General features: G+C 55.9%; 54 protein-coding genes and 6 pseudogenes (2 of these 60 running past the window's edge). 27 read left to right on the top strand and 33 right to left on the bottom strand.

From position 1 onward, the window contains the following. On the top strand, positions 1-321 hold the 3' portion of the coding sequence (gene xerC, locus CQ041_RS06375) for a tyrosine recombinase XerC (protein WP_105521618.1). Its footprint begins 594 nt before the window's first position; 321 of the gene's 915 nt are visible here — the last part of the coding sequence; its start codon lies beyond the left edge, outside the window; the stop codon is at positions 319-321. Positions 322-343: 22 nt separating this feature from the next. Here the strand turns inward: xerC and CQ041_RS06370 are convergent. The 5 genes and pseudogenes from CQ041_RS06370 to CQ041_RS06350 form a co-directional block, all read right to left on the bottom strand. Then, positions 344-448: pseudogene (locus tag CQ041_RS06370) on the bottom strand (NAD(P)-dependent oxidoreductase); the annotation flags it as partial. Positions 449-523: 75 nt separating this feature from the next. After that, positions 524-1,732 (bottom strand): multidrug effflux MFS transporter, encoded by a 1,209-nt coding sequence (locus tag CQ041_RS06365; protein WP_105521617.1) that lies wholly within the window; start codon positions 1,730-1,732, stop codon positions 524-526. A gap of 176 nt (positions 1,733-1,908) precedes the next feature. Then, a complete protein-coding gene (locus tag CQ041_RS06360) occupies positions 1,909-2,391 on the bottom strand; it encodes a DUF4019 domain-containing protein (RefSeq protein WP_105521616.1) in 483 nt (160 codons plus the stop codon). 337 nt (positions 2,392-2,728) lie between these two features. After that, positions 2,729-2,977: a CsbD family protein gene (locus CQ041_RS06355; protein ID WP_105521615.1), complete on the bottom strand. Its 249-nt coding sequence runs from the start codon at positions 2,975-2,977 to the stop codon at positions 2,729-2,731. 195 nt (positions 2,978-3,172) lie between these two features. Continuing rightward, the gene (locus tag CQ041_RS06350; RefSeq protein WP_105521614.1) at positions 3,173-4,141 is read right to left on the bottom strand and encodes a hypothetical protein; all 969 of its coding nucleotides are present in this window, start codon (positions 4,139-4,141) and stop codon (positions 3,173-3,175) included. 298 nt (positions 4,142-4,439) lie between these two features. On the opposite strand from CQ041_RS06350, the pseudogene CQ041_RS26520 reads away from it, so the two are divergent. Beyond that, positions 4,440-4,645: pseudogene (locus tag CQ041_RS26520) on the top strand (hypothetical protein). On the opposite strand, the gene CQ041_RS26145 reads toward CQ041_RS26520, so the two are convergent. Next, positions 4,622-5,257 carry a hypothetical protein gene (locus CQ041_RS26145; protein ID WP_146116047.1) on the bottom strand — a complete coding sequence of 212 codons (636 nt, stop codon included), beginning with the start codon at positions 5,255-5,257 and terminating at the stop codon, positions 4,622-4,624. The pseudogene CQ041_RS26520 and the gene CQ041_RS26145 sit on opposite strands and share 24 nt — an antisense overlap. A 304-nt stretch (positions 5,258-5,561) precedes the next feature. Between CQ041_RS26145 and CQ041_RS06340 the strand changes: the two genes are divergently transcribed. The 4 genes from CQ041_RS06340 to CQ041_RS06320 all read left to right on the top strand — a co-directional run bounded on the left by CQ041_RS06340 (position 5,562) and on the right by CQ041_RS06320 (position 10,177). After that, positions 5,562-5,849, top strand: coding sequence for a cytochrome c5 family protein (locus CQ041_RS06340; RefSeq protein ID WP_105521613.1), 288 nt, complete (start codon positions 5,562-5,564; stop codon positions 5,847-5,849). 160 nt (positions 5,850-6,009) lie between these two features. Next, a complete protein-coding gene (locus CQ041_RS06335; protein ID WP_105521612.1) occupies positions 6,010-6,399 on the top strand; it encodes a DUF2946 domain-containing protein in 390 nt (129 codons plus the stop codon). Between the two features lie 153 nt (positions 6,400-6,552). Further along, the gene (locus CQ041_RS06330; protein ID WP_177429367.1) at positions 6,553-8,580 is read left to right on the top strand and encodes a TonB-dependent receptor; all 2,028 of its coding nucleotides are present in this window, start codon (positions 6,553-6,555) and stop codon (positions 8,578-8,580) included. Positions 8,581-9,217: 637 nt separating this feature from the next. Continuing rightward, complete coding sequence (locus CQ041_RS06320) at positions 9,218-10,177, top strand: GlxA family transcriptional regulator (protein ID WP_105521869.1); 960 nt, start codon at positions 9,218-9,220, stop codon at positions 10,175-10,177. A gap of 45 nt (positions 10,178-10,222) precedes the next feature. Here CQ041_RS06320 and CQ041_RS06315 read toward each other — a convergent pair whose 3' ends face one another. Both CQ041_RS06315 and CQ041_RS26740 read right to left on the bottom strand, forming a co-directional pair. Further along, positions 10,223-11,503, bottom strand: coding sequence for an IclR family transcriptional regulator (locus CQ041_RS06315; RefSeq protein ID WP_256586745.1), 1,281 nt, complete (start codon positions 11,501-11,503; stop codon positions 10,223-10,225). 84 nt (positions 11,504-11,587) lie between these two features. After that, a pseudogene (locus tag CQ041_RS26740) lies at positions 11,588-11,782 on the bottom strand (helix-turn-helix domain-containing protein); the annotation flags it as partial. Positions 11,783-11,952: 170 nt separating this feature from the next. Between CQ041_RS26740 and CQ041_RS06310 the strand changes: the two are divergent. From CQ041_RS06310 to CQ041_RS06285, 6 genes are all read left to right on the top strand, one after another. Further along, positions 11,953-13,302, top strand: coding sequence for an MFS transporter (locus CQ041_RS06310; protein ID WP_105521608.1), 1,350 nt, complete (start codon positions 11,953-11,955; stop codon positions 13,300-13,302). Positions 13,303-13,312: 10 nt separating this feature from the next. After that, positions 13,313-14,287, top strand: a complete 975-nt coding sequence (locus CQ041_RS06305) for a hydroxyacid dehydrogenase (RefSeq protein ID WP_105521607.1) — start codon at positions 13,313-13,315, stop codon at positions 14,285-14,287. A gap of 33 nt (positions 14,288-14,320) precedes the next feature. After that, the gene (locus tag CQ041_RS06300) at positions 14,321-14,959 is read left to right on the top strand and encodes an RraA family protein (RefSeq protein WP_105521606.1); all 639 of its coding nucleotides are present in this window, start codon (positions 14,321-14,323) and stop codon (positions 14,957-14,959) included. Between the two features lie 141 nt (positions 14,960-15,100). Beyond that, positions 15,101-16,399, top strand: a complete 1,299-nt coding sequence (locus CQ041_RS06295; protein ID WP_105521605.1) for an MFS transporter — start codon at positions 15,101-15,103, stop codon at positions 16,397-16,399. Next, complete coding sequence (locus tag CQ041_RS06290; protein WP_105521604.1) at positions 16,368-17,279, top strand: SMP-30/gluconolactonase/LRE family protein; 912 nt, start codon at positions 16,368-16,370, stop codon at positions 17,277-17,279. The genes CQ041_RS06295 and CQ041_RS06290 overlap by 32 nt, the downstream gene beginning before the upstream one ends. A 70-nt stretch (positions 17,280-17,349) precedes the next feature. Further along, complete coding sequence (locus CQ041_RS06285; RefSeq protein WP_105521603.1) at positions 17,350-20,403, top strand: FAD-binding and (Fe-S)-binding domain-containing protein; 3,054 nt, start codon at positions 17,350-17,352, stop codon at positions 20,401-20,403. A 54-nt stretch (positions 20,404-20,457) separates the two neighbouring features. Here the strand turns inward: CQ041_RS06285 and CQ041_RS06280 are convergent, their stop codons facing one another. Next, positions 20,458-21,444: a GlxA family transcriptional regulator gene (locus tag CQ041_RS06280; protein WP_105521602.1), complete on the bottom strand. Its 987-nt coding sequence runs from the start codon at positions 21,442-21,444 to the stop codon at positions 20,458-20,460. A 133-nt stretch (positions 21,445-21,577) separates the two neighbouring features. Between CQ041_RS06280 and CQ041_RS06275 the strand changes: the two genes are divergently transcribed. After that, the gene (locus CQ041_RS06275; RefSeq protein ID WP_105521601.1) at positions 21,578-22,468 is read left to right on the top strand and encodes an MBL fold metallo-hydrolase; all 891 of its coding nucleotides are present in this window, start codon (positions 21,578-21,580) and stop codon (positions 22,466-22,468) included. A gap of 103 nt (positions 22,469-22,571) precedes the next feature. Then, complete coding sequence (locus tag CQ041_RS06270) at positions 22,572-23,117, top strand: cysteine hydrolase family protein (RefSeq protein ID WP_105521600.1); 546 nt, start codon at positions 22,572-22,574, stop codon at positions 23,115-23,117. 110 nt (positions 23,118-23,227) lie between these two features. Here the strand turns inward: CQ041_RS06270 and CQ041_RS26515 are convergent, their stop codons facing one another. The 12 genes and pseudogenes from CQ041_RS26515 to CQ041_RS06210 all read right to left on the bottom strand — a co-directional run bounded on the left by CQ041_RS26515 (position 23,228) and on the right by CQ041_RS06210 (position 33,693). Then, complete coding sequence (locus CQ041_RS26515) at positions 23,228-23,737, bottom strand: hypothetical protein (RefSeq protein WP_231501195.1); 510 nt, start codon at positions 23,735-23,737, stop codon at positions 23,228-23,230. Between the two features lie 120 nt (positions 23,738-23,857). Continuing rightward, the gene (locus CQ041_RS06255) at positions 23,858-24,202 is read right to left on the bottom strand and encodes a DUF2946 domain-containing protein (protein WP_371923002.1); all 345 of its coding nucleotides are present in this window, start codon (positions 24,200-24,202) and stop codon (positions 23,858-23,860) included. A gap of 56 nt (positions 24,203-24,258) precedes the next feature. Further along, entirely contained in the window at positions 24,259-24,885 is a 627-nt protein-coding gene (locus CQ041_RS06250; RefSeq protein ID WP_105521598.1) for a putative natural product biosynthesis protein, read from the bottom strand. 240 nt (positions 24,886-25,125) lie between these two features. Further along, positions 25,126-25,503, bottom strand: a complete 378-nt coding sequence (locus CQ041_RS06245) for a DUF2946 domain-containing protein (protein ID WP_105521868.1) — start codon at positions 25,501-25,503, stop codon at positions 25,126-25,128. Positions 25,504-25,687: 184 nt separating this feature from the next. Then, complete coding sequence (locus CQ041_RS26140) at positions 25,688-25,906, bottom strand: hypothetical protein (protein ID WP_146116046.1); 219 nt, start codon at positions 25,904-25,906, stop codon at positions 25,688-25,690. Positions 25,907-25,963: 57 nt separating this feature from the next. After that, positions 25,964-27,595 (bottom strand): methyl-accepting chemotaxis protein, encoded by a 1,632-nt coding sequence (locus CQ041_RS06240; RefSeq protein WP_105521597.1) that lies wholly within the window; start codon positions 27,593-27,595, stop codon positions 25,964-25,966. A gap of 148 nt (positions 27,596-27,743) precedes the next feature. Further along, complete coding sequence (locus tag CQ041_RS06235; protein WP_105521596.1) at positions 27,744-28,769, bottom strand: AraC family transcriptional regulator; 1,026 nt, start codon at positions 28,767-28,769, stop codon at positions 27,744-27,746. 437 nt (positions 28,770-29,206) lie between these two features. Beyond that, positions 29,207-30,133 (bottom strand): AEC family transporter, encoded by a 927-nt coding sequence (locus CQ041_RS06230; protein ID WP_105521595.1) that lies wholly within the window; start codon positions 30,131-30,133, stop codon positions 29,207-29,209. After that, positions 30,130-31,296, bottom strand: a complete 1,167-nt coding sequence (locus tag CQ041_RS06225; protein ID WP_105521594.1) for a pyridoxal phosphate-dependent aminotransferase — start codon at positions 31,294-31,296, stop codon at positions 30,130-30,132. Before CQ041_RS06225 ends, CQ041_RS06230 begins: the two co-directional genes overlap by 4 nt. A gap of 104 nt (positions 31,297-31,400) precedes the next feature. After that, positions 31,401-32,276, bottom strand: coding sequence for a LysR family transcriptional regulator (locus CQ041_RS06220; RefSeq protein ID WP_105521867.1), 876 nt, complete (start codon positions 32,274-32,276; stop codon positions 31,401-31,403). 496 nt (positions 32,277-32,772) lie between these two features. Continuing rightward, a pseudogene (locus tag CQ041_RS06215) lies at positions 32,773-32,847 on the bottom strand (transcriptional regulator); the annotation flags it as partial. A gap of 18 nt (positions 32,848-32,865) precedes the next feature. Then, positions 32,866-33,693: a DMT family transporter gene (locus CQ041_RS06210; protein WP_105521593.1), complete on the bottom strand. Its 828-nt coding sequence runs from the start codon at positions 33,691-33,693 to the stop codon at positions 32,866-32,868. A 390-nt stretch (positions 33,694-34,083) separates the two neighbouring features. On the opposite strand from CQ041_RS06210, the gene CQ041_RS06200 reads away from it, so the two are divergent. Beyond that, on the top strand, positions 34,084-35,604 hold the full coding sequence (locus CQ041_RS06200) for a Fic family protein (RefSeq protein ID WP_105521592.1): 1,521 nt from the start codon (positions 34,084-34,086) through the stop codon (positions 35,602-35,604). A 37-nt stretch (positions 35,605-35,641) separates the two neighbouring features. Here CQ041_RS06200 and CQ041_RS06195 read toward each other — a convergent pair whose 3' ends face one another. The 5 genes and pseudogenes from CQ041_RS06195 to CQ041_RS06180 form a co-directional block, all read right to left on the bottom strand. Next, on the bottom strand, positions 35,642-36,253 hold the full coding sequence (locus CQ041_RS06195; RefSeq protein WP_105521591.1) for a dTMP kinase: 612 nt from the start codon (positions 36,251-36,253) through the stop codon (positions 35,642-35,644). Between the two features lie 117 nt (positions 36,254-36,370). Next, positions 36,371-36,535 (bottom strand): hypothetical protein, encoded by a 165-nt coding sequence (locus CQ041_RS26295; protein ID WP_156088628.1) that lies wholly within the window; start codon positions 36,533-36,535, stop codon positions 36,371-36,373. Positions 36,536-36,669: 134 nt separating this feature from the next. Then, a pseudogene (locus CQ041_RS26735) lies at positions 36,670-37,143 on the bottom strand (methyl-accepting chemotaxis protein); the annotation flags it as partial. A 114-nt stretch (positions 37,144-37,257) separates the two neighbouring features. Next, a pseudogene (locus CQ041_RS26730) lies at positions 37,258-38,025 on the bottom strand (PAS domain-containing protein); the annotation flags it as partial. A 151-nt stretch (positions 38,026-38,176) separates the two neighbouring features. Beyond that, on the bottom strand, positions 38,177-38,425 hold the full coding sequence (locus tag CQ041_RS06180) for a CsbD family protein (protein ID WP_105521589.1): 249 nt from the start codon (positions 38,423-38,425) through the stop codon (positions 38,177-38,179). Between the two features lie 144 nt (positions 38,426-38,569). Between CQ041_RS06180 and CQ041_RS06175 the strand changes: the two genes are divergently transcribed. After that, on the top strand, positions 38,570-38,728 hold the full coding sequence (locus CQ041_RS06175; RefSeq protein ID WP_105521866.1) for a DUF2256 domain-containing protein: 159 nt from the start codon (positions 38,570-38,572) through the stop codon (positions 38,726-38,728). Between the two features lie 382 nt (positions 38,729-39,110). Here CQ041_RS06175 and CQ041_RS06165 read toward each other — a convergent pair whose 3' ends face one another. Then, positions 39,111-39,350 carry a hypothetical protein gene (locus tag CQ041_RS06165; RefSeq protein ID WP_177429358.1) on the bottom strand — a complete coding sequence of 80 codons (240 nt, stop codon included), beginning with the start codon at positions 39,348-39,350 and terminating at the stop codon, positions 39,111-39,113. Between the two features lie 266 nt (positions 39,351-39,616). Between CQ041_RS06165 and CQ041_RS06160 the strand changes: the two genes are divergently transcribed. Continuing rightward, positions 39,617-40,291 (top strand): HAD family hydrolase, encoded by a 675-nt coding sequence (locus tag CQ041_RS06160; RefSeq protein WP_105521586.1) that lies wholly within the window; start codon positions 39,617-39,619, stop codon positions 40,289-40,291. Positions 40,292-40,311: 20 nt separating this feature from the next. Here the strand turns inward: CQ041_RS06160 and CQ041_RS06155 are convergent, their stop codons facing one another. Continuing rightward, positions 40,312-41,205 carry a LysR family transcriptional regulator gene (locus CQ041_RS06155; RefSeq protein ID WP_163001893.1) on the bottom strand — a complete coding sequence of 298 codons (894 nt, stop codon included), beginning with the start codon at positions 41,203-41,205 and terminating at the stop codon, positions 40,312-40,314. 108 nt (positions 41,206-41,313) lie between these two features. On the opposite strand from CQ041_RS06155, the gene CQ041_RS06150 reads away from it, so the two are divergent. The 3 genes from CQ041_RS06150 to CQ041_RS06140 all read left to right on the top strand — a co-directional run bounded on the left by CQ041_RS06150 (position 41,314) and on the right by CQ041_RS06140 (position 43,611). Next, positions 41,314-42,102: a class II aldolase/adducin family protein gene (locus tag CQ041_RS06150; RefSeq protein ID WP_231501191.1), complete on the top strand. Its 789-nt coding sequence runs from the start codon at positions 41,314-41,316 to the stop codon at positions 42,100-42,102. Positions 42,103-42,114: 12 nt separating this feature from the next. Beyond that, positions 42,115-42,702 (top strand): HD domain-containing protein, encoded by a 588-nt coding sequence (locus tag CQ041_RS06145; protein WP_105521584.1) that lies wholly within the window; start codon positions 42,115-42,117, stop codon positions 42,700-42,702. 87 nt (positions 42,703-42,789) lie between these two features. Beyond that, complete coding sequence (locus CQ041_RS06140; protein WP_105521583.1) at positions 42,790-43,611, top strand: bile acid:sodium symporter family protein; 822 nt, start codon at positions 42,790-42,792, stop codon at positions 43,609-43,611. 57 nt (positions 43,612-43,668) lie between these two features. On the opposite strand, the gene CQ041_RS06135 is transcribed toward CQ041_RS06140, so the two are convergent. Next, positions 43,669-44,337, bottom strand: coding sequence for a glutathione S-transferase family protein (locus CQ041_RS06135; protein ID WP_105521582.1), 669 nt, complete (start codon positions 44,335-44,337; stop codon positions 43,669-43,671). A 201-nt stretch (positions 44,338-44,538) separates the two neighbouring features. Between CQ041_RS06135 and CQ041_RS06130 the strand changes: the two genes are divergently transcribed. Continuing rightward, complete coding sequence (locus CQ041_RS06130; RefSeq protein WP_105521581.1) at positions 44,539-45,549, top strand: AraC family transcriptional regulator; 1,011 nt, start codon at positions 44,539-44,541, stop codon at positions 45,547-45,549. A 75-nt stretch (positions 45,550-45,624) separates the two neighbouring features. On the opposite strand, the gene CQ041_RS06125 is transcribed toward CQ041_RS06130, so the two are convergent. Continuing rightward, positions 45,625-46,545, bottom strand: coding sequence for an AraC family transcriptional regulator (locus tag CQ041_RS06125; protein WP_105521580.1), 921 nt, complete (start codon positions 46,543-46,545; stop codon positions 45,625-45,627). Positions 46,546-46,786: 241 nt separating this feature from the next. Between CQ041_RS06125 and CQ041_RS06120 the strand changes: the two genes are divergently transcribed. The 3 genes from CQ041_RS06120 to CQ041_RS06110 all read left to right on the top strand — a co-directional run bounded on the left by CQ041_RS06120 (position 46,787) and on the right by CQ041_RS06110 (position 50,149). Continuing rightward, entirely contained in the window at positions 46,787-47,875 is a 1,089-nt protein-coding gene (locus CQ041_RS06120; protein ID WP_105521579.1) for an alpha/beta hydrolase, read from the top strand. 106 nt (positions 47,876-47,981) lie between these two features. Beyond that, complete coding sequence (locus CQ041_RS06115) at positions 47,982-49,181, top strand: MFS transporter (RefSeq protein WP_105521578.1); 1,200 nt, start codon at positions 47,982-47,984, stop codon at positions 49,179-49,181. A gap of 143 nt (positions 49,182-49,324) precedes the next feature. Next, a complete protein-coding gene (locus CQ041_RS06110; protein WP_105521577.1) occupies positions 49,325-50,149 on the top strand; it encodes an SDR family oxidoreductase in 825 nt (274 codons plus the stop codon). Positions 50,150-50,173: 24 nt separating this feature from the next. Here CQ041_RS06110 and CQ041_RS06105 read toward each other — a convergent pair whose 3' ends face one another. Then, on the bottom strand, positions 50,174-51,079 hold the full coding sequence (locus CQ041_RS06105) for a LysR family transcriptional regulator (RefSeq protein WP_105521576.1): 906 nt from the start codon (positions 51,077-51,079) through the stop codon (positions 50,174-50,176). 106 nt (positions 51,080-51,185) lie between these two features. Between CQ041_RS06105 and CQ041_RS06100 the strand changes: the two genes are divergently transcribed. Next, positions 51,186-52,169 (top strand): aldo/keto reductase, encoded by a 984-nt coding sequence (locus CQ041_RS06100; protein WP_105521575.1) that lies wholly within the window; start codon positions 51,186-51,188, stop codon positions 52,167-52,169. An 88-nt stretch (positions 52,170-52,257) separates the two neighbouring features. Further along, positions 52,258-53,487 carry a Bcr/CflA family multidrug efflux MFS transporter gene (locus tag CQ041_RS06095; protein ID WP_105521574.1) on the top strand — a complete coding sequence of 410 codons (1,230 nt, stop codon included), beginning with the start codon at positions 52,258-52,260 and terminating at the stop codon, positions 53,485-53,487. 56 nt (positions 53,488-53,543) lie between these two features. On the opposite strand, the gene CQ041_RS06090 is transcribed toward CQ041_RS06095, so the two are convergent. Next, entirely contained in the window at positions 53,544-54,554 is a 1,011-nt protein-coding gene (locus CQ041_RS06090) for an aldo/keto reductase (RefSeq protein WP_105521573.1), read from the bottom strand. A gap of 107 nt (positions 54,555-54,661) precedes the next feature. Next, positions 54,662-55,555 carry a LysR family transcriptional regulator gene (locus CQ041_RS06085; protein ID WP_105521572.1) on the bottom strand — a complete coding sequence of 298 codons (894 nt, stop codon included), beginning with the start codon at positions 55,553-55,555 and terminating at the stop codon, positions 54,662-54,664. Positions 55,556-55,725: 170 nt separating this feature from the next. Between CQ041_RS06085 and CQ041_RS06080 the strand changes: the two genes are divergently transcribed. Then, positions 55,726-55,956, top strand: partial view of a carboxymuconolactone decarboxylase family protein gene (locus CQ041_RS06080; RefSeq protein WP_105521571.1) — the start only. Its footprint extends 543 nt past the window's final position; only the first 231 of its 774 coding nucleotides appear in the window; it begins with the start codon at positions 55,726-55,728; its stop codon lies beyond the right edge, outside the window.

Raw genomic sequence — 55,956 nt, 5'->3', positions numbered from 1 at the left:
GCATTTCGCCGCGAACACCTCAAGGAAGGCGAGCCGGACGACAGTTTCCTGTTCAATCGCATCCGCCGGGGCAGCCATATCACCCGCGAGCGCATCACCAAGCACGCGATCTACTACATCGCCCGCCAGCGCGGTGAACAGGTTGGGGTGAAAATCATGCCGCATGATTTCCGACGTTCGTTCATTACGCGGGTGATCGAGGAACATGATCTGTCGATTGCGCAGAAGCTGGCACACCACACCAATATCCAGACCACCGCCAGTTATGACGTGCGCGACGACAATGAACGCCGCCGCGCCGTGGACCGCTTCGACTTGTAAGTGATCGGCGATTTGTCGCGTGTTGCCCGATGCCGCTGTCAGCGCCGGTGATCAACGCGGTCTTGTTGGCCAGGCGGCCAGAACCTTTGTAGCTCTGTTCACCACAGTCCGGGTACGGCTCGATTTTTTCGCACGGCCGGGATAGTTGTAACGGATCCCGGCCAGGCCCGACGAGTGGTTACGTCAGGCCTGAGCCAGCGCCTCAGGAGGAGGGCGGGGCGCTGGCCAGGTGCGCCGGCAAACGACGCAGGGTCCACATCCCCGTCAGCATCGCCGCAATTGCACACAGCGCGATGCCGATCAGCATGGGGGCAGGGGTGTGATCAGCATAAATCCCGACCAGGGCCATGGACCCCGCAGCGGTGATCATTTGGATCGCCCCCAGTAGCGCCGATGCAGAACCCGCCACCGCGCCATGATCCTCCAGCGACAGCACACCGGCCGCCGGCAGCAACAGGCCGAGAAAACCGAAGCCGATAAACAGCAAGGTCATCATCACCACCAGGCTGTCGACCCACAGGGTGGTGAGCGCGAGCAAGGCCATGACCGCCGCCACAGCGATCACCGACCAGCGAATCAGCGGCGGTAGACCAAAGCGCGCACTCAGGCGTGCAGTGAGCTGGCTCATGGTAAAGAACGACGCGGCATTCAGCGCAAATCCCAGGCTGAATTGCGTGGGGGTCAGGCCGTAATGCTCGATATACACAAAAGGTGCGCTGCCGATGAACACAAAAAACGTCGCCAGCCCAAACCCGCTGACTACCGCTAACCCTTTGAATACCGGGTCGCGCAGTAAAGCACCGTAACTGCCGAATGCACTGCCCAGGGTCTTGCCCAAACGTCGCTCCGCAGGATGGGTTTCGGGAAGTTGCACGGCGGTCATCACCAGGCATGCCAGCGACACCACGGCAAGGACGGCGAACACTTCGCGCCAACTCCACAGCGAGATCACCAGGCTACCGGCCAGCGGTGCGAGAATCGGCGAAACACTCATCACCAGCATCAGCAAGGCCATGAGGCGAGCGGCTTCATGGCCGGTGTACAGGTCACGCACAATCGCCCGGGGGATCACCATGCCGGCACAGGCACCGAAGGCTTGCAGAGCACGAAAGCCGATCAACACTTCGATGGTCGGGGCCAGCGCACAGCCGATGCTGCCGAGGGCAAAAATCACCAACCCGACATAGATAGGAGGCTTGCGGCCAAACACGTCACTGATCGGTCCGTAGAACAGCTGGCACACGCCGATGATGATAAAAAACACGATCAAACTCATCTGCACCGCAGCCGGCGACGCGTTCAGGCTGGTGCCGAGCGTGGGCAGTGCAGGCAGATAGATGTCGATGGCAAACGGGCCAACGGCCGTGATCAAGCCCAGCAGCAGGGCGAGGTGGGCAATACTTCGAGACATGAGCAATTCCGGGTGAAGCAAAGGTCGGTCAGCTTAAGGGATCCGCGCAAATCCGCAAACTGACGTGGCGAGAATTGAACGCCTGCTTAATATAACTAAACTAAATAGTCATTTAGTTTAGTTATATTATATTTGCAGGTTGGCGCAAGCGACTGAAAGGGGTCAGCGTTGGCAGGTCAGGGCGTTTCAGTGGAATCACCGCTCAAGATGATGCGTTTATTCACGAAATAGCCCACCACCCGCCATTGATTGCCTTCCTCTCGAAATACTACTTTTTCCGTGGCAGGTCCGGTGGCGAATGTCGTCACGCATTCCACGACCGCATAGTTGCCGGCAGGCCCGCCAGGCATCTGGGAGGTAAAGCCGATATTCGCCGATTTTCGTTCCACATAGGCACCCAAGCCCAGACGCAACGCCTTGATACCGTTGGCCCAGACAAACTCGGACGTCGAGGCCTTGAGCAATGGACTGGCCACCGACCAAGTCTGATCGGCCTTGCCGTCATCCAGCAAATGCAAGAACGCTACCGTAGCATCGAACACTTGGTGCTGTTGCTGTTCGGTATCAGGATCATCCGCGATGATCTTTGGCGCAGCGTTATTGACATCACAGCCTGACAGCAGCAACAACGACAGCAGCACGGCGGCGAGTGGCTTCATGCGAAATCTCGTGAGGGACGGCGTCCATGGAGCGAGTAAAGATGAAGAATCGGATCGACGCCATGGGCATGGCTGAATTCGGGATAACCCGGTTTGAAATCTGCTGGACACTGGCCCTGAGCGCGCATGAGGTTATTACGCATAATGTATATTATGTTAAATCGCGTATTGTTAGGTGACTGATTGCGCGACTATCTATACCCCTCAAGTGCTCTGAAGTAAAAATAACCATGGATTCCCTCCTGACCGCCGAAAAGACCGTCGACCTGACACCCTCGTACTTCTGGCTACGGAACTCCAAGGAGTACGAGGGAAACCACATTCAAGCTACTGATGTTCAGCGACTCAGCAACCTCTTGAGCACGAGTAGAGCAACAGCACCGATTGCCAGTGCGGCAACTGGCTTCTCTTTGACAAATGTGGACACGCTGTCGAGTGCATCACCATAGGTTTGTGTCAACTGACCGGCAGCTTGGCGTCCAGCGCCTTCAGCTTCTAGCGTCGAGTCACCTAGCAATTTCCCGACCGTGCTCTGTGCCTTGCCGGCTAGTTTTTCTGCGACACCTTCTACCTGTTCACTTTTCATGATCGTTCGAACCTTCTCTGTAAATGGGGGGAACTCAAAATTTCCTGACTAAGCAAACTGGAATTGCTCGCACAGACTCAGGTACGGCGTCCAGGTGGTTGGTTCAATCGCAACAAATAGTAGGAGCCTAGCTTTGCCGAAGTTGCCAAGACGGAGAGGAGCGGCATCCTCGCCGCCCTCCTCCTATGATCCAAATCAAGCTGTAGGAATGCGGCGGTTGGTCAGTGCCACGCGACCGACAAAGAAGCTTAGAGCAGCACCCAATAACAGCAATGCCAGAGTGCTCCAGGCTGCGCGGGAGATTTGTTTGGCAGCGATTTCTCCAGCTTCACGCGCCTTTTGCTCAGCTTGTTGTTTCAGCTCTTCGAACTTCTGCATTGCTTGCTGATAGGCCTGAGCGTAGTTATCAACGATCTGAGTCGCCTCCTCCTTACTCTTGCCGGTGCGGGCAGCAACAATATTGACTAGGGCCTCTTTATCCGCAGCGTTAAGCGCCGGCTCACCGGAAGCCTTTACACGCTCAAACCACTGCTTCAATTGATCACCTGCTTGGGCAGGATCAGTGGCTGCGTTGGAAGCTGATTGCTTGCCATCTGCGGCAGCTTGATCCGCTTTTTGCTCCATATTTTCTGGGGCCAATTCTGGTTTTCCACTCTGCTTCAACAGCGTTTCCAACTCACCCTGAAGGCTGTTCCAATCCAGTTGAACACCTTGTTCGTTCAATTGCTTTTTGACGCTATCACCTATACCAGGAGCCGCAGCTGCGATGCCGGCACCTGCAGTCGACAGACCTTTACCAACTACAGAGCCAGCAGTTCCAACCACGCCTGCAGCCAGGCCGGCCAACAGCCAAGTCGTGAGTAAGGTTGTAACTGTCCAAGTCAGTAAACCATGTAAACCGCCGCGATCTGGTGCAGTGCGCCCAGACACAAAAGCTCCGACCCCGATTGCCACCAGAGTGGAAACGAACAACCAAATTCCAGCACCCGTGCCGTAACCACTGAGCGGATTGCCAGCTTGCATCGGGGACACCGCGCTGGCACCAATAGCAGTTCCCAGAACGCTAAGCACTACGTAAGTCACCAGAGCAATTGCGCTACCGGCCAATACGGAACTCCAGGACACGCGGAATAACGTACGATTGGTATCATAGACAGTGGTCATACAGACGCCCTTTACGAGTTATAGGAGCAAGCCGTTGTGCCTTATCCTGTCTGAGTATGGCGAATGAATATACGTTCGGAGATAGCCCAAATGCACCAATTTTCGTAACGCAAATGCACTATAAAAATCCTACCCATATCCCGTATCTCACTGACTGGCTAAACGCTTCGCATCGCTAAAACGGGTGTCCGGTTTCCTTAGACCAATCCACGTCTGGAGCCTTTAGGTAGATAATCGGGCGGATGCTATTCATTCTTTATGCGGCGCCGTGCCGCTCGTTCCTGAGGGGTACACGTAAATGCCTACCGAATATTCGTTGTCAGACGTGTTGGAACGGATGTACCAAAACCAGCTTGCCCTAGAGGCGGCCTTGATGGAGCTAACTCTCCATGTCGAAGCCTAAGGTAGCGCTGAAGTCGGAGATAATGTCCGTGGTGCTTTAGGGTCATTGGAGAAAATGCCGGATATATAAATCAAGGTTTAGCCCGACTCAAGAATATCTGATGAGCCGGGCCTTGCCCGAACACGCACTTGAACTTCGCCCTGCTGACGTATATCCGATATTATCTCATCTTCGCGCTTAGCTCCCGCCCAAACAGAGGATAGCGTACGACTATCGCTGCCCTCCACTACGCCAAGAGATAGATGATCTGCTGTATAAAATTCCAGCGACAAGTAAGAAGCCAGCTGTGAAGACCGCTCACTCATAAGCTGCGTTCGCATGTCTAAACTTGCAACGAGCTTATAGCCATTGTGTGATGCTTCGTCAAAAAATTGGAAGCGTTGCACGCTGCCAAAACGATTCTCCAGCATTAGCACGACTGCTCCGACGCTTAAATAAGGATCTGAAGTTTCTATATAGGCTTTGCGTATAGCTTTTGTGTACAGGTTCGCTGCAAATCCTGATGACCATCGCAAATTATAACTTTCTAGCTCCTTAACTGTTTCATTCGCAGTGGTGCTCACAATGAGAGCGACTGGCACTGCTGGCAGGCTCACAGGATTCGTCCTTACTACCTCAATGTTTCCGCCATTTTTCTCTGTGGTACAGCCTAATAACATTACAATGGGCAATAAAATAAAAAACTCTATGAGCACCAAAGTATGATCGATCAACTGAAAACAACCTCGTCACCTTTAAATTTAGCATATATGCCCTACCAATCATAATAGAGAGGCTTCGGACACCCAAGATCCGAAATGTTTTAGTATCAAAAGACAATGCCAAATAATTAGGCAGCCATAACTGTAATTATAGTTTCGACGGCAATAGCAACACTGCCAAAACGTTGATGATTTCTGCCATCAGAATCTCCAAACACCCTGCGGCCAACTGTCGCACTACAACATGATCTTTTTAAAATGCTAAACTCTTGCAGTAACTGCTTGCTGAGCATCGGCAGGGATTTAGAGGTATAAAATGAAATATTTAGTTATTTTAGCTGTCGGCTCATTACCTTTTTTGGCGGACGCTGCACAAGATCCTGAGACGGTTTTTAATCAATCATGTGGCGTATGCCATAACGGTCAATTACGCACCGCCCCTAAAAAAGGAGACACGAAAGCGTGGGCACCGCGCCTTGAGCAAGGGATGGACTTGCTGGTCAAACGAGTCACTTTCGGATACGGCGTGATGCCAACGCGCGGCCTCTGCATGCAATGCACGCCAGAGGATTACAAAGCAGTCATAGAGTGGATGGCTAAATGAATATCCTCATCAGGACGCCCTGATAAAGCTGAATCAATCAACTGGTGTGATTGCGGGACATGAATGCTTAAACACGACGTGTCGCCAAGTACCGGTGCATAAAATTTTACTTAACTAAATAAAACCAGCTAAATAGCTCCCCCATAGCGGCGATTCAATCATGAGTTCTTTGAAACGCATCTGTCCCTGGATAGCCTGCCTAGCCGTCCTGCTCAACCTGTTCGCCATGCCGATGAGCCGTGCGATGCAGGCGCCGGATGTGCGCCTGATGCTCTGGGGTGGGTTCTGTTCAGGCGGCAGCTTGAGTGCGCTGCCCAAAGAGTTCAGCAAAGTAATCCTTGCCCTGCAACTGCCGCAGTCAAAACCTGCCGTGCAGCATGCTGATTGCTGTTGCGGGCACGCCGGAATGGCTGCATTACCGTCCAATTACTACCGGCATTTCCTACCGCAGTACACCGCCAACACCGCCCTGGAAAATCCTGTCCTGCCGACGTTGCATCCGCGTATTCGCTGGCCCAGCCTGAGCCCTCGCGCCTCCCCTTTTGCCTGATCACACCACCGCTGATGCTGTGCGGTGTTGCCCCCCTTTAAAACCTTTCAGCAACTAGCGCTGAACGTTAAGTTTCTTGATCATCAGGAAGTGCGTGTTATGCCTGCTCCATTTTCTCTGCGCCCTGCAAAGCGTTTGTCTGTGTCCACTACCATGTGGCCCGTGTTTTCCATAAGCGTGCTCGCACTGAGCCCGCTATCGCTGGCATTAGCTGACGCCGGCAAACCCGAAAACTCAACGTTGACCCTCGGCGCCGTGAGCATTCAAGGCTCAGCCAGCGGCCCGCTAAGCACCAGCAGCGTACTGAGTTCAGTCGATATTCTGGGTGCGGACATCCTTGAAAAGATGCCGGTCAACTACAGCTGGGAGTTGTTCAGCCGTGCGCCCGGGGTAATGCTGACCGAGTTCAATCAAGGTACCACCTCCGGCAAAATCTCCTTCCGAGGCTTTAACGGCGAAGGCGAAGTGAACGCGGTGAAGTTGCTGATCGACGGCATCCCGAGCAATAGCAACGACGGCAACATGCCGTTCATGGACATGATTTTCCCCATGGAGCTGGACAGCATCGAGGTGGTGCGCGGCACCAGCGATGCGCGTTATGGCCTGAATAACATCGCCGGCAACGTCAATATGTTCACCCGCACCGGCGGCGATTACACCAAGGCGCGACTGCGTTATGGCAGCTTCAATACTCAGGAAACCCAACTCGCAAAGGGCATCGAAGGCAGCAACTGGACACAGAACTATTTCTTCGCCTATCAGAAAGCCGATGGCTACCGCGATCACGCCAAAGCCGACAAGTTTTCCATGTCGGGCAAATGGTTTTACACGCCGGACGATGACAGCTACCGCATCGGCCTGATCGCCCGTCATTACGAGACCGAGGCGCAAGAGCCCGGTTATCTGAGCGAGGACGATGCCCGCCATCATCCCGAAATGACCAACAGCTTCAACGCCACGGACAAGGGCACGCGGCGCATGAACCAGGTCAGCGTGCATTTCGATACCGACCTGGCCGACACACTCGCCTGGTCTGCAAAAACTTACGTCAACACCTTCGATGACCGGCGCTGGACGCAATATTGGCGCACCAGCGCACAGCAGGAACGCGACGCCTACGAGACCCAATATGGCGCCCTCACCTCCCTGACCTGGCGCCCTGAAGTGAGCTGGCTCTACGACTTTGCCCTGGAAAGCGGTGCAGACGTACAGCAGCAACAGAACAAAAGTGAGCGCTATCGCACCAGAGACCGCACACGTCTAGCGACCACCCGCGACCAGCAGTTCGACTTCGACACTTACGGTGCTTATGTCCAGGCAGAGATCAAACCGTTCGAGTCGCTTAAAATCGTACCCGCCTACCGGGTCGACAAGATCCAGGGCGATTTCACCAACGAAATGACCGGCATGGACTACGACATCAATGACTACGGCCTGATCAAGCAGCCGAAGATCAGCGTGGTGTATTCCCCGTGGGACGTCGCCAGCTTCTATGCGAACTGGGGTCGCACGTTCCAGGTGGGCACCGGGGCTGCGGCCTACAAGATTCCGCCGAGGGACACCGATCTGGCGCCGTCGATCAACGAAGGCTGGGAAACCGGGATCAAGTTCACGCCGGCGGACTGGGTGGACGGGCGCGTCGCGTATTGGCAGCAAGAGGCGTCGGGAGAAGTCAGTCGCCGGCTCAACGACCCCAGCGGCGAATCCGATAACGTCGGTGAAACCCGGCGCTGGGGCTACGACTTGCAGGTCAACCTGCACCCGAATGAACGCACTGAAATGTGGATGGCGTACTCCTGGCAGTACTCGAAAATACTCCAGCCCAGTGCCACCCTTCCCAACAGCAAAGGCCAGGAAATCGACCACATCCCGCATCACCTCTACAACACCGGCATCCGCTATGACGCGACACCTGCGCTACAGCTGACAGCCTGGATGAACGGCCAAACCAACTATTACCTGGAGCGGGAAAACACCAAGGGGACTTACGGCGGTTACGTGCTGATGAACATGGGTGCAACGTACAAGGTGACGCAGTCAGTGAGCGTCGACCTGCAGCTTAAAAACCTCACCAACCGCTATTACGAATACGTCTGGTATGACCCGGATGGCGCCAAAGCCTCCCTGCATTCACCAGGTGATGGACGTGCGCTATATACCGGAGTGACCATCGACTTCTGATGTGACAAGTTGCTGGGGTCTATTTTGGCCTCAGCAGCACACCGGGTTGGGCTACCGCGCTGGCGTCCACTCAGTCTTCTAACAGAACCAGGAAGACAGTGTAAACGCGTGGATATTTAGGGATGGCCTCAGTCACAATCGCACTCAAATACAATTTTACGGGATCGAGAAGCAAGTAAACCTATCAGATCCTGAAGTTGGCAAGATACGAAATGATCATGCATTGCCTGTTGGTCATGCCACAAACACTCAATCCTCCAGCTGTTCGGTGCGGCAACGCTACTTAATTCACATTTTGCTACACCCAAAGAATTAAGCTCGACTAATCGAAGAATATTAGAAATCCTGATCTGAAAACCATCATCCATGCTCACTTCGAATCCCATCGCGCTCTTCATAAGACCCGACATATAGCCAACCTCCAATCAAAGCTACCAATTAATATCCAAACACCCGCCAAGGCAAGACAAGATGAGACTCAGTATTACTAAAAAACTCTGCGATATCGAGCCACCCTGACGCGTTTTCGATTAAGGTCACAATAGGCGCAAGTCGGCTAAAAAACATGACAAAACGTTGATGATTTCTGCCAAAATCGCTAGACCCCATGGGGCTCATGTCGGAGAATTTACTCAAAATGTCTGTTAAATCTGTTCAGTTTATTACCTACTCCGAAGTTAGCCTGCTCGACCTAGCTGGCCCCTTGGATGTATTCATCGCGGCTAATCATTTTGCTCATCCTGATCACCCGCCGTACTCTCTATCTATTCTCTCGTTAAATCCAACGACGGAAATTTTCTCTGACTTCTCATTGAACGCCGCAATTTTGGGGCCTGAAACGCCGGCACCGCATACGCTGATCGTACCTGGCGGCCCTGGAATACATAAATTTTGTGAAGACCAGAAGTTTTTTACACATTTCGTGAAACACATTGAAAAAGCAAAGCGTCTAGTTTCCGTCTGCACAGGGATTTTTGCTCTAGCCACCGCTGACAAACTAAATGGGCGAAATGTAACGACCCATTGGTCTGCTTATGACAAGTTGGAACTTGATTTTCCTTCTGCGAACGTGAAGCGCGGGCCGATATTCATCGATGATGGGGACTTATGGACTTCTGCAGGAGTTACGTCAGGAATAGATTTGGCTCTGGCGATGGTGGAATCTGACTTAGGACATACTGCAGCACTTGAAGTTGCGCGACATTTAGTTGTTTTCTTGAAGCGCCCTGGAGATCAAAACCAATTCAGCTCATCATTAACCTTACAGGCGAAAAGCATTCAGTTCTCAGACCTGCATGTTTGGCTTAATAACAATCTCAGCAGCGACCTATCCGTATCGTCTTTAGCAAACTTTATGAATATGAGCGACAGAACCTTTGCTCGAAAATATCGTGAGGTCACAGGATATACGCCAAGCAAAATGGTTGACCAGATTCGCTTAGAAGCTGCACGCCATATGCTTGTAACGTCGAACGCACCACTAAAAACAGTTGCCACTAAATGTGGCCTAGGCAACGAGGCTACCCTGATACGCAGCTTTATAAAAAGCTTTTCAGTAACACCCGGAGAGTATCGTGCTCGGTTCAAATCCAGTTAGTAGGCGAAAAATGCCCCCCCTAGAATACGATCTTGGCCCAGGTGGCTATAGCCCACTAGGTTGGGTCTCAACGCCTAACGACAACAAGCGCTCGATGTTTGCAGTTGTTTCACGCATTAGCGTCGTTAATGTCGGCAGGTCACGCTCGTCTTTACGATACTGAGGGATAGTCGCTGAAATTGATCCTCTAATTTTACCGTCAACAAAAAAAGGCACGGCTAAACCAAATGCGCCTAATACACGCTCCCCTTCACCCGTCGCCCAGCCTCTTTGCTTGATGACCGCCAACTCTTCGTTGAGCACCTTACGAGACGTAATGGTCGCTTCGGTTAGTTTGACTAATTTAATGGTGTCAATCACATGTGCCGCACAGTGAGCCAACACTGCCTTGCCGGCTGCACCTGCGTAAAGAGGTACATCTACGTTCACCTGGAGCTTGTATTGAATAGGTCTCCATCCCTGAATCACCTCAAGAAATTGTGCTTTTTCAGCTACGTCGTCGTATGAAAGCAGGGCTATAGTTTCACCGGTTTCCTGCACAAACGAAGATAAAATCTTTCTCGTTAGGTCAGCAAGATTACGATGAGCGGAGCTCATTCTTGCGGCCCATTGATAGAGTCTTGGGCCAGGGTATAGAGTGTTTTCCGTCAGAGTAACCAGTTCGGTTTCAATGCCAGACTGTATTAATCGCTTCGCCGTTGCGGCATTACACAGAAGCTGACCGTGCAACTTAACAGTATTTTTCAATCCATTGGGGAACGCGCACACAAGCAGTAAAAGTCTTTCAAGGCGATCAACCGTAGACTTATCGTTTTCTGTAGAAATATGTGGAGAAGCCTGAGAACTATCGCGCGTCTTCGACTCGATATCAGTCGCTATCTCTCCGATCACACGCCTCACATCCATATCCAACGGCTTATTAATCTTACCTTCCGCACTGGCAGCGGAGTGGACAGAAACCGAAACGAGTAGACCGTTGTTGAGCATTCGAACACTGATTGATAACGCGTCGGGGAATTCGGACTCTGATAACTGCCCAAGCGTTTGATCCGCGCGAACAATATCATCAACATTAGCCACCGTACCCGGCGAGGTCGAACAGTGCGCGTCAGCGTCAAGATAGCTCGCCATCTGCCTACCAATGTCTCCAAAAGTCAGTGGATAGACCACACCCAATTGAGGCCTGAAAGTAAGTGTTGCATCGGCTGCGCTGCAGGCAGCAATGAAATAACCGCGACTGCGCGGGCAGTAGACAGAAACAAGTGCTGTGCACTTTGAGGATTCAGCCAAGTAACTCAACGATTCCCCGCTCAACCCGAGCAGCACACTTGAATCACTGAGCGTCTTGGTTAAAACGTCAATTCTGGGCCCTACACTGTACTTACCGACGCCCGCCTCGGTGGCTAACCCGATTTCGACCAGAGAAACGAGTATCCGATTAACGGTACTCCGGCTCTCGGAAAGCTCTGCCGCAAGCTCTCGAACGCCCCAAGGCTCACCCCCGACCCTCCGCACAAGCGCATCCAATACCTGAATCAGCCGGGTATGACTGGACGCGGCGGTAGTGGGCGAATCGATTGTGATAGAGCGGCTTGTTGTGGGCATCGCGAGTCAGGTTGTGAATTCGGGCCCTCATTCTGGCGGTTAAAGCTGCCATTTCGCAAATCACACATGACTGTTGACAACAGCATCAGCGTTCTAGAAGCTAGATAAAACAAAAGCAGGACGTTGTCCCATTTTTTGAATGGGGCCAAGTCCGATTACTCGAGGTGCCCATGAACAACAATAATGTGATGGCCGAGCCCGTTGCAGCGACCACCGAAGAGACGGAGCAGACGAGGAAAGCCAAGAAGGCCACGAGGGCCGCTGTATTCGGAACCTTTGTTGAGTATTACGACTTCAGTGTCTACGGGTACGTGGCTGCCACCCTCGCGATGGTTTTCTTTCCTTCGGATGATGCGACGACTGGCCTGCTCAACACGTTCCTTGTGTTTGGCTCCGCGTTTTTGGTGAGGCCGCTTGGCGCTATCGCTTTCGGCTGGCTCGGTGACAAGGTCGGCAGACGCTTCAGCCTGATCGCCAGCATCACCCTGATGGGCGCCGCAGCAACCCTCATTGGTCTACTGCCCGGCTACGCACAAATCGGCGTCTGGGCCCCCATACTTCTGGTCGTGCTACGCATGCTTCAGGGGTTTTCTGCTGGTGGCGAGATCGGTGGCGCTGCGAGCTACATCCGTGAATGGGCACCGCCTAAACGCCGTGCCTTGTACATCTCCTTCCTGCCGTCTATTGCCCAGTTCGGTAAAGGTCTGGCGGCTGCTATTGCAGGTCTTGCTGCAGCGAGCCTCACCGATCCGGAAATGCTTTCCTGGGGCTGGCGTATTCCGTTCCTGCTGGCGTTGCCATTGGGGATCATCGGTCTTTACATGCGCCTGAGCATTGAGGACAGCCCTGAGTTCGCGTCCAAGAAAAACGATGCTGAGGTCAAAAAAGGCCAGCCCTTTGCCGAGCTGATTCGCGACTACCGCAAGCCTTTGGTCAAAGTGATCATGATCGCAATGGTGCAGAACATCGGCACCTACATCGGCACCGTCTTTATCGCGGCGTACTTCAGTTCCATTCTGGGCTTTTCGAAGGGCCAGGCATCGACAATCGTGTTGGTCGCCGTGATCCTCGCCGCATTCCTGATTCCCATAGCTGGCCAGCTCGGCTCTTTTCGCGGCGGCAAGTCCATCCTGCGCTACTCCTACGTGGCCTATGCCGTGCTGTCGATACCGTCCTTCATGCTGATGCAGCAGGGCTCGTTCAATCTGGCTATGGCCGGACTGGCTCTGGGCATGATTCCGTACGCACTCTGCCAGGCGGGCACTTATTCGGTGATGCCGGAATTCTTCCCAATGCACATCCGCCACACCGGCGTCGCGTTTGGTCACAGCGTAGGCGCAGTTATCGGCGGAGGCTCCGGCCCATTCCTGGCAACTTGGTTGATCGGCGCTACAGGCAATCAGTCCACCCCCGCGTTCATCATATGCGCATCAGGTCTCTTGGGCCTGATCGTTATCTCGACCGTTCGTAAAAATGCACCGGCGGCTGGCGATGACGCTAATACCCACCAATTCTCATAAGGTGACGAACATGTTTTTGATTTATGTGACTAGCCCTATTCACCCAGACGTACTGAAAGCACTTTCATCGGTCGGCGAAGTTCGACTGGGCTACGGCGCAGAAGCGGTGTCCTACGCAGATGTCCAGCAGCAGGTAGATGCCGTATTTTTGCGAGGTGGACACATCTCAGCAGAGACGATTGCCGCCTCCCCGAAGCTGCGAATCATCGCCCGTCACGGAGCGGGTTATGACAACGTTGACTACAAAGCGGCAGCCGAGCTGGGTGTCTGGGTAACCAACACGCCAGGCGCTAACAGGAGAAGTGTAGTAGAGCATGTATTCGCTCTACTGCTGGGTCTCAGCCGCAAGATTCAACTGGCTACGGATCAAACCCGCAAAGAGATCTGGGCAGCGGATCGTCTTTCGCTTACAGGTATCGAACTTGAAGGGCGCACCTTGGGCCTAATCGGTTTCGGCGACATTGGCCAGCATGTGGTGCCTGTTGCAGAAGCATTCGGTATGAAAGTGCTGGCAACAGACCCGGCCTATGCCTTGAGCTTTGATAAACGCTTGGTGAGCCTGGATACCCTACTCGCCCAGTCGGACGTGATAAGCCTTCATGTGCCGCTTCAAGCAGGCACCGAGAATCTGATCGGCGCGCCTGAAATCGAGAAGATGAAAAACGGCGCCATCCTGATCAACACCAGCCGTGGTGGCGTGATCGATGAAGCGGCTGTGGCTGACGCTCTGCGTAGCGGCAAGCTGGGTGGTGCGGGTGTCGACGTGCTAGCGGCGGAAAACACCGACATGATCACCCCGTTCAGTTGCAACACCTTTCCCGTTTCCGACCTGCCCAACCTGCTCGTCACACCGCACGTTGCAGGGCAGACCAACGAATCACTGCTGCGCGTTGGCATGAGCGCAGTAGAGGCTATTTCTGCTGTCCTGCGCGGTGAAGCGCCACTCCACCCAGTCAACAAACCTGCATCCAAGACGTTCAATTAACAGCGTTCCAAACGGATTCACGCCGAGGTCACCATGTTTATCAATGTATCTGATGAAAGCATCACCGTGAGCGAAGATTGGGAACGCGCGTCCCTACAACAGATTGAGGAAATATCCCATTATCCGGTCGCACTGATCGGCGATGTACTGCAGCGCCTGGGGATGATGGCTTCCGCTATCCACCATGTGGCAGGTAAAACTTCGTTCTACGGAACGGTGCTGCCTATCCTCACCTGGGAAGGCGACAATCTGGCCATCCATAGGGCACTGGACGATGCCAAACCAGGTGATGTTCTGGTGATCAACGGCAACGGTGAAACCAACCGTGCGGTCTTTGGTGATTTGCTAGGTGAGGTATGCCTGGCTCGACAAGTCGCAGCGGTGGTAATCGACGGCGCCGTTCGCGATGTTGAGGAACTAAGCGTCATGGGGCTACCTACTTACGCTCGCGCGGTGAATCCAGCTGGCCCCTCGAAATATGGCCCTGGCCAAGTCGGTGCTCCGGTCGCCTGCGGCAACGTAGTTTGTAATCCGGGCGATGCAATTTTGGGAGACCGGGACGGAGTTATCGTCATCAGTCGACACCTGGTGCCGTCGCTGGCCGAGAAGCTCAAGATACAGGACGGGATCGAAAACACGTTCAGAGAAAAAGTCCGCGCGAGCATTCGCTAAGGAACGGCAGCTGAAACATGGGAAGCGATAGTCTTCCCTGATTCACCCAACAACACTCACTGACCATCGCGCGCGCGCTCGTTGCGGCGGGTCAACTCACCCCACAAACCACCGATAAACATAAAAAACGGAAGTTTGATCATGCGCAGACGTTACTGGGTATACGCACTTTTGTTTTCGCTGACGGCGATCAACTACATCGACCGCATGGCGCTGGCGATTGCCTCTCACCAGATCACCCAAGAATTCGACATTAGCCCCTTTATGCTGGGCCTTCTGCTGTCCTCCTTTCTATGGCTGTACCTCTTCGCCCTCATTCCTATGGGCATGCTGGTAGATCGCTACGGTACTCGGCTCGTCAACGCCTGGGGTATCGGCGTCTGGTCGGTGGCCACCCTCCTCTCTGCAGCATCCGGCGGTTTCTTCTCGATGCTGGTCACGCGCTTGCTGATGGGGGTAGGTGAATCGACTTCGTACCCCGCTGGGGGACGCGTTCTGCGCGAGTGGGTGCCGGCTGGCGAACGCGGCATGGCGACCGCACTGTTTCATGCAGGTAGCCTGATAGGCCCGGCAATTGCCGCATTGGGCCTGAGCATCATCGTCAACAGCTACGGATGGCGTGTAGCGTTCGTAATCGCGGCCGCCGTTGGATTCATATGGCTGGCCGCCTGGCTGATCTGGTTCAGGCAGCCTGAAGTTGCGCGTTGGTTATCGCCCCAGGAACGCGATTTGATCCTAAATACACGCGATACCGGCATCGCCTCACCCGCGCTGGACGAACCCAAGCTGGGGCTAAAATCGCTGCTTCGCTCAAAAACCATTTGGGCCATAACGTTCACGCATGGCTGTGCGGTCTACACCACGTACCTGTTCCTGACCTGGCTGCCCAGCTATCTGCAGGCTGAAAAAGGCCTGACACTGTTGAAAAGCGGCCTGTACACCGCCATCCCTTATCTGGGGGCAGCGGTGTTGGGTATTTTCATCGGGATGCTCGGTGACCGCGCCATGGCCGGAAAATCCCTGGGCGGTGGTCAGCGAAGGGTAGTCGTCGCAAGCTGTCTCTTGCTGTCGACGCTGATTTTCTTCGTGCCATTCCTAGACGATATTCGCGTCATCCTTGCCTGCTTCACGCTTTCATTGACAGGTTGTACCGCCGCCGTCGCCGCGAACCTCTCGCTGATCAACGATTTGATTCCATCGAAGGAAGACTCGGGAACGGCCATCGCGGTCATCAGCACAGGCGGCAATTTGTTCGGCATCTTCGCGCCCATCGTTACCGGCTACGTGATCTCCATCACTCACCAATACCAGTACGGTTTCGTGATCGCCGGCGTGCTCCTGGCACTGGGTGCTCTGGTCTCGATGTTTTTCACGCGCAAACCCATTGGCCAAGCAAAGGAGACCGACCATGTACGCGTCGCCCCCCGTACTTCGCACTGAGGTATTCGCCACTTACCCTTCCTCTCTGCAAACTGGGGATGAGCACTCCAGCTGGTGCCTGGCGCAGCCCGGCAAGCACCTTTACAAGAGTTTTCTGGAGGGCCCGTCCTTCGATAAGAACGGCACGCTCTGGTGTGTGGATATCGTCAACGGCCGCTTGCTCAATGTCGATAAGGCTGGCGCATTCTCGGTCGCCGCTCAATACGACGGCTGGCCGAATGGCCTGAAGATCCGCGAGGATGGCCTGGTGTTCATCGCTGACTACAAACACGGCATCATGACCCACGAACCGGGTTCCGCAACGGTAAGGCCATTGCTGGAGCGCGCTGGCGTAGAACGTTTTAAAGGCGTGAATGATCTGTTCTTCGCCCGCAATGGCGACCTTTACTTCACCGATCAAGGTCTGACAGGGCTGCAGGATGCGACGGGGCGTGTGTTCCGCATGACGCCAAGCGGACGGATCGATTGCATTCTCGATGCCGTCCCGAGCCCGAATGGCTTGGTCATGAACCTGGATGAAGATGCATTGCTGCTTGCGGTGACGCGCGCAAACGCTATCTGGCGAGTACCTCTGGCCGGCTACGGCGCTGCAAAAGTAGGCAACTTCATCCAGCTCTCAGGCGGAGTAGGCCCTGACGGGCTGGCGCTAGACGCCGACGGCGGTCTCTGGGTCGCGCATGCCGGCCTGGGCTCGGTTTGGGGATTCGATGCAATTGGCGAGCCCCAAGCGAGAGTGAAAGTACCCGCTGGATTGCTCACCACGAACCTGGCTTTTGCCTGTGACGGCACCACTGACCTTTACATCATCGAATCAGCGACCGCAACAGTCCATCGCGTGGATGCATCCGTCACCGGAAAACCGATGGCCTCACACCGTTAACGGCATCGCCGCCGCCCCTACTATCGACACGATAGTCAGTCAAAAAACGCCTGCCGTTTGGAGTTTTATCATGATCGCACGCTTGCTCCCGCCCAAAACACAAGGCGTGAACTATGAGGAATTTCTAACGCTGCTTGTTAATTCAGGCTTCCGAGGCGAAGTCGCCCACAGCTATGGCCAGCGGATGGTACTTGCAACGGATAACTCGATTTATCAGCGTTTACCTCAAGCAGCTGTGTTCCCACTGGATGCTCAAGACGTTGAGATTCTTGCGACGCTGGCAGCTGATCCTAAGCATAGAGCCGTTGTCCTGACACCTAGGGGTGGCGGAACAGGAACCAATGGCCAGTCGTTGACCGATGGGATCGTCGTCGACCTGTCACGTCACATGAACAACATTCTTGAAATCAACGCTGGAGAGCGCTGGGTGCGCGTCCAGAGTGGTGTGGTTAAAGATCAGTTGAATGCCGCGCTGAGACCCTACGGATTGTTTTTCGCGCCGGAACTGTCCACCTCCAATCGGGCTACGATTGGCGGCATGATCAACACCGACGCCAGCGGCCAGGGAAGTTGCACCTACGGTAAAACTCGTGACCACGTGCTGGAGCTTTCCACGGTGTTGCTTGGCGGTGAATTACTCCACAGCGGTGTAGTGGGTAAAAGCGCTCTGGTGCAAGAAACTGCGCGTCAGGATCGGATTGGTGAGGTTTATCGATGCGCTGTAGGCATTGCGGATAATCAGGCCGATCTGATCGAACGAACTTTTCCGAAATTGAACCGTTGCCTCACCGGCTATGACCTGGCCCACCTTCGCGAGCAGGGTGACAGGTTCAATCTCAACAGTGTGCTATGTGGCTCCGAAGGATCACTGGGTTTCATCATTGAAGCCAAACTCAACGTCTTGCCGATCCCGAAGTATTCGATCCTGGTCAACGTACGTTATGCCGGCTTCATGGATGCTCTGCGCGACGCAAAAGCGTTGATGCTTCTCAAACCTTTATCGATTGAGACCGTGGACTCAAAAGTCCTGATGCTGGCGATGAAGGACATTGTCTGGCACGGCGTGGCTGAATACTTCCCTGACGATCCAGGCACACCGACCTTGGGCATCAACCTCATTGAGTTCAGCGGCGACGATGAAGCCGCTGTCCAGCAGAGCGTTCATGACTTTGTCTTGCACCTACAGCGTGATACATCAGTGGTGCGCCTGGGCCATACGCTTGCCATTGGTGCCGATGCACTCAAGCGCGTCTACGCCATGCGTAAACGCGCGGTTGGGTTGTTGGGAAACGTCAAAGGTGAAGCCAGGCCACAGCCTTTCGTAGAGGACACCGCTGTACCTCCAGAAAATCTCGCTGATTTCATCCAAGAGTTTCGTTCGCTGCTGGACAGCTATGAATTGCAGTACGGCATGTTCGGCCATGTCGACGCCGGCGTACTGCACGTGCGACCGATTCTCGACATGAAAGACCCCACCCAAGCAGCCCTGATCCGGCCCATTTCCGACGCGGTCGCAGCCCTGACGCAAAAACACGGCGGCCTACTGTGGGGCGAGCACGGAAAGGGACTGAGATCCCAATATGCCCCCGACTACTTCGGCGAGCTTTATCCGGCCCTGCAGGAGTTGAAAGCGGCGTTCGACCCTTGGAATCAACTCAATCCCGGTAAAATCGCAACACCTAAAACGCGGCCTGACACTCAGCTAACACGCGTTGACGAGGTGACATTACGCGGTGAACTCGACCGAACCATTGATGAGAGGGTTTGGCGCAGCTACGACACCGCTCTGCACTGTAACGGAAATGGCGCGTGCTACAACTTCGATCCAGACGACGCCATGTGCCCGTCCTGGAAAGGCACCCGCAATCGCGTGCATTCACCTAAAGGACGTGCCTCGCTGATTCGCGAATGGTTGAGGCTTCAGGGCCAGCAAGACATTGATGTTTTGGCTGCCAGTGATCAAATTCGGTCAACCAGCAATGTCGCAGGCATCGCAAAACGAGCCATCAACACAGTCGCCCAAAAGATGGGCCAGCAAGACTTTTCTCATGAAGTCTATGAGGCGATGGCAGGCTGCCTGGCGTGTAAATCCTGCGCCGGGCAGTGCCCGGTCAAGGTCAACGTGCCCGAATTCCGCTCCCGGTTTCTGGAGCTGTATCACAGCCGCTATCTGCGCCCGCTGAAGGACTACCTGATAGGATCGCTCGAATATACGATTCCCTACATCGCACGCTTCCCGCATCTGTACAACTTTGTCATGGGCGCCCGCCCCGTACGCTACGTGCTTGAGCATGTGGCCGGGATGGTCGATAGCCCATTGCTCAGCATCACTGACTTCGACGCTGCATGCCGTCGGTGGAATGTTCAGATTGCAACGCCTGAGTTGCTGTCGACATTGGGTAAGCAACAGCGTGATCGCAGCGTGATCATCGTCCAAGATGCCTTTACCCGTTACTTCGAAACCCCGGTGCTGTTGGACTGGATCGAACTGATCGCAAGGCTTGGCTACCAAATCTACATCGCCCCGTTTGCGCCCAATGGCAAACCGCTTCAGGTGCAAGGTTTCATCAGAGCTTTCGAAAAAGCTGCGCATTTCAACAGTGAAGCTCTGAGTCAGCTTCAGTGCTACGACATAGCGCTCGTAGGACTCGATCCCGCGATGACTTTGGTGTATCGCCAAGAGTATGCGAAGACACTGGGCAGCGAAAAAGCACCCACAGTTCTGCTGCCTCAGGAGTGGCTCGCTAGCACGCTTCAACAAACACAGCGCGTCAAAGATGCCGCCCCCTATTACTTCCTTCCCCACTGCACTGAAAAAACCAATGAGCCGAACAGTACCGGTCTTTGGCAGCAAGTCTATGAGCGCATGGGGCTGAATTTACAGGTTCAAGCGAGCGGGTGCTGCGGCATGTCTGGTACTTATGGGCATGAGACGAAAAATGCCGGTACTTCTGTGGTGATTTACAAGCAATCCTGGGCGCCGCTTGTGAAGAAATTCAATGCTTCAGGCCGGTTATTAGCAGACGGGTATTCTTGCCGGAGCCAAGTAAAACGACAGGATGGTGTAGCCGTATTGCATCCATTGCAGGCCTTGCTCGCTGTTGTCAGGAATGTCGCCGCCTGAGCTACGAGGTAAAATTAACCATTATCTAGGAGGGGTAAATGGCTCGGCAGTATGCTAATTGCCATCTTCCTTCGGTGCTGGCCTCATTTCACGGAAAAACATTCGCCGATACTCTGAAGGCGACGTGCCAAGGTGAACGCCGAACTGTTGCCTCAAAGACAGAGGCGTTCCGAAACCCGCCTCACCAGCGACACACTCGATTGGTAAGTCGGTCGTTTCGAGCAGTTGCTGTGCTCTCGCGACTCGTTCACCGTTCAACCATTTCGAGACGGTACTGCCTGTTGCTTCTCTAAAACGCCTCGTGAATGTGCGTCGGCTCATTTTCGCCATGTCCGCCAGCACGTCGAGCGACAGATCACTCGCCAGGTTAATACGGGCCCACGCCAGCACATCAGATAGATGAGTCTCACTGGATAGTTGCGGCACAGAATGCTCGACGTATTGAGACTGGCCGCCCTGTCTGTGCGGCGGCGTCACCAACATCTTGGCCGTGCGATTTGCCACATCCGCACCGAGGCGCTGTCGTATCAAATGCAGGCAACAGTCAATAGCCGCCACGGTTCCCGCAGAGGTAATGATGTTGCCATCACTGACATAGAGCACTTCAGGCCTGAAACGAACTTCTGGGAAGCGTCGCCCAAACTCGTCTCTGACTGCCCAGTGAGTGGTTGCTTCTTTGCCATCAAGAAGCCCCGCATCGCCGAGCACGAATGCTCCCAGACATAGCCCGACGATGAGCTTATCCTGGGCATTTGCACGCCGTAAGGCTTGCACAAGCTGCGCAGACGCTGCGACAGAATGATCGCCCCACGCCGGAATGACAATTACGTCGGATGTCTCCATCAGTTCGAGGCCATGATCGACCGCTAAGCCTATGCCTTGGTCGCTTATCACCATTCCCGGCGTCTCTGCACAGTAACTGACATCGTAATGAGGTTCACCGGGTGCGGATTGAGCTGTTCCTAGCACCATTCCAGGCACGGAAAGATGAAACAGGCTGACACCGTCAAAAGCCAGAACAGCAACGCGTGTGGATTGCATCAGTCAGCCTCACATTCGAGAACAGCACAGGTATCTTGGCCCGATTATATCGGAATCTGTCGTTCAGGCCACTGTTGAGTCCCAGAGCATTGGGCAAGAATAGAGTCACTGATGCAATAACAGGATTAACGAGATGAACTTTAAAACACTACCAATCGCCCTTGGCCTTGCCTGCACTGCCGCGACCTCATCGGCATTTGCGAGCTCCGACACTCCCAAATCCCAGGACGCGGCCCATAAAGTCGACTTGCAGCAAGTTCGCAACGCAACGGTAAAAATCTCCTACGGCGGCACGACCTTTCTGATCGACCCGATGCTGTCCAAAAAGGGAACCTACCCAGGATTTGAAAATACCTACCGTAGTGACCTGCGCAACCCACTGGTCGATCTAACTGAGTCGCCTGAAAAAGTGATCGCTGGTGTCGACGCCGTCATCGTCACACACACGCACCTTGATCACTGGGATGACGCTGCACAAAAAGCGCTGCCCAAAGACATCCCGCTGTACACGCAGCACGAGGACGATGCGAAATTGATTCGTTCGCAAGGCTTCAAGAATGTACGCGTACTGACCAATGAAGCTGAATTCGGTGGGGTAAAAATCACCAAGACCGGCGGTCAGCATGGCACTGACGAAATGTATGCGGTGCCCGCCCTCGCGAAGCCGCTAGGTGAAGCCATGGGCGTAGTCTTTCAAGCTCCTGGCTACAAGACTCTTTACCTGGCCGGCGACACTGTCTGGCGCAAAGAGGTCGACCAGACCATTAAGAAGTACCATCCCGAAGTCATTGTTCTCAATGCCGGTAAAGCAATGATGACCGGCTACAAGGGGTCGATCATCATGGGCGAGGAAGACGTTCTGCGCGCCTCAGAGGCTGCGAAAAACGCGAAAATCGTAGCCGTGCACATGGACGCCATCAATCATATGTCCCTGACCCGTAAGGAATTGCGTACCTACGTCAAACAGCATGGCATCGAGAGTCGTGTGGACATACCGGAAGACGGCACGTCACTTGAATTTTGACTTAACCCTTATGGGGGTCGAAGCAGATATAGACGCCCTGCACCTCGACCTCAGCCTTCACCATCTTGTCCCTATGCTCGGATAATCCGACCGGAGATCGATCATGAAACGTGGTCTTGTTGTAGTTGATCTACAAAACGAATACTTGCCCACTGGCAAATTGCCGTTAGCCGGCATCGAAGCGGCTGTAGCGAATGCTGTCCGAGTGATCAGCCACTCGCGGGATACAGGAGCTTCGGTTTTTCACATACGGCATGAGTCCAATGATGAAGGCGTTCCAATCTTCGTCAAAGGCTCGAACGGTGCGCAAATTCAGCCCGCTGTTGCACCTCTGGGTGATGAGCCTGTGATCGTAAAAGCACACATCAACGCCTTCCGGGAAACGGATCTTAAGCAGCATTTGGAAGCCGCAGACATCGAGGAACTCGTGGTAATCGGTGCAATGAGCCACATGTGCATCGATGCCGTAGTGCGCGCGGCGGCAGACATGGGCTACCCCGTTACGGTGCTGCATGACGCCTGCGCCACCCTGGATCTCACATTTGGTGGTGTTAACGTTCCTGCTGCTCACGCACATGCCACGATGATGGCTGCGTTCGAGTTCGGTTACGCCACCGTCAAGTCGGTGGAAGATTACCTCTCGGCCTGACCGCGTGACGACTCAACTTGCCGGGGCCCATTGGGGCCCATGGCTTTCATCGTAAACGCATAAATAAGCTGATGACGGCGGCAACGCTCCACACTTCCATGGCCTCGGGATCAGTCAGGCTGACCTCTCAGAACTCTCCGTTCGCGCGTGAGCCCTCTATACCTATCTCTTTGAGCAACCCTTGGCTGTGCGATGTCCCCTGCGTAAGCGCGTGCCGTTTTGCCTGAAGCGTCAATTTCCAATGCAGCTTGAGCAAGTTTCACTTCATCTCTGCCACCGATCACGACGCGGGCAAGTGTGTGGCTGCCCTGCTCTTTAATCATCGTCTGTGTGACAACTTGCACGGACTGCGGGACTTCGATCAAGGGAGTGTCGGTGCGCGTGGCCGATGCAGAAGTTGGGGCGATATAGCCTTCATGTGCACCCGAAACAGTAATAGGTTCCAACGTCCAGGTCTGTAGCTTTTTGGAGGCTGGCGGTGCATCTAACGAGCCGGTGTCCGGTTGAGCGGCTTGAACAATGACTGGCAACGCCAGCCCCACGAACATACAAAACGCGCGGCGCCAACGCAGGTGCGATGGATCGAGGTGAAACAGAGACTCGTTCTTTGTCGAGTTCATGGGATCTTCCGATGAATGTCAGGTGTTGGCTAAGCACGCATGGATAGTCAACATCACCAGGCACGAACGCCCGCTGACGCAGAGTCGGCAATGCGTGTTCAGCAAAGAATGAAGTGACGCTCAAAGGTTAATAGGAGGTGCTCGGCTTCGCGCGCCAGGGAACACTGGTGCCGCTGCTTGCTGTGTGATGAAGCGGGCGGGTAAATACTGTAACGGTGGGACAGTTAGCCTAAAGCCAGCCAGATTTGATTCGGTGAGTGCAGGATGCTGGAACAGCAGTGAACAATACCCGCACTTCTCCCATACGATCAGATCATGGTGCTTATCAGCTGAGCCATTGTGAGTCACCTGGCTCATGCCAGGCATGTCGTGACACTCCATGCCAGCCATGCTCATTGATTGGCTTTTACCATGGGCAAGGCTGATCCCCTGACTAATCAGCGGGCCGGCAAAGATCATCAGCATGGCGAAAAGACTCAGCCATGCTCCGATCACTGAGCGCTCACGCACGTGCAGGTGCTCTACTGATCACGTACAGCGCTAGATAACTGCGGTTGAACACCGTCTCGGGGTATGGGTAACCAATGATTAAATCCCCCACCCTCCCCACCTGATAATGGACGCCAGGCGAAATCCCATGGTAACGGCGCTAGCGCGTCATACTGAGAGTCAATGCCGCCGGAAAGACGGGGCTTAACCTTCCAGTCATACACCCTCACCGGCGAACCTTCCCAAGCCAAAACCAGCCCTACCGACTGGGTTTCGTCAGTATCTATCCAACGTGCCGCTGCCGCAGTCATAAACGCGTCGATGTGCTCCTCATGAATTTGCTTTCGATAAGATGACGTAAGCAACCACCGACAAATACTCAGGTAATAAGTCCAGTTCAAAGGTGGCCGGTTTCGGTATGCCCACGTCATGAAGCTTCGAAAAAGATTCAAGCCTTCTGGCGGATCTAGCTTTAGAAGCGAGGGGCATACATCGAACAGTGCATGCCAATACGGCAGTAAGCGCGCATCAAGATGGACGAAGCAACGTGCATTGCTGGGGTAGTCGCCACACGGCACCAGGACGTCACCGCGCTCCTTTCGGCTCGACGGTGTACTGACTAACCGCGTCACTCCTGAAGGAATAGCTACAGTGCGCATATCTTCCTCCCTGCCATCGAAGCTTGCAGTACACAGGCTGTAGGAAAACCGAAAGTTATCTTTTTGAATAGAATGAATCTGCGATCTGAATGATCAACCAAAGACGACATGCTGCGCCCCTTTCAAAGACGATTGAACGTCGCCCACGAGGCGTCGCATCAGCAACAACCTGGCGTAAAACGGACGACGGAAAAACAAGCAATAGCCGGCGAACCAGACCGACTATTGGCAAGCGTCAAATCAAGGGGAAGCGCGAGGGTTGGCCGAGGGCCAAGAATATCGAGGAGGGGCCTTGCAACGCCGCTCACGACTAGGGCGCGGGTTTCGTCCGACTCGCAGCAGCCAGGTCAGACAAAACAGAAACGCGATGCTCAACGTCACCGCCGAACATATAGGACAGGAAAAGCTAGCCGTCCAGCCGTTTGCTGGCTGCTCAGATAAATCCGTGCTTTTGAGCGGACTCTTGCTGCCCAATGCAGAGCAAAATTGACCGCCGACTCCGTTGAGCTCGAATCCGCTCATCTGCCCATGCCCCAACCCGCAAGCGAACACGTTGAACAGGACGCAAAAATAAAGCGTCCAAGCAACGAGCGAGCGATTTGTCAGAGAGAGTTTCATCGCAGATGACATTAGCACTGAAGCACTCAGAATTGAAGATCAAGTAGCGGGACTCAAGGTCAACGTTCAGCACTACCTAGGACTACAAACACCCGATGGGGAAGCGGCGGTGACTGAGTTCGGGCAGATGACACGCTCGACAATCGCATAGTCCGAATAGATGTTGAGCATGCGCGTCGCTCATTTATTTAACCAGATACAAGGTGGGTCGTCGCAAGCAAACACTTGAGGAATGCTTCGCCAGACGCTGCAGTTCAGTGCTCAGGTTTTCTGTTGACGTATAAAGATGGTGCAATGCGTCAAGCAAATTCTTGAGCTGCGCGGCGTCGATTTCATGTCCGCGTTTGGCCAAATTATCACGCAGGTCGTGAAGACTTTTTTTCAGATGTTGATCAGCTGTCATCATAGTTCTCGGCAGTCTTGGATATCTGGATTCGCAGCGGCACTTAGTGCCAGAGAGTCAACCGTAGGTAAACCCATCTAGTCGCCGTTTGAGGTCTACCGCAATCTGCGCGAGGTCTTCACTGGCAGCGCGCGTCTGGTTCGAACGAACCGCTGAATGGAGTGAGAGATCACGAATACGAATGATGCTTCTATCAATCTCTTTCGCGACGAGGGCTTGTTCTTCACAAGCTGCGGCGATAAGGGTATTTCGCTCATCAATACTGCTCACGGCCTTGGTGATTCCAATCAAAGCGGTATTGGCTGAGTTCGCTTGCTTGCGAGTCTCGGTCGCCTGACTCGAGCTATCAGTCAACGCAATGACAGTTTCCTGGGTTCCGTTTTGGATGTAGGTGATCATCCGCTCAATATCCATCGTGGATATGCTAGTGCGATGGGCCAGCGATCTGACCTCGTCAGCAACGACGGCAAAACCCCTACCCGCCTCCCCTGCTCTTGCGGCCTCAATCGCGGCGTTGAGCGCTAGTAGATTAGTCTGGTTGGCTACGGAACGAATGACATCGAGGACTGTGCTGATATCCTGAGTATTGGAAGCCAATTGGCTTGCTCGCACTGACGCATCATTGACACTTTGATCTAGCTGAGTAATAGCTCCCATGGTCGAATCGAGCTCTTGCTGCCCATCGCGTGCCAGGTGCAACGAAATTCGCGACTCATCCGATGTACCTAAAGCGTTACGAGCTACCTCCTCTACTGCGTGACTCATTTCAGTGATGGCCGTGGCTGCTTGTTCTATCTCACTGTTTTGCATTTGCAGATCACCGTCGCTGCTCGCAACGAGCGCGCTCAGTTCTTCAGCAGAGCTGGATAGCTGGTTGGCCACTCGGTAGACACTTGAAAGCGTGCCGCTGAGGTTGTCACGCATAAGCACAATAGCTCGTAGCAGTTGCGCGGCTTCATCGTTTCCTCCGAAGTCCAAATCAACGTTGCGCAGGTCGCCTTGAGTAATCACATTGGCGCAGTCGAGCGCCTGCGAGATGGGCTGTACAATACTGGCCGTCAGGCTTCGCGCTATGAGAGTCGCACCAATTGCAGCCAACACGATGGTAATCAGCGTGATTTCCAAGGACACGTCGTAAGCTCGCTGTCCCACCTGACTAGCCACCTCTTTAGCGTCGTCATTGAGTCGCTCCAACTCGCCCAGGACTTTGTTCATGTCTTGGGCAATCGTGGCCATGTCGCCAGTCGCCAACGCGGTTGCCTGAGCGTTGCGCTCCTGGCGAAGGTCGTCTCGAACTTGAAGAGCTAGCGCTCGATATTTTTCGTAGAAAAAATTGATCCTGTCGAACAGCGCGCGTTCGTGCTCGCTCGTTATCAGTGGTCGATAAGCCTGCTGAGCCGCAACAAACTCGAGAGCTTCAACATTGAAGGCGTCATAAAGAGCCTGCAGCGCCTCAGGGTTTGAAGACGTTAAGAGACTAACTGCGCGAAATCGCAGTTTGGTAAAAGCGAGCGTCATGTCATCGCCGAGGGCGATTCCCGGCAGCGCATCTGTCTCGATCACCAAACTGGAACTACGAATTTCCTTTGCCTGCAACATTGCAAAGGCCCCAACACCTACCAGTGCCAAGATTACTGCTGCAAAACACAATCGCATTCGCGTCGCGAATCTGAAACGTCTTAACCACATCAAATGTCCGTCCAAGCGTGAGAATTCTTGCAACAATTCTCCCCCGCTTTTAGCTCATTTTTTGACGGTCAGGTGTTGCGGATAAAAGAAAGGCATGCAGGGATAAACAAAAGGTCTCCTGGCTTTTTGATGAAGAACGATGTTCCACTCAAGGGGGACTGGACGACGAAGCACCTGACACACGATAGCGCCCTGGAGACATCCCGAACCATCGTTCACACGCTTTGTTTAAAGCGCTCTGACTCCTAAAACCCAAGCTGTAGCTGACTTGCTTGAGGGGAAGCGAAGTATTGATGAGCAAGTGATGGCTGTGTTGGAGCCTAGCTGAGTCAACCAGCATCTGAAAGCGCGCTCCTACCGTCTCCAGTAACCGAGTCAGTTGGAAAGTGGAAAGTCCCATTGAGCGAGAGATCACGTCAACCGTGAGAGGCTTGGTTTGATGCAGATGCTGCAGGACTACGCTTTTGACTCGCTCAATCACACAGTCGCAGGTCACCTCACGCTTTTTCCGTTCCAAATGGTCATTGTGTATTTTTTGCAATGACGCATCAAATGTCGCTACGGGCAGATCCGTATCACATCGGCGAAAAGTCAGCGCATTGACGGCTGAATCGAACTCCAATCCGGTGCCGAACATTTCTTCCAATAGCCGAGTATCTCTAGGCCTCGAATAGGTGAACTCCGCTTTTACCGGCATAAAACGTACCGTAGGCGTGAGCCAATGCAGTAGGCCTAGGGTAATAGACGCGATCGCATCAATGAAAACTCTGGGAAGCATGGGCGAAGATATATCTGCCGATACCCCAACAAATCTTACTTGCGTTGGCTGCTCTTCAAGAAACATGCAAAATCCGGTACCTACAAGAGGATAAAACTCCTTGATACTTTTAAGCGCACTATGAATAGTTGGACTCGACATAATTGCGTAGCCCAAGACACCCAGATTGCCAGGATGAGCTTTTTTATAAGCAAGCAATCCAACATCTTCGCTCCCAATTCGACGCTGAAGCTCAAAGAGAAAGTCATTGAGTTCCTTTAAAGGAATTTGATGCGCTTCATTCGATAGCGCTAGGTGGGATGCTGGAGTATTAATCCGCGTCTCAGTAACTCCGATTTTCGAAAAGCCAACGGCTTCTATCAATGCCTTGGCAAAAACAGCGGAAATTGTTTGCATGAATACTCCAAAACTGTTCCGGTAGAGCTGGTAGAGCTACTCTTGTATTTATTTTTTGCTCCCCTTGGCCGCATAAATGAGGAAAATTGTCCTACAATTTAACACTAAAAAATTGGCGGATGCCTACAGTCGTAAACGGAAACCTCACAGCTGCGCTGATCAATGGTGAGATATGCCAGCGGATACCCCTAGAGGCAACCGCACGCCTTACGTCCCCCCCCATGAGAATAACGTCGCCATAAATAGCGTCTGAACGTTGCGCACACTTTTTGAGGGTGATTGATGCGTAACATTACGGCCAATTCGGCCTGCGTGATGATCAGCGTAAGCGTCGAGTGAACGCTGCACTGGCTTTCGGCATTCGAGAGGATGGTGTCGCTTCGTTTTGAGCGGACATTATTCCGTTAAAGGTCAGGGTGGCGATGCCACCAGCGAATTCATATCCAAGGAATCAAAACGATTACTGCAATGGGAAGCGCCAGAGCAGCAAGTAACGTTTGACTAGCGATTATGCCCGCCATAAGAGGTGCGTCGCCGCCTAGCTGTCGCGCCATGATGTACGACGACGAAGCTGTGGGCAGTGCCTGGAAAAGCAATGCCGCGATTGCTGCTTTGCCGTCCAATCCAAACAGATGACATGCGCACAGCGTGGTCAGTGGCATGATCATGAACTTGACCACCGATGAATATGCGACGGGTCGAACCCAACTGCGCAAAGAGCCCAGCTCAAGTGCTGCCCCTACACACAGTAAGCCTAGTGGTAAGGAAGCTCGCCCTAAAGCCTTTATCACAGGCTCAATGCCAGCAGGCAGGCCCAATCCTAACGCTTGAAGCAGTATCCCTCCGAAGCAAGCGAGTACAAGAGGGTTAAGTGCCAACTGCCTGGCAACCTTTCCCGCAGACATCCTGCCACCTGTGCCATAGCGTGCGAACACCAATACGCAAAGGATGTTCACGGTTGGCACTATTGCAGCATTGGCTACGGCAGCCAGAGCGACGCCCTGAGCACCGAACAACCCGGCCACCACTGAGACGCCCACATAGTTATTAAAACGCACCCCTCCTTGGAAGACGGAAGTGAACGCAGCGTCGTTCCCCTGAATGATCCTACGAGCCCCGACCATCAGCACTGCGACAATGACTGTCGAGAGTACAAGCGCCATCATCATCCCTTGGACTGGCACGTTGTCCAACTTAGCCGTCGCAAGACCATGCAAAAACAGCGCTGGCAGGAGAACGTAGTAGCCCAGGCGCTCGGCCTGTGGCCAGAAACTGTCTTCCAGAAACCGACTGCGCTTGAGCCAGGCGCCCATCACAATCAGCAAGGCAATAGGCGCAAGCGCAATCAAAAGTTCGGCAGTCACGAGTACGCCCCGAGCGCACGCACCAACCGTTTACACCCTTCAACCAAGGTGGCCTCGTCTGTGGCAAAAGACAGCCGAAGGTGACCAGCTAGCCCAAAAGCACTCCCCGGAACTGTTGCGACGCCGACTTCGAGCAGATCAAGTGCGAGAGATTGATCATCAATGATCATTTTGATCTTAGGAAGCAGATAAAACGCGCCCTCTGGGCACGACACCTCCAATTTATCGCTTGATCGGAGGACATGAAGTGCAGCATCTCGGCGCTGACGATAGATTCCGTTGCGCTCAGCAAGAAAGCTTCGTGGCCCTTCAAGCGCAGCGACCGCAGCAAGTTGGCTCAAGGTACTGGTCTGCGTACAGTTTTGAGATTGCACGGTCGTGATTGCGGAAATGAGTGACTTCGACCCGCAACCCCAACCTACACGCCAACCTGTCATGGCGTAGGCTTTGGATACACCGTCGACGATAAGGATACGGCCTGCCACATCTGGTGCTATCGACGCCAATGTCAGATAAGGATCTTGGGTGAATCGGATTTCTGCGTAGATATCGTCGGACAGCACCATCACATCAGGGTACTGGCGCAGAACTTCAGCCAACGCTTGCAAATCGGTCTCGGAGTATAGTGAGCCCGAAGGGTTACCAGGTGCATTGAGAATCACCCACTTGGGCGATTTTGCCAAGCGCAGTCCTGCTGCCAAGTGCTCCGCTGTTAATCGGAATCCTTCCGAAGCAGTGGTCGGAAGAATGATCGGGTGCGCACCGCACATCTTGATCATCGCGGGATAACTGGCCCAGTAAGGCGCTGGAACTATAACTTCGTCACCGGGCTTAAGCGTCGCCTGGAAGGCGTTGAAAATGATCTGTTTTGCACCGCATCCAACCGCGATTTGATCATCGCCGAACTCTAATCCCCGGTCTTCCCTTGCTCGCATACGGATAGCACTGCGCAGAGACTCGATACCGTTCGATGGGGAATACGTCAGACGGTTGCTTAACGCTAGATGCGCAGCGTCGAGTACATGCTCAGGGGCATTGAAATCAGGTTCGCCTAGCGTTAAGTCAATTACATCCCGCCCCTCAGCGCGCATGGCGGCAGCACGTTCGGCCATGAGCAGGATAGGCGATTGGAAAGCGCAGATTGGAGTTTCGTTGCTGTGCATGGTGCCCTTCCGAGTGCGTTTGTATGGGCACTACGATAAGGGCTCGATACCTAAAGAAAAAACGATTTAAAATTCACGTTTCAACAAGTTTTACTCATTGGTCGTTATGTAGGAGCATACCTTTTCACCGCCTGTGCTAGGGCTGCTGCCAGACGTCCGAGTGGCCTTTCTTCTTGCTCCAAGAGCACAACACGACGCGTTCTCTGCGGTGATCCAAACGGCTGGACTTCCAGGTGTTCGAGTTGTTCGAGGTTCTGGCTGGATAGTGGAACCACTGACACCCCCAAACCGCTGGCAACCATCTGGATGATCGTATCCTGACTGTCTAACTCCATACTGGTTTGCACGCGCAGCCGCATCCGACGAAGCTCCCGATCAATGGTGCGTCCGGCCCAAGCCCTGCGGTCAAAGCGGATAAACGGTAATTGCTGAAGTAGCTGCCGAAAATCCAAACCTGCACATGAGCCCGGAGCAATGATCCAAAAGCCTTCTTCGTAGAGTGTTGTACTAACCAAGCCGTAGGGGTGCGGTTTCACAGGCTCTGTGGTGATTGCTACATCCAACTCGCCAGCCTCTACGCGCGAGGCCAATTCGGCAGACATGCCCGAGGCTACGTTTATGCGTAGATGTGGGTGCTCGGCAGCTAGGGTGGCCAGAGCAAGTGGCAAAGCACCCGCCAGCGCCGTCTGGATGGCTCCGATTTTCAGTCGACCGCGCAGCTCGTTATCACCACCTATATCCGAAGCAATGCTGTCGTAAAGTGCAACGATCTCGCGAGCCCGCTCCACGGCCACATGGCCTGCGTCGGTTAATACAGGCAATCTACGCGAGCGGTCGAATAACGAAGCGTTGAACTCATCTTCAAGCGACTTTACGTGCAGGCTCACTGCCGATTGTGTGAGGTAAACTGCCTCCGCAGCTCGCGCAAAAGAACCGTGCTGAGCAATCGCAATTAAGGTACGAAGCGCGCGCAATGACAAAATGATCTCTCCTGTTTTGCAGTCGGCAAACAGTTTACTGGATTGTTTAATGCGTGCTGACTTATCGAAACTGATCACGGCCTTCTGCGGGCCCTTAGCAATCTTGATCGATTGGGTTGCCGCGTCACTCATTGGTGCGCGGTGATAATACCCCCGTCAGCGGAGCCTCAGACTATTGGAAGAGTGTCAGACAGCTACATGGGTTGGCACTCTTTCCAGTGCATTCTTTTCGAGTAACGGGCGGTAATTGCAGGCGTCGCGGTGATTATCATCAGTCGTACTGGAAATGATCGGGCACCTGTGATGGCATTGACTCGCCAACGTTAACTAGGGATCCACTGATGTGGCAGCAGATGGCCTATCTCGGCCGCCCACTGCGTCGGCAGGCGCGTGAGGGCATCTTTTTAATAAGCACACGGTTCATGCCCATTGAGCTAAGCCGACTGGATTCCCGGGTAACGAAGGCTCCTCGGATTAGATAACTCAATGGCTATCAACGGAGGGCTTCGAGCGCTTGTAGCTGTGCGGCGAGGTGCTTTTCGAGCTGGCGGAATTCTGCGAGTTTAGACATTGGAAGCAGTTGCCCGTATCAGCCGATAATGACAGCGCCGCTGGCGATCACGACGCACGCCAGTATCCGGCGCGCGGTGAGCGTCTCGCCGAGGAATACATAACCAATCAGCAACGCAAACAGCACGCTGGTTTCGCGCAATGCCGATACCGCGCCCAGCGGCGCTTCGTTCATGGCGTAGATGACCATTGCATACGCGAGCAAAGAGACCAGTCCGCCGACCACAGCCGTAACGGTTCCTGGCCGAACCGTGAACAAGCTGCGCGGGCCACGCAGGCCGATGTAGACCAGTGGCATCAGCACGCCCCACAGGACGCACATCCATACGGTGTAGGCCAGCGGCGCGCCGGACAGCCTGGCGCCGATGCCGTCGACGACGCTGTAGGCCGCAATGAAGCAGCCCGTTCCCAGCGCATAGGGCAAGCTGGGAACCGACAGGTTACGCCCTTTGAAGGCCAGCGAAATGATCCCGCCTGACACCAGCGCGACACCGAGCAACTCGCCAGGGCTGATGCTTTCTCCGGCGAAAACGGCCGCACCCAAGGTGATCAGCACCGGCGACGATCCGCGTGAAATCGGGTAGATCTGCCCCAGGTCGCCGACTCGGTAACTGCGCACCAGGAACAGGTTGTAGCCCACGTGCAGCAACCCCGAAAGCAGCGCGTAGCCCCAGCTTTCAATCGCGGGGGGGACCATGAAGGCTGCGGCGACCATACACACCATTGCAATGGCAATGCACATCACCGTCATGGACCACAGCCGATCGGCACCGCTACGCAGCAGTGCATTCCAGCTCGCATGCAGGAGCGCGGCGAAAAGAACGAGGCAGATAAGATGAATAGGCATGCGCCACTGTAGGCAATCCGCTGCCGGGACTAAAGAGAAGTCTCCTCATCGCAGCATGAGTGAATGCTCATGGCCTACGGATCTATACGTTGTACCTTCTGCGCCTCACTGACCAACCATTGGCGAAAGCTGGCGATATGGGGCTGGGATTAGATCCCTTTGGGGCAGACGAAGTAGTAAGCCAGCGGCGAAGGAACAGTACAGTGACTCAATGGTGCTTAGGTGCCCAACAATGCGAGCGCTTGTCGGTTTCCGGACAGTCGACGTGGCGCACAGCCCAAAAGTAGTCGCTACACGGCCATTTTCGGTTAATATTTTCTGAGTGTTCTGCGCAGATGTTAAGAAAATCTTGGGTCGGTTAAGAAAATCCAGCCAACGACAGGGGGGGAAATGGGAAATCTCGTGGGTTACGCCCATTTGATCGATGCGATGGGCCTGAAGGCTATAGGGGTCAAGAAGCCTGCACTCGTTCAACCCGTCACGCGCATCAAGCAGATCAACGGCGCGCTTGCCGTGCCACAGGCGGTTGCTCCGGAGACTGGGGATTTTCTCGCCCACATCATCTTTGCGCTCAAACATGAGGGCGTCAACCTGTCTGTTTTGGCGCAGGCCCTGCCTCGTATTGAAGGTCGACTACTGGTCGAGGCCATAACCCTGACGCCCAGCAGTGGCTATCTGCGCAAAATCTGCTTCCTCTGGGAAGCCTATTCCGACCGTTTACTGGACTACACGGACAAGCCTCGCGGCCCCGGCGTCGTGCTGTTTGATCCAGAGCGCTACATCACGGGCCCATCGGTGCGAAACAACCGCTGGCGCGTGGACTTCAATGGACTCGGGACACTTCACTATTGCGCGACGGTAGAACGCACGCCTGAGGTCCAGGCCCTGCTTGAATACGACATTCTCGGACGTTCGAAAGAATTCATTGCTTCCTTACCCAGGGAAATGATGGATCGCGCCATCAATTGGGCGTACCTGAGCGAAACAGATTCTTCATTTGCGATTGAAAAGGAAGCACCCAGCGAGCAGAAGTCAGAGCGTTTTGTGCAGTTGCTTCGCCAGGCACATGAACGCCAGCCTCTTACCGAAGACTACTTGGTCTCTCTGCAAAACAGTGTGATCAGCCACCCGCTCGAATGGGCGGTGGCCTTCCGGCATGAACAAAACCACCTGACCAACTCCTTCCGAGGCGCGGCGGGGGTGACCTACATCCCCCCTCCTCCAGACCTTTGCCGAGACCTGATGATCGAACTCATGGCCTTCGCAAACCGGGCACCTCTGGAGCTTGACCCGCTGGTGGCCGCAGGCATTGCCTCGTTCGGGTTCGTCTTCTTGCACCCCTTCATGGATGGGAATGGCCGACTGTCGCGCTTCTTGATACACCAGGCTTTGTGCTGCAGTGGTGCGCTGGAGAACGGGTTGTTGCTACCGATCTCCGTGGCCATGAAACGCGAGGAGCAACGCTATCTTGACGCGCTGCAGAGCTTCTCGAAACCTGCGCGGCAATTCTGGGACGTTCGTTGGGTCGATGCCGACAACATGTCGCTCGACTTCACCGGCGACCCAAGCCTCTATCGCTACTGGGATGCGACTGAATGTGTGGCCTTCACGCTGGAAATGGCCAAGCGGGCATTGGAAGTCGAACTGAGGGAAGAAACCGAGTATTTGCAACGGTACGACACGCTGCTCAAGGTGGTGAATGACAATTACGACGTGCGCGGCAGCCTCTTGAGCAAGTTGATCATGCAGTGCCTGGACCAGAACGGGGTCGTTTCAAAGGGCCGGCGCAAGCAATACAACGGGTATATCCAGGAAGAGGTTTTCGACTTTCTCGAGGGTCACGCCCAGGCCCTTCTGGGAGAAGCCTTCGCAGCGCCGGACGATCAATCGTCAGGCGACCGGGGCGGTTGATTTGATGGTCACTGGGCCTCTCGAGCCCCTTTGACAATCACCGCGAGACTTTACCGATCTCGGAAACGACCTGCATCACAGCGTCCTCGACTGCTCCTTCGTTGCGACACACGACCCAGCCCTGATCTGCAGCGGCCTGTTCGAACATCTCGCTGCAGACCACATGTTCTGCATACTTTTGAATCACCGTACCCCCCAGTCCCCTGGATCGGTTTGCTGCCCGCGCCCAGGAAATAGCCGGTTCGGTGATGACGCCCACATGCAGGTCTGGCGTTTGCACACCTCGATCCCTGTTCAACTGCAAAATCTCTGCAAACGGGATTTCGTGGCGAAACGCGGCATCAGATGGATACCAGCGATCAATCAGGATCATGCTGTCTTGCGGCTGCCGGGTCAGCACATGCTGGGAAATCCAGCGCCTGCTTTTAGCAAACCGCTGGCACACGACCCATTCAAGCTCACTTGAAGGATTTCTGGCAAGCTCATTGACCAGGGCCATGGTTTCACCCCGGTTGGGGTCGCTTTTTCGCTCGCAGAGTCGGACAACTTTCTGGTTGCCCGCCCTCAGTGCGGCCGTAACCGCCTCTAACAGCGTGGTCTTGCCGGTTCCCTTGGGCCCATCGAAAGAGATAAACAGCGGACGATTCATTATTCACGCAGCGATTCAGACGTTGGTGCGCACTGTAACCTCATATGGCCCGCGCCCAAACCAATCAGCCATCTTCTGCGCCACCGTGCCCGCGGTGCCGAAGTTGCAGTGCCGGAGCTAGTCGAACGAAAAGCCACTGTATTCATGGTTGCGCAAGTCGGCGTACCGGCGGTAGTTACTCAGCTTGATTTCATTATTGAAATCTTCCTGATCGACGTAAATTCCGCGCTCAGGGAGCGAGGGAAAATCTGCGTCGGGCATCGCTAAAAGGTGTGGGTTCACGACAAACTCCTTAAGGTCGGCCCTCAAGATGCCAAGCATGAAATGGGGCAGCAGCCCTCCCCTTATGGCAACTTCCCGTTGTCCTGCATAATTTCCAATCCGCAAAGTCGATTAATGCCTGCGAACAGGGCTGATCACCCCATCCAGCCAATGGCCGTCTTGGGAATGACTTCCGACTCATCCAACTTCGACGCAAACATACTGACGGCTTCCACCGCATCATGGGTGCTGGTGCGAATTTGCAGGATCACCGAGCCGGCCTGGTCCGCCAGGCTAACACCGCGTTGCGCGCCTGCCTGGGTCGACTGCATGCTGCTCACCGCCTCGCGGGTTTCCGAAAGGATCATGCCGATCATCTCGGCAATCTCTGCGGTTGAACGGCTGGTACGCCCGGCCAGTTGCCGTACTTCGTCCGCTACTACCGCAAAGCCACGGCCTTGATCCCCGGCCCTGGCCGCTTCGATCGCGGCGTTGAGCGCCAACAGGTTCGTCTGGTCGGCGATGCCGCGAATGGTATTGACGATGGCTGTGATCTGTTCGGAGCGATCGCCCAATTGCCCCACCAGCCGTGCGGACTCGCCAATGTTGTCAGCAATGCGGCGCATCTCCGTGGCGGTCTCCTGGATCACTTGGGTGCCATGCTCGGCGAAGCGCTCGGTCTCCGAAGAGATATGGTAGGCCCGGGACGCGCTGCGCGAATCCTCTTCGAATTTTTCTACCCGCTCAGTGATGTCGCTGGCGAACTTGACGATCTTGATCAACTTGCCATCGCCGTCATACACCGGGTTGTAGCTGGCCTCCAGCCACACTACCCGGCCATGTTTGCCCAGGCGTTTGAACTGCCCGGTGAAAAACTCACCGTTGTTCAAGCGGCGCCAGAAGTCAGCGTATTCCTGGCTGTTGATCAGCTCGTTTTCACAAAACAGCCGGTGTTGTTTGCCTATGATTTCCGCCAGGGCATACCCCATCACATTCAAGAAGTTTGCGTTGGCGTCCAACACCAGGCCTGTGAGGTCGAACTCGATCACGGCCATGGCGCGATCCAGGGCGGTCAACTTGCTGTGGGTGGCGGCCTCTTGCTCGACCTTTTGGGTGACGTCGAGGGCGTACTTGACCACTCTCAGCACCTGGCCCCGGTCATCCAGCACCGGGTTGTAACTGGCTTCCAACCAGAGCGTGCGGCCTTTGGCATCCACACGTTTGAACGTGCCGGAGACAAATTTTCCCGCCTTGAGATCGGACCAGAACTGGCTGTAGGACGGGCTGCTTGTCAGTGCTGGCAAGCAAAATTCCCGGTGAGACTTCCCGATCAACTGGTCGGCGGTATAGCCAAGGGTTGTCTGAAACTTCTCGTTGGCCCGCAGCACTTTACCGTTAAGGTCGAATTCGACCACGGCCATGGAGCGCTCGAGCGCGGCGATCAATCCTTTGAACTCGGTGGTTTCGGCCGTCCTGGCTGCCAGTTGTGTTTTGAGTGCTTGATTGAACATGCCGTACCCTCAGCCGAGATGAACCGTGTGTATTGATTCGCTATCGGCTGGGGAGTACCTGACTTTACGCGGCACAGGAGGATTATTTTCTGTAGACGTGGATCGATCAACACGAAACGGAACTCCCTCCCGGGAGTTCTCTCATCTCGGCTCAGCGGCGAAAGAGACGGTCCATCACCAACAGGGCCACAGCGCCAATCGCAATCGCGGCGACGGGTTTCTCTTTGACGAACGCAGATACGCTGTCCAGTGCATCGCCATAGGTCTGAGTCAGCTGACCGGCAGCTTGGCGTCCAGCCCCTTCGGCTTCCAGCTTCGAATCCCCAAAAAGTTTCCCGACGACGCTCTGTGCCTTCCCTGCAACCTTTTCTGCTACACCTTCGACTTGTTCACTTTTCATAAATCACCTTACTTTTGCGTGTAATGGGACGATCCAGGGTCAGCATGAGCCAGTGGCTAGCTGCAAAGCATTAGGGGCAGGACCGCCAGAATAGGTTCAAAATATATGTTGAGACTGCGGACCAACATCAACAGGGGGGTGGCGGTGAAAAAGAGCGAGCTTCCGGTGAAAATCTGCGCGACGTGCGGCCTGCCTTTCACCTGGAGAAAAAAATGGGCGCGTAGCTGGGAGGAGGTTCGTTATTGTTCGGAGCGCTGCCGGCGCAGCCGGAGCTCACCAGTCTCTGCACCAGGCACGGACTGATAATTTGAATCCTTCAGAGGCAGGGAGGTCATTTACCAGGAGAGAAGAAGACAACAACGCAACGGGAGAATCTCATGAGCCTTGCAATGACCATCTTCAGCCTAGTTGCCGCATGGATCTCGATAGCCATTTCCATGTTATGGGGCATGATGCGCATCGCACGTCGACATCACGCACTCGTTGCGCACAACAACATGGCGGGTCACGCGCCTTTGACGAATACCCTGGAATCGCGTCGATGCATCCAACGACGCTCGATGGCCGCTACTTCGTAGTCAAGGGCAAGCTCTGGCGCTGCAGCAACCCTTCACTCCCCGCAGACGTTTGACACGCATTGGCACTACCGGAAGATGAAAGCCAGGGCTCAACGCCCTGGCCACTTTCACTTTTTCTTTTTCGCCGGTTTATCGGACTTCTCTGACTTCTTCGGCTTGTCTGCCTTGCTGTCTGATTTCTTTGCAGACTTTTTCGGCTCGGCATCCTTCTTCTTGTCTTTCTTGTCAGAAGACTTTGACAGCGCCGAGGCCGCTGCGGATTTCTTGGCCGGGGAAGACTTCTTGTCCTTCAAGTCCTTACTGGCTTTCGAAGCTTCATCTTTGCTTTTCTTATCGTCTTTAGCCACGTTATCCACCTCTAGCAGAATGCCGTTATTGGCATATCGCCTGTGCCTTTGCGCACAGGCTAAACGTTAGGCGAGCACGTTGAAGCGCCGTTCCAATTATTTACGCCTCCCCCACCGGGTCCTGAATTGTAGAGAACCGCCAACACTGCCCTGCCCCCGCCCCAGAAATAATGAACGCGTGGCGCCTGCCAGTCTCAGAACCCTGTATGCCAAGGGTTTAATTCATGGCGTCAAAAGCCCATGCCATCATCTACCGGAGGACCTCCATGCGTCCGGAAACATCGTTCATATTCGACCTCGATGGGACGCTGACTGACAGCGTTTACCAGAACGTAGCGGCCTGGAAGCAGGCACTCGACTCGGAAAACATCCCGCTCGCCATGTGGCGCATCCATCGAAAGATTGGCATGAGCGGAGGCCTGATGTTGAAAACGCTGACACGCGAAACCGGCGTGATCATTTCAGAAGCGCAAGGCAAAGTGTTGAGCGAGAAGCACGCAGCTGCCTACGACGCCCTGAAACATCAAATTACGGCACTGCCGGGGGCCGTCGAGCTACTCGACACGCTCACCGAAGAAAATAGACAGTGGTGCATTGCCACCAGTGGAGGCTCGTCCACCGCCAGGATAAATTTGGCGGCCCTCGGCCTGGATATCAACGACATCAACATCATTACCCGTGACGACGTCAAATACGGCAAACCGGATCCCGACCTGTTCCTGGCTGCGGCCCAAAAGCTCAAGGCGCCCATCGATCAATGTGTGGTCGTCGGGGATGCCATATGGGACATGCTCGCAGCCCGGCGCTGCAAGGCGACGGGTGTCGGCCTGCTCTCCGGCGGCTACGACATCGGCGAGCTTGAACGAGCGGGTGCGCTGCGGGTTTACGAGGATCCTCACGACCTCTTGCAGCATCTCGACGAAATCGCCACCAGGCCGTAACGCCAACCTGCGGCAAGACCTCATGCGACCACTGCCGCGGCCTGTACAAGCGCCTTGGCCCGCAGGGCTATGGACGACAGGTAGCCACGTCGCCACACCAGACCGATCGGGCAGCGAATGTGTTCGGAGCAAATCGGCAGCATGACGACGTTCGCCGGGAGGCTTTCCGGCGACACGGCGCGCGAGTTTAAAACGCTTACCAGTGAGGTACGCGATACCGCCAGCATCAGAGCCGGCAGATTATTGGCTTCGAAGACCAGATTGGGTAGTGCAATCCCTTCGAGGGCAAAAGCCCGTTCAAGCTGGCTACGCGCAAATTCGTGCTTGCTGGAGCCGGCCCACTGATAGCTGGCCAGATCACTCATCGACACACTGCACTTGCCCGCCAACGGATGCCGATCACTGACGATCAGTTGATAATCGTCTTCCAGCAGGTGCAGCACTTCAAGGCTTGGATCAACGCGCTCGGGCAACGGCAACAGGGCCAGTTCGACGTCGCGGTTCGCCACGGCATCCAGCAGTGCGTCGCTGAACGCGGTGACAAAGTTGATGCGTGCCGCTGGCCGCTCGTCTATCAGCCGAGGTAGCAAGGCGGCCAAGGTGAAATTAGCCGCCGCCGGCGTCGCACCAATGCGCAGTATGCCCGCCTGGCCGCCCGCCAGGTCGCGCGCCTCCTGTTGCGCGTCTTCGAGTTCCCGCGAGATAGCACGACTGCGCACCAGGAACGCAGCACCGGCGTCCGTCAGTTCGATGCCGCGTGAGGAGCGCACCAGCAATTTCACCCCCAGCCGCCGTTCCAGCCGCTGTACCGATTTGGTCAATGCAGGCTGGGACACTCCCAGGCGCTCGGCCGCCCGGGCCAGGCTGCCGGCAGTGGCTACGGTGGAAAAGTACACCAAATCGTCTTCAAGCATCGCCATTCCTGTTGGTTATTGCGGAATACGCCATCCGTTATTTCAGTTTATACCCTGGCGCGCTCATGATTATTTCGCTGCGCTATTCAATCAACCGGAGCCGCCACCATGAGCCACCCCCTTGTTGCGATGCCCTCCTCCCACGCTACCAGCCTGCAAGGCCGCGTCAGTGACGCCGAATGGAACGCCCGTGTGGAGCTAGCGGCGGCCTACAGGCTGTACGCGAGCTTCGGCTGGGATGACCTCGTCTTCACTCACATTTCGTGCCGAGTGCCGGGTGAAAACGGCCACTTCCTGATCAACCCCTATGGTTATCTGTTCGACGAAATCACTGCCAGCAGCCTGGTCAAGGTCGATTACCAGGGCCGTAAGGTCGCGGACTCGCCCCATGACGTGAACCCAGCCGGTTTTACGATCCACAGCGCCGTGCATGCGGCTCGACCGGATGCCCACTGCGTGATGCATGCGCATTCAATCAATGGTTGCGCGGTCTCCGCACAAGCGGAGGGTCTGCTACCGTTGTCGCAACAGTCACTGTTCGTGCTGGCATCGCTGGCTTATCACGATTACGAAGGCGTGGCACTCAACGATGATGAAAAACCACGGCTGGTTGAGCACTTGGGCAACCGTACCTTCATGATGCTACGCAATCACGGATTACTGACGGTGGGTGCCAGTGTGGCCGATGCCTTCCTGGCGATGTATATCTTTGAAGCCGCCTGCATGATTCAAGTGCGCGCGCTGTCGGGCGGTGTGCCGATTACGCCGATAGGTTCCGATGTGCTGGCCGGTATCGCGGCTCAGGCGCAACAGGTGACCCACGGCCTGGGCGGCGCACTCGCTTGGCCAGGCTTATTGCGTCGACTCGACCGGATTGATCCCGGCTTTCGCCTCTGACAGGAACCAGGTATGAAACCGACTTTGCAAGCCACCTTTCACCACATGCGCGACGGTACGCTGGATGATTGGCGCGTGATCGCAGACGAGCAAAAGCTGCATGCCCTCAAGTTACCCGACCGCATTCTCGACCACCTGCGCTTGCTGGCCGGCGACTACGGTGGTTTTGCCGTGGATCGGCTGACCCACAGCCTGCAGACGGCCACACTGGCGCACCTTGATGGCCAGGATGAGGAATACGTCGTGTGTGCATTGGTGCATGACATCGGCGATACGCTCGCCAGCTTCAATCACGCGGACATGGCCGCGGTCATATTGCAGCCCTTCGTCAGCACGGAGAACCACTGGATGGTGGCCAATCATGGCTTGTTTCAAGGCTATTATTTTTTCCAACACCTGGGACTGGATCGCAATGCGCGCGATCGATTTTCGAACCTGCCAGACCTTTACCAGCGAACCGTCGAGTTCTGTGAAAAGTACGACGCAGCCGCGTTCAACCCCGCGACGGAAACACTGCCCCTGGAGTTTTTCGAACCGCTGTTGCGACGCGTCATGACAACCCCCAAACGCAGTATCTACATGCCGTCCAACCAACGCTGACCGCGTCGACCCCTATCACAACAATCGCGCCGCAATGACGGCGCTTGGGAGAGTTCCTTGTCTGGCGACCTACTCGCAACAGTGCTCATGCCGCTGTTGCTGGCATTGATCATGTTTTCGCTCGGATTGGGTCTGGTACCCGCTGACTTCAGGCGTATTGCGGCACAGCCACGCGCGTTCCTGCTCGGTTTCGTTTGCCATTTTGTGCTGTTGCCGCTGGTATGTTTCGCCCTCCTCCTCGCGTTTCCTCTTCCCGGAGCGCTGGCGGTCGGGTTCATGCTGATTGCGGCCTGTCCGACAGGAACAACCTCTAATCTGCTGACCTATATTGCCCGCGGCGATGTCGCCCTGGCGCTCAGCTTCACCGCTGCGGCCAGCCTGGTCACCATCGTCACGCTGCCGCTGATCGTGACGCTGGCAATGGGGCACTTTCTTGGCGCGAACCAGAACATCGACTTCCCGGTGGGCTTCATGATGATTCAGGTGTTCGCCATGCTGGGCCTTCCCGTCGGACTCGGGATGCTCACGCGGCGGGTATGGCCGCAGGCTACCCAGCGCTTTGAGCCACTTGCGACGCGCCTGTCGACGCTGGCTTTTGTGGTAATTGTGATCGGCGCGGTCGTCAAGAATTGGAACCTGTTCGAACAGCACTTCAGTGTTGTGGCACCCCTGGCCGTGGCGCTCAATGTGCTGATGCTGGCCCTGGGCTTCGGCGTGGCTAAAATTGGCCGGCTGGAGCGGCGTCAGGCCGTGACCGTCGCCATTGAAACGGCAATGCAGAACGCCACACTGGCGATCGTCATCGGCAGCACGGTACTGCAGGACGATTCCCTGGTTGTCCCGGCAGCCATCTACGGCGTGCTGATGTATGTGGGCGGCCTGGCCTTCGCCTTTTCGGTGCGACGGTGAAATGACTGCATGCCGCCCTCCGTCTTGAGGGCGGACACGCCATTCAGGGTCAAGCCATCAGCTTTGTGTCAATAATTGATTGTCCTTGGCGACGGCGCGTGCGTAGGCAGGCCGGGCCATCAGCCTTTGCGCATAGTCCATGAAGGCTTGTCGGCCAGGCAATGTTTGCAGCCCCAGGCCCCATCCCACATGAGAGCCGACGTAGATATCGGCAGCGGTAAAGCGCTCGCCTGCTATGTAGGTTTTGGATGCGACTGCGCGCTCCAACTGATCGACCGTGCGATCGTAACTGCCGTAGCCCAGGAAAAACGCCTGCTCGGTCGTCGGCGTAAAACCAGCACGGAAATTCGTTACCGCCTGCTCCACCGGGCCTGCGGCGAAGAACATCCAGCGGTAATAATCTGCGCGCTCGTCTGCGGTGGGAGCCAGGCCGGCCTCAGGAAACGACTCGGCGAGGTAGGCGCAGATGGCCGCGCTTTCGGAGATCACACGGCCATCGTGCACGATCGCAGGAATCTTGCCGATGGGGTTGAGCTCATCGAAAAACCGCTGCCGTTCAACATCTGCGCGGTCAGGCCGGGCAAGCTCCGCGCCGCCCCAGGGATCTGACTCGCTGCTGGGCCGATAGTCCATGACAACCGTCTCATAGGGGCAGCCGATTTCCTCAAGCATCCAGCGCACGATTCGGCCGCGCGAATTGGGGTTGGTGTAGAACGTGATCGTCATAACTGATGTCCTGCTGAGTGAAAACCTGGGGCAAAGGTTAGAGGTGATCGACGCGGGTTAAACTGGCAACATACGCCAGATCGCTCGCCGTTCGCGCCAATGACCGTTCAAGCCCCATCAGGCGGCTGCCGAGCCACGACCATTCAACCCCGGCACGGTGCACGCCACTTTGGGCCGCACGCTGGAAGATGGAACAACGAAATGCCGATCCACGACGCGGTCTCGACGGCCTGCAAACTGCCCCAATCGTTCTGGCAAGCCGTTACGCAACTGGGTTTAGACCCCGCAGCGGTTCTGCAGCACGCCCATCTTCCGGGCACCTGGCATCTGGACGACACCCGTGTGATCAACACTCCTCAGCTTTTCGCCATCTGGAATGCGATAGAAGCACTGAGCGGCGATCCATCTGCCGGTATCCGCATGGTCACGCAAACGAGTACCTCAACGCACATGCTTGCGTTCCTGGCCGCTACCTACGCCGCTGACTTTCAGGACGCACTCACGCGCCTGGCCCGCTTCAAGCGGCTGTGCAGCCCCGATCGGATGTGCTTCGACGAGCGCCGGGGCAACACCGTGGTGACGATCGAATGGCCCGCAGACACACCACCCGAGCCCCACATAGCGGTGGATGCCAGCTTTGCACTGTTGTTGGAAGTGGGGCGTCGAGGCACTGGCAAGCACCTACTTCCGGTGTCGGTAGACCTTCGACGCGCCGCCCCCGCAACCGGTTGCCACGCGGTTTTTTTTGGCTGCCCCATTCGCTTCGGGACCCAGCGAGACCGGCTGGTGCTGGCCTCAGCCGACCTGGCGCTGGGATTCCCCACGCACAACCCTGAATTGCTGCAGATGCTGACGCCGGCGCTCTCGACTGCCGTCGACGAGATTGAACAGCACGCCAGCTTGGGCGAGCGAGTGAAAGCGGCATTGAAGCGGATGATGGCCGAGGGGCGCACGGACATGGCCACCGTGGCCTGTGAATTGGGCTTCAGCCCTCGCAGCCTTCAACGCAAAATCTCTGTTGAAGGTAAAACCTTCAGGGCACTGCTGACAGAAGCACGCAGTGAACTCAGCCGTGAATTGCTCGGCAATCAATCACTCGGCGTCAAGGAGGTGGCCTACCGACTCGGCTACCAGGACACGAACTCGTTCTACAGAGCCTTTCGGGGCCAGGAAAAAATCACCCCGGGGCGCTGGCGCAGGCTCGATCATTAGACCCAAGACTGGCATGCCCACGATGAGTGCCACAGGCTTGGATTGGCCATTCGCACTGATCGTCTCAGCACCCTTTCAAGCCTGCACCACCTGCCCTCGCAGCGTTGCGATATCCCGCTTGGGTGGTGCGCCAAACAGGCGACTGTACTCGCGGCTGAACTGAGACGGGCTTTCATATCCAACCTTGTAGGCCGCGCTGGACGCGTCCTGATGTTCGTTGAGCATCAGTCGCCTTGCCTCATTCAGTCGCAGCCACTTTTGATACTGCAGCGGGCTCATCGTTGTGAGCTGGCGGAAGTGGTGGTGAAACGTCGGAGCGCTCATCTGCACCCTGGCGGCAAGCTCTTCAACGCGAAGTGCCGCTGTGTAGTGCAGCTTGAGCCAATCGATGGCTTTGGCGATCCGATAGCCCTGGCCATCGACCGACGTTATTTGACGCAGCCGGCTCGCTTGATCGCTCTGCAAGACCCGGTAGTGAATCTCTCGCTGGATCAAGGGGGCAAGAATCGATATGGATTCGGGCTCATCCAGCAGCGCCAACAATCGTTCGAATGACGCCAGCATGGCGCTCGTCATCGATCCGATCCCGACACCCTTTGCAACTGAGCGGTCACGGGCAGGTGGCAGGTCGCTTTGCGTGATCAACTCTGCAAGCACACGCAGATCAAGCTTCAACACCAGTCCGAGGCACGGTTGCTGCGCAGAGGCAACCAGCACCTCAGAGTTGGCAGGCAAGTCCAGTGAAGTAATCAAAAACCGCGATGTGTCGTAGGGAAAGCCCTCGCCTCCCACCCAAAGCCGCTTCTCGCCGCGAACGACGAGGATGATGCTCGGTTCAACCATGCAGACGATGGGCGGCGCCGGATGCTCGCGCCGGAACAAACCCAGGCCTGGTATGGCGGTTGCGCAATCGCCTGGTTTGGAAATATGCGCGCCAATGATCTGCGCAAGCCTTTCCTGTGTCGATGTCTGCCGGGGGGTGAGTGTGTTCGTCATAGTGATCTCATACCTCTGGTTTGAACTCTAACCCGCGCGCGCGACTGCGTCCCTCAAATAAAACCCTCCTCACAGGATCAGGCAAGTAAACCAGCGGATCGCACTACATAGCCCTCAAGTGGAACGGGAGAATGTACATCCAACCTGCACGTGATCGCCGAAGGGTTGAAAGGTCGAGTCTTCCTCGGATGAGTGCCGCCAGTGGCGAGCTCACCCGTCAATGTGAAACCAGGAGTCAAGCATGGACATTTCATATTCCCGCTTCGGGGGGATAAAAAGTGCGGTATTTGCTGGGCTGGCTGCAATCGTCACTGCGCTGCCAGCAGATGCCCGAGAACCCACACAATCACGTCGGGAGAGCGCCATGAACCTGACTGAAGAGTGGGACAAGACGTTCCCTCCAAGCAGCAAGGTGGAACATAAAAAAGTCACGTTTAAAAATCGCTACGGCATAACGCTTGCAGCGGACTTGTATATTCCCAATGAGCACGGCACCCAGCCGCTACCCGCACTGGCCATCAGTGGGCCGTTCGGCGCTGTGAAAGAGCAATCCTCCGGTCTGTATGCACAGACCATGGCCGAACGTGGTTTTGTCACGATCGCATTTGATCCATCCTTCACCGGTGAAAGCACAGGCGAACCCCGTGACGTTGCCTCGCCGGATATCAACACCGAAGATTTCAGTGCCGCCGTGGACTTCCTTGGCCTGCAACCGCTCATTGATCGTCAGCGTATCGGCATTATCGGTATCTGTGGTTTTGGGGGCATGGGTCTGAGCGCGGCTGCGGTCGACAAACGCATCAAAGCGGTAGTGACCACCAGCATGTACGACATGTCCCGGGTCATGGCGAATGGCCTGAACGACAGTATGACCAAAGCCCAGCGGTCACAGGCCTTGGAGCAACTCAGCCAACAACGCTGGGTAGACGCTGAACACGGTACGCCTGCCTCAGGCCCGCGCATCTTGCCGGAAAAACTCCGTGGTAACGACGGTGCTATCGCCGAGGAGTTTTTCGCCTACTACCGAACCCCAAGGGGTTATCACAAGCATTCGCTCAATTCCAATGGCGCGTGGACGGCCACAACTCCGCTTTCGTTCATGAACCTTCCGTTGCTCACTCACATCAATGAGATCTCGCCGCGTCCTGTATTGCTCATCGCCGGTGAGAACGCACACTCGCGTTATTTCAGCGAGGATGCCTACAAGGCTGCTGCGGAACCGAAAGAACTGCTCATTATCAAGGATGCCAACCATGTCGATCTTTATGACCGCCTGGATAAAATTCCTTTCGACAAAATTTCAGACTTTCTCAGTACCCACCTCAAGTAGTTGACGCAATGCGAGCCGGATGTGGCCCACCCACCTCCGGCCTGCAGCAATAAGCAATGTGCACGCCTGAGCGCGTGCACACTTCAAGCAGAGGACACGCTCACTCATGACAATTCCCTCTCACCCTGAACGCCGAGAGTCCTGGGGCGCCGTTCTGGCCATGTCGCTCGCTGCGTTCGCGCTGGTAGCGTCTGAATTCATGCCGGTCAGTCTCCTGACACCTATTGCAGTGGACCTCCAGATTACCGAAGGCCAAGCGGGACAAGGAATCTCTATTTCCGGAGTATTCGCGTTGATCACCAGCCTGCTGATAGCCTCAGTGGCCGCACGAATTGATCGAAAAAAGCTCCTGCTCTCTCTCATCATCGTCATGGCCATTTCAGGAACCGTGGTTGCTATAGCGCATGATTACCGCATGTTCATGGCAGGCCGGGCGTTGATCGGCGTGGCGATTGGTGGATTTTGGTCGTTATCCGCGGCCACCGCCATGCGCCTGGTACCGAGCGAACGCGTCCCGCGAGCGTTGGCAATCGTCAACGGCGGCAACGCTTTGGCGACGGTAATCGCCGCGCCCCTGGGGAGTTTTCTTGGAGCCATCATCGGCTGGCGCGGTGCCTTCTTTTGCGTAGTCCCCGTTGCCGGACTTGCCGCCGTCTGGTTGCTAGTGAGCCTGCCCTCATTCAAGGCCGAACGCCGTGATCGCAGCAGCAACGTATTCGCGTTGATGACGCGCATGCCGGTGGCAATGGGCATGATCGCTGTCAGCCTCTTCTTCATGGGCCAGTTCACACTTTTTACCTACCTGCGCCCGTTCCTGGAGACAGTCACCCATGCCAGCACCAATAGGCTCTCGCTGATGCTGCTGGCGCTGGGCGTATCCGGTTTCGTCGGCACCCTGTTCATTGAAGTGTTCTTGAAGAAAGCGCTGTTTCGAACACTCATCGTGATCCCGTTACTGATGGCCGTGATCGCCGGCGCATTGGTGATCTTTGGCAGCTCGCCGCTGATCACTACGGTGCTGTTGGGTGGTTGGGGTTTGGTTGCAACGGCCGCACCCGTTGGCTGGTGGACATGGCTGGCGAAAACCTTGCCAGACGATGCGGAAGCAGGCGGCGGGTTGATGGTTGCAATCATCCAGTTGGCGATAACCCTGGGGGCTACCGCGGGCGGTGTCGCATTCGACTTGCAGGGCTATCGCGCACCCTTTGAATTGAGCGCAGCGCTTCTGGTAGTTGCCGGCGTCCTCGCCTTCATGGCCGGACGCTCGGGCTTACAGGCCCCCCTGAGGAATGCGTACCCACGGTAAACAGGCCGACGAACGCGGTTGTAAGCGTCAAGACTGACCCCCGACTGCTGAATTCATCTCACAGGGTCGCGCTCAACCAAACGGCTAATCACCGAGCGTTTCTCCGCGTAAAGTTGCGTCAAGACATTCCAGAGACGATGAAAATGACCGATGTAACTGTGGTAATTGGCGCCGGCTCGATTGGCCAGGCCATCGCCCGCCGCGTCAGTGCCGGTAAACATGTCGTACTCGCCGACCTGCGCGAAGACACCGCCGAGGCCGCCGCCAAGGTATTGAGCGATGCGGGTTTCGAGGTTTCCACGTCAGCGGTTGACGTGTCGTCCCGCGCATCTGTCCAGGCGCTCGTCGCGTTCGCGGCCAGCATCGGCGACATCACCGGCGTTATCCATGCCGCGGGGGTTTCACCCTCCCAGGCTGCACCTGCAACCATTTTGCGTGTCGACCTGTATGGCACGGCCCTGGTCCTGGAGTTGTTCGGCGAGGTCATTGCCAAAGGCGGGTCGGCCATCGTCATCGCATCGCAATCAGGCCATCGTTTGCCAGCCCTTACCGCCGAGCAGAATAAAGCCCTGGCGTTGACGCCGACTGAGGATTTGCTCGGGTTGCCGATGCTGCAACCCGACCTGGTAACCGACCCCCTGAACGCCTACCAGCTCTCCAAACGTGGCAATTCTCTGCGCGTTGCTGCCCAGGCGGTGCGCTGGGGCAAGCGCGGCGCACGGGTGAATACCATCAGCCCAGGCATCATTTTTACACCGTTGGCGCGGGATGAATTGTCCGGGCCGCGTGGGGACGGATATCGACGCATGATCGAGTCCAGTGCCGCCAAACGCGGGGGGACGCCCGATGAGGTGGGCGCTGTAGCGGCATTGCTGATGGGGCCTGAAGGCACCTTCATCACCGGCAGCGATTTTCTCATGGACGGCGGCGTCACCGCCCAATACTGGTACGGTGAGTCACAGCCGTAATTGTCCTGTGTAGGCTCGCGCCGGCTATTTCAGTTGGCCACGCGCCCATTCACGCACAGCCTCGGCGAACATTCGCAGGGCCATTGGCGGGTGCCGGTTGGCAGGGTAATACAGGCACGCGCCCGGATAGTACGGGCCCCAGTCTGGCAATAGATGAACCAGGCGACCGGCCCGCAGATGATCCTCGACCTGATGCTCCGGCAGCCACGCAATGCCGATGCCGGCCAACGCCGCTTCCGTCATCAGGTTGATGTTGTCCATTGTCATCGGCCCATCGACATCGATGCTGGCATTTCTTCCCTGGTAACCCAGGTCCCAGCGAAACAAGGTGCCGCTCGCGAAGCGAAAGCGAATGCAGCGATGGTCCTTGAGGTCATGCGGTACCTGGGGAGCGGGATGCCGATTGAGATAGTCGGGCGAGGCTACCGCCGCAAAACGAATGTCCGGGCCGAATCGGATGGCGATCATGTCGCGAGGAACATCATCGAACAGACGGATACCGGCGTCGAACCCATCCGCCACAATATCGACCAGGCGACTGTCAGCGATGCACTCGATGTGGATCTGCGGGTTGTCGCGCAAGAAATCAGGCATCACGTGACGGATCAGCGGTTTGAATGAGGATTCCGACGCGCTCAGCCGTATCGACCCGGAAGGCGTATTGCGCTCCGAGGTCACGTCGTTGACCGCGCATTCAAGATCGCCCAACAGCGGTTGCACGCGATTGAACAACTGCTCACCCGCCTCCGTCAGCGCTACAGAGCGGGTGGTGCGGTTGAACAAGCGCAGCTCCAGGCGAGATTCCAGGCCCCGCATGGAATGGCTCAACGCCGACGCTGACACGCCAAGAATCTTGGCGGCTCCGCTGAAGCTGCGTTGCTCGGCAATGGCGACGAAGGCCGTCAGCTCAGGAAGTCCAGCACGGATCATTAGTGAATTCCCCTCAGGTGCTCATTAAGCAATGTGCCAATTGTTGAGCGAAGCACAGGAATTTAAAGTGTACCAATCAGTTACCTGGTTGCGAAGGAGACGAAACATGCAGAAACGTCATTTGGGTAAAAGCGGACTCGAAGTCTCAGCCATCGGCCTGGGCTGCATGGGCTTGAGCTTCGCTTACGGCCCCGCGCTGGAACGCAAGGCGGCAATTACGCTCATTCGAAAAGCCTTCGACAAGGGCGTGAATTTTTTCGACAGCGCCGAAGCCTATGGGCCTTTCACCAATGAAGCGCTGCTGGGCGAAGCGTTGGCGCCGATGCGGGATCATGTCGTGATCGCCACCAAATTCGGTTTCAAGCATGGGCTGCCGGGTGAAGGGCTTGATAGCCGGCCTGAAACGATCAAGGCCGTGGTCGAGGCCTCATTGAAGCGGCTCAACACCGACCGCATCGAACTGCTGTACCAACACCGCATCGATCCCCAGGTGCCGATCGAAGATGTGGTGGGCACGGTCAAGCAACTGGTCGATGCCGGCAAAGTCTTGCACTTTGGCATGTCCGAAGCCGGGCCAGAGGCAATCCGGCGCGCGCATGCCGTGTTGCCGGTGGCCGCGTTGCAAAGTGAGTACTCGTTATGGTGGCGCGAGCCTGAAGAGCAAATTCTGCCGGTGCTGGAGGAACTCGGTATCGGCTTCGTGCCATTCAGCCCGCTGGGCAAAGGTTTCCTGACGGGCGCCATCGATGCGAACACCCAGTTTGCGCACGACGATTTCCGCAACGTGGTGCCACGCTTCACTGAAGAGAACCGCAAGGCCAATGCGAAACTCGTCGAGGTTCTGGGCCACATCGCCGCGGGCAAAAACGCAACACGCGCGCAGGTTGCCTTGGCTTGGCTGATGGCGCAGAAGCCCTGGATTGTGCCCATTCCAGGAACCACTAAATTGCACCGACTGGAAGAAAACATCGGCGCAGCCCACCTGGTTCTGGATAAAGACGATCTCACCGCCATCGCGACGGCATTGGAGCAGATCAAGGTCGTGGGGGATCGCTACCCCGCGCATTTGCAAAAAAACGTCAACCGCTGAGCCTCAGCCCCTGACCTGCCGCCGGCGCCCATGGATGGGTGCCGGCGGTGTTGTTTCAAACACCTGAATTCAACGAGTATCGTCGACCATGCCCCGGCCAGAACGCCCCAGCGCGGTAGCAACGCCATCCGATAAACAACGCCTGTGGATGCTGGCCATTCTCAGCGCCTTGATGGCGTTCGCGTCCATTTCAACCGACCTTTACCTGCCTGCGATGCCCGCGATGGCCAAATCACTGCACGCTGACGCAGGTCAGCTTGAGCTGACGATTTCCGGTTATCTGATCGGCTTCAGCCTGGGCCAGTTGTTGTGGGGGCCGGTCGGCGATCGCTACGGACGGCGATTGCCCGTCGCCTTGGGGTTACTGCTGTTCATCGCGGGGTCCGCCGGCTGCGCCTTGTCGACCACGGCGCCCATGATGATTGGCTGGCGCGCGGTACAGGCGGTCGGCGCATGTGCCAGTGTCGTGCTGGCCCGCGCAATGATCCGCGACCTGTATGAAGGACACCGGGCTGCGCAAATGCTGTCGACCCTCATGACGGTCATGGCCGTGGCCCCGCTGCTGGGCCCGAGCATTGGCGGGATCCTCCTCGAGTCAGGCTCCTGGCACCTGATCTTCTGGGCGCTCGTGTTGTTTGGCGGCGTAACCCTGGTTGCCCTGTATACCCTTCCAGAAACGCTGCCTGCAGAACGCCGCAGCCATGCCCCGCTCAGCGGTGCCTTGCGCCGCTACGGACAACTGCTGACGGATCGCCGCGTGCTGGGTTATGCCTCGGCAGGCGGATTCTTCTACGGCGGAATGTATGCCTACATCGCGGGTACGCCCTTTGCCTATATCGATTACTACCACGTATCCCCCCATACCTATGGGCTGCTGTTTGGTGTTGGCATAGTGGGGATCATGCTGGCAAACCAGCTCAACGCGAGGCTGGTCAGGCAAATCGGCAGTGATCGCCTGATGCGCTTGGGTGCGCTCCTGGCAGCACTCTCGAGCCTGTGGCTGGCGGTCGATGCATGGACTGGCATGGGTGGGCTGGCGGGGTTGGTCGCGCCGCTGTTCGTGTTCGTCGCTGCGGCGGGATTGATAGTCGCCAACTCGATCGTCGGGGCAATGGACGGATTCCCGCACATGGCGGGAGCGGTTTCTGCCTTGGTCGGGGCGTTGCAGTACGGAACAGGGATACTCGGGTCGGGTCTGGTCGGCCTATGGGCTGACGGCACGCCGAAGCCGATGGCGACAGTGATCGCAGTGTTCGGATCAGCCAGCATGGCATGTGCGTTTTGGTGGGTTAAATCGAAACCTGGGACTCCCCTCTAAACCCAGCGCCGATGGAAAGCAGGCAACCCTGAGATTGCCTGCCCTCCCCAATCGCTTCAGCTGACTTTACGGCCTTCGACCGGGTAGCCCGGATCCGTGAACCCATGGGTCGACGCATGGCCCGGCACCACCAGGCTGTCGACCAACTGTTCATCATCTGGCCCCAGCGCCAGCCCTAACGCATCCATATAGCTGTCCCAGTGAGCTTCGGTACGAGGGCCGGCGATCGCTGCACTGATCAGTTGGTTTTTCAACACCCAGGCGATGGCGAACGCCACGGACGTCGTGCCCCGATCTTTCGCGTGCCGGGCGATGGTCTGCGCGATTTTCAGGGATTCGGGGCGCCATTCGGTCTGTTGGATACGCTTGTCGCCACGCCCTGCCCTCGTATCAGCCGGTGGCGGCGCATCCACAGGGTACTTGCCACTGAGCACGCCACGGGCAAGCGGGCTGTAGGGAACAACGCCAATGCCGTAGTTGTCGGCGACCGGTAGCTGCTCGACCTCGGCGCTTCGATTGACGATGTTGTACAACGGCTGGCTGACCGTGGGCCGCTGGATGCCCAGCGAATCGGCAATACGGACCATCTCGGCGATTTTCCAGCCATGGAAATTGGACACCCCGTAATAGCGGATCTTGCCCTGACGAATCAGGTCGTCAATCGCTCGCAAGCCTTCTTCCATCGGCACATCACTGAGGGTGCGGTGGAAATACAGGATGTCGATATAGTCGGTACCCAGGCGTTTGAGGCTGGCCTCCACGTTCTGGATGATCCACTTGCGCGACTGCCCCTGTTGATTCGGGCCAGCATCAGCCGACGACGGATAACCGAACTTGGTGGCCACCACCCAGTTGTCACGCAGCGCTGCAATGGATCGGCCGACGACTTCCTCGGAACGCCCCGCGTGGTAGGCATCAGCCGTGTCGATAAAATTGATGCCCGCGGCACCGGCCTTATCGATGATGCGTTTACTGGTCGCTTCGTCGGTCTCGCCGCCGAACATCATGGCACCCAGGCACAACGGCGATACTTTCAGGGCACTGCGGCCCAGGTAACGGTAATTCATCATTAACCCTCTAAGGCGTTTGAAAGATGAATTGATCCTAGCGCCATTCCAATCAGTGATTAAGGTGCAGGAAAAGGATACGGCTATGAGACGGGCTCATGAATGTTTCAGGCCTTGTAGCGCAGTGCATCCACGACCAGGCTCAGTGCCCGCGATGACTGTCGCCGACTGGGGTAATAAATGTGCAAGCCCGGAAAGGTCGGAAACCACGGCTCCAGCACCCAGCAGAGCCGCCCGGCGGCGACGTGCTCTTTCACCAGGTCTTCAGGCAGATAAGCCACTCCACAGCCATCCAGTGCAGCCGCGAGCATCGGATAGGTGCCATTGAACGTGAGTTGCCCCTGCACGCGCACCTGCACTTCGCGGTCCCCGCTCGCCAGTTCCCATGGGTAACAACCTCCATGAGTCGGCAACCGCAGATTGATGCAGTTATGCGCAGCCAGGTCTTCCGGCGCCTGCGGCGGCGGGTGCGCGTGCAGATACGCCGGCGAGGCGACCATCGCCATGCGCAGGTCTGGGCCGATCCGGACGGCAATCATGTCCTGGGCGACTTGATTGCCCAGGCGCACGCCAATGTCGTAGCGCTCGGCAACGATATCGGTCAGGCCATAATCGGTGGTGATTTCGATGTTGATATCGGGAAACCGTGGCAAAAACTCGGCGAGGCGCGGCCACAGCACCGAGTTCGCCGCGTAGTCGGTGGCGGATATGCGCAGCGTACCGCGAGGCGAGTCACGCAGCTCGATCACTTCGGCAAGGTCCGCCTCGATCTCTTCGAAACGCGGCGCCAGCTTGTTGAACAGATGCTCGCCGGCTTCCGTAGGTGCCACGCTCCGCGTGGTACGCGTCAGCAGTCGGACGCCGAGCCGGGTTTCCAGCGCGCGGATGGTATGACTCAACGCCGATTGCGAAACGCCGAGCTGCGCGGCCGCGCGCGTAAAGCTGCGCTCTCGCGCAACGGCCACAAATGCCAGGAGATCGCCATATCCTTCACGCGCCATTGATGGGCCTCATTCATAGAGTAATCGACCCGAAGCATATCCCAGATTACGCTGCATTAATGAGCCAGATTCATGACGCCATGCAGGTTATAGCGTTTAATCAATGGATCGCAGTTGCCTACCATGGGTCGATCGATGGATTCGTTTTCCAATCACCCTGGGAGTGCTCAATGAAACTGCTCACCGCAACGACCTTTGCCACCCTCCTCTTCGCCGCTGCCGTGGACGCTGATCAAGGCCTGCCGCGTCCTGATCCCAAGCCCTCGCCGGATGTACTCGAAATTACCCCGCAGTTGTACACATACACCACCGAACTGCTGTTCGGCGAAGTATGGAAACGTGAAGCGCTGATACCACGAGACCGCAGCCTGATCACCTTGTCTGCCCTGATCGCCAGCGGC

This window comes from Pseudomonas sp. MYb60 (genome assembly GCF_002979555.1).
Classification (GTDB): Bacteria; Pseudomonadota; Gammaproteobacteria; order Pseudomonadales; family Pseudomonadaceae; genus Aquipseudomonas.
This window is presented reverse-complemented; position numbering and strand designations above follow the sequence as displayed.

What these genes read in the sequence shown, in the direction of transcription:
- CQ041_RS06365 (WP_105521617.1), bottom strand. Translation starts at nt 1,732, where the DNA reads ATGTCTCGAAGTATTGCCCACCTCGCCCTGCTGCTGGGCTTGATCACG.
- CQ041_RS06360 (WP_105521616.1), bottom strand. Translation starts at nt 2,391, where the DNA reads ATGAAGCCACTCGCCGCCGTGCTGCTGTCGTTGTTGCTGCTGTCAGGC.
- CQ041_RS06355 (WP_105521615.1), bottom strand. Translation starts at nt 2,977, where the DNA reads ATGAAAAGTGAACAGGTAGAAGGTGTCGCAGAAAAACTAGCCGGCAAG.
- CQ041_RS06350 (WP_105521614.1), bottom strand. Translation starts at nt 4,141, where the DNA reads ATGACCACTGTCTATGATACCAATCGTACGTTATTCCGCGTGTCCTGG.
- CQ041_RS06340 (WP_105521613.1), top strand. Translation starts at nt 5,562, where the DNA reads ATGAAATATTTAGTTATTTTAGCTGTCGGCTCATTACCTTTTTTGGCG.
- CQ041_RS06335 (WP_105521612.1), top strand. Translation starts at nt 6,010, where the DNA reads ATGAGTTCTTTGAAACGCATCTGTCCCTGGATAGCCTGCCTAGCCGTC.
- CQ041_RS06330 (WP_177429367.1), top strand. Translation starts at nt 6,553, where the DNA reads ATGTGGCCCGTGTTTTCCATAAGCGTGCTCGCACTGAGCCCGCTATCG.
- CQ041_RS06320 (WP_105521869.1), top strand. Translation starts at nt 9,218, where the DNA reads ATGTCTGTTAAATCTGTTCAGTTTATTACCTACTCCGAAGTTAGCCTG.
- CQ041_RS06310 (WP_105521608.1), top strand. Translation starts at nt 11,953, where the DNA reads ATGAACAACAATAATGTGATGGCCGAGCCCGTTGCAGCGACCACCGAA.
- CQ041_RS06305 (WP_105521607.1), top strand. Translation starts at nt 13,313, where the DNA reads ATGTTTTTGATTTATGTGACTAGCCCTATTCACCCAGACGTACTGAAA.
- CQ041_RS06300 (WP_105521606.1), top strand. Translation starts at nt 14,321, where the DNA reads ATGTTTATCAATGTATCTGATGAAAGCATCACCGTGAGCGAAGATTGG.
- CQ041_RS06295 (WP_105521605.1), top strand. Translation starts at nt 15,101, where the DNA reads ATGCGCAGACGTTACTGGGTATACGCACTTTTGTTTTCGCTGACGGCG.
- CQ041_RS06290 (WP_105521604.1), top strand. Translation starts at nt 16,368, where the DNA reads ATGTACGCGTCGCCCCCCGTACTTCGCACTGAGGTATTCGCCACTTAC.
- CQ041_RS06285 (WP_105521603.1), top strand. Translation starts at nt 17,350, where the DNA reads ATGATCGCACGCTTGCTCCCGCCCAAAACACAAGGCGTGAACTATGAG.
- CQ041_RS06280 (WP_105521602.1), bottom strand. Translation starts at nt 21,444, where the DNA reads ATGCAATCCACACGCGTTGCTGTTCTGGCTTTTGACGGTGTCAGCCTG.
- CQ041_RS06275 (WP_105521601.1), top strand. Translation starts at nt 21,578, where the DNA reads ATGAACTTTAAAACACTACCAATCGCCCTTGGCCTTGCCTGCACTGCC.
- CQ041_RS06270 (WP_105521600.1), top strand. Translation starts at nt 22,572, where the DNA reads ATGAAACGTGGTCTTGTTGTAGTTGATCTACAAAACGAATACTTGCCC.
- CQ041_RS26515 (WP_231501195.1), bottom strand. Translation starts at nt 23,737, where the DNA reads ATGAACTCGACAAAGAACGAGTCTCTGTTTCACCTCGATCCATCGCAC.
- CQ041_RS06255 (WP_371923002.1), bottom strand. Translation starts at nt 24,202, where the DNA reads ATGCTGATGATCTTTGCCGGCCCGCTGATTAGTCAGGGGATCAGCCTT.
- CQ041_RS06250 (WP_105521598.1), bottom strand. Translation starts at nt 24,885, where the DNA reads ATGCGCACTGTAGCTATTCCTTCAGGAGTGACGCGGTTAGTCAGTACA.
- CQ041_RS06245 (WP_105521868.1), bottom strand. Translation starts at nt 25,503, where the DNA reads ATGAAACTCTCTCTGACAAATCGCTCGCTCGTTGCTTGGACGCTTTAT.
- CQ041_RS26140 (WP_146116046.1), bottom strand. Translation starts at nt 25,906, where the DNA reads ATGACAGCTGATCAACATCTGAAAAAAAGTCTTCACGACCTGCGTGAT.
- CQ041_RS06240 (WP_105521597.1), bottom strand. Translation starts at nt 27,595, where the DNA reads ATGTGGTTAAGACGTTTCAGATTCGCGACGCGAATGCGATTGTGTTTT.
- CQ041_RS06235 (WP_105521596.1), bottom strand. Translation starts at nt 28,769, where the DNA reads ATGCAAACAATTTCCGCTGTTTTTGCCAAGGCATTGATAGAAGCCGTT.
- CQ041_RS06225 (WP_105521594.1), bottom strand. Translation starts at nt 31,296, where the DNA reads ATGCACAGCAACGAAACTCCAATCTGCGCTTTCCAATCGCCTATCCTG.
- CQ041_RS06210 (WP_105521593.1), bottom strand. Translation starts at nt 33,693, where the DNA reads ATGCCTATTCATCTTATCTGCCTCGTTCTTTTCGCCGCGCTCCTGCAT.
- CQ041_RS06200 (WP_105521592.1), top strand. Translation starts at nt 34,084, where the DNA reads ATGGGAAATCTCGTGGGTTACGCCCATTTGATCGATGCGATGGGCCTG.
- CQ041_RS06195 (WP_105521591.1), bottom strand. Translation starts at nt 36,253, where the DNA reads ATGAATCGTCCGCTGTTTATCTCTTTCGATGGGCCCAAGGGAACCGGC.
- CQ041_RS06180 (WP_105521589.1), bottom strand. Translation starts at nt 38,425, where the DNA reads ATGAAAAGTGAACAAGTCGAAGGTGTAGCAGAAAAGGTTGCAGGGAAG.
- CQ041_RS06160 (WP_105521586.1), top strand. Translation starts at nt 39,617, where the DNA reads ATGCGTCCGGAAACATCGTTCATATTCGACCTCGATGGGACGCTGACT.
- CQ041_RS06155 (WP_163001893.1), bottom strand. Translation starts at nt 41,205, where the DNA reads ATGCTTGAAGACGATTTGGTGTACTTTTCCACCGTAGCCACTGCCGGC.
- CQ041_RS06150 (WP_231501191.1), top strand. Translation starts at nt 41,314, where the DNA reads ATGAGCCACCCCCTTGTTGCGATGCCCTCCTCCCACGCTACCAGCCTG.
- CQ041_RS06145 (WP_105521584.1), top strand. Translation starts at nt 42,115, where the DNA reads ATGAAACCGACTTTGCAAGCCACCTTTCACCACATGCGCGACGGTACG.
- CQ041_RS06140 (WP_105521583.1), top strand. Translation starts at nt 42,790, where the DNA reads ATGCCGCTGTTGCTGGCATTGATCATGTTTTCGCTCGGATTGGGTCTG.
- CQ041_RS06135 (WP_105521582.1), bottom strand. Translation starts at nt 44,337, where the DNA reads ATGACGATCACGTTCTACACCAACCCCAATTCGCGCGGCCGAATCGTG.
- CQ041_RS06130 (WP_105521581.1), top strand. Translation starts at nt 44,539, where the DNA reads ATGCCGATCCACGACGCGGTCTCGACGGCCTGCAAACTGCCCCAATCG.
- CQ041_RS06125 (WP_105521580.1), bottom strand. Translation starts at nt 46,545, where the DNA reads ATGACGAACACACTCACCCCCCGGCAGACATCGACACAGGAAAGGCTT.
- CQ041_RS06120 (WP_105521579.1), top strand. Translation starts at nt 46,787, where the DNA reads ATGGACATTTCATATTCCCGCTTCGGGGGGATAAAAAGTGCGGTATTT.
- CQ041_RS06115 (WP_105521578.1), top strand. Translation starts at nt 47,982, where the DNA reads ATGACAATTCCCTCTCACCCTGAACGCCGAGAGTCCTGGGGCGCCGTT.
- CQ041_RS06110 (WP_105521577.1), top strand. Translation starts at nt 49,325, where the DNA reads ATGACCGATGTAACTGTGGTAATTGGCGCCGGCTCGATTGGCCAGGCC.
- CQ041_RS06105 (WP_105521576.1), bottom strand. Translation starts at nt 51,079, where the DNA reads ATGATCCGTGCTGGACTTCCTGAGCTGACGGCCTTCGTCGCCATTGCC.
- CQ041_RS06100 (WP_105521575.1), top strand. Translation starts at nt 51,186, where the DNA reads ATGCAGAAACGTCATTTGGGTAAAAGCGGACTCGAAGTCTCAGCCATC.
- CQ041_RS06095 (WP_105521574.1), top strand. Translation starts at nt 52,258, where the DNA reads ATGCCCCGGCCAGAACGCCCCAGCGCGGTAGCAACGCCATCCGATAAA.
- CQ041_RS06090 (WP_105521573.1), bottom strand. Translation starts at nt 54,554, where the DNA reads ATGAATTACCGTTACCTGGGCCGCAGTGCCCTGAAAGTATCGCCGTTG.
- CQ041_RS06085 (WP_105521572.1), bottom strand. Translation starts at nt 55,555, where the DNA reads ATGGCGCGTGAAGGATATGGCGATCTCCTGGCATTTGTGGCCGTTGCG.